The 56,612-nt window shown below is 72.1% G+C and carries 54 protein-coding genes (1 of these 54 running past the window's edge); 31 read left to right on the top strand and 23 right to left on the bottom strand.

The features are described 5' to 3' along the window. On the top strand, positions 1–536 hold the 3' portion of the coding sequence (gene folE / locus AB0924_RS00270) for a GTP cyclohydrolase I FolE (protein WP_358937550.1). It extends 70 nt beyond the left edge of the window; 536 of the gene's 606 nt are visible here — the last part of the coding sequence; its start codon lies beyond the left edge, outside the window; the stop codon is at positions 534–536. A gap of 50 nt (positions 537–586) precedes the next feature. Here folE and AB0924_RS00265 read toward each other — a convergent pair whose 3' ends face one another. From AB0924_RS00265 to AB0924_RS00240, 6 genes are all read right to left on the bottom strand, one after another. After that, the gene (locus AB0924_RS00265; RefSeq protein WP_366910292.1) at positions 587–1,075 is read right to left on the bottom strand and encodes a DUF3180 domain-containing protein; all 489 of its coding nucleotides are present in this window, start codon (positions 1,073–1,075) and stop codon (positions 587–589) included. 57 nt (positions 1,076–1,132) lie between these two features. Continuing rightward, positions 1,133–1,744 (bottom strand): 2-amino-4-hydroxy-6-hydroxymethyldihydropteridine diphosphokinase, encoded by a 612-nt coding sequence (gene folK, locus AB0924_RS00260; protein WP_358937554.1) that lies wholly within the window; start codon positions 1,742–1,744, stop codon positions 1,133–1,135. After that, positions 1,741–2,100, bottom strand: coding sequence for a dihydroneopterin aldolase (folB, locus tag AB0924_RS00255; protein WP_358937556.1), 360 nt, complete (start codon positions 2,098–2,100; stop codon positions 1,741–1,743). Before folB ends, folK begins: the two co-directional genes overlap by 4 nt. A gap of 247 nt (positions 2,101–2,347) precedes the next feature. Then, positions 2,348–2,887, bottom strand: coding sequence for a nuclear transport factor 2 family protein (locus AB0924_RS00250; RefSeq protein WP_358937558.1), 540 nt, complete (start codon positions 2,885–2,887; stop codon positions 2,348–2,350). Next, positions 2,884–3,798, bottom strand: a complete 915-nt coding sequence (gene folP / locus AB0924_RS00245; protein ID WP_366910291.1) for a dihydropteroate synthase — start codon at positions 3,796–3,798, stop codon at positions 2,884–2,886. The genes AB0924_RS00250 and folP overlap by 4 nt, the downstream gene beginning before the upstream one ends. 94 nt (positions 3,799–3,892) lie before the next feature. Next, positions 3,893–5,707 (bottom strand): phosphatidylglycerol lysyltransferase domain-containing protein, encoded by a 1,815-nt coding sequence (locus tag AB0924_RS00240; RefSeq protein WP_358937562.1) that lies wholly within the window; start codon positions 5,705–5,707, stop codon positions 3,893–3,895. Positions 5,708–5,933: 226 nt separating this feature from the next. On the opposite strand from AB0924_RS00240, the gene AB0924_RS00235 reads away from it, so the two are divergent. Together AB0924_RS00235 and AB0924_RS00230 are read left to right on the top strand one after the other, a co-directional pair. Further along, on the top strand, positions 5,934–7,061 hold the full coding sequence (locus AB0924_RS00235) for an alpha/beta hydrolase-fold protein (RefSeq protein WP_366910290.1): 1,128 nt from the start codon (positions 5,934–5,936) through the stop codon (positions 7,059–7,061). A 95-nt stretch (positions 7,062–7,156) separates the two neighbouring features. Then, complete coding sequence (locus AB0924_RS00230) at positions 7,157–8,539, top strand: hypothetical protein (RefSeq protein ID WP_366910289.1); 1,383 nt, start codon at positions 7,157–7,159, stop codon at positions 8,537–8,539. A gap of 94 nt (positions 8,540–8,633) precedes the next feature. Here the strand turns inward: AB0924_RS00230 and AB0924_RS00225 are convergent, their stop codons facing one another. Together AB0924_RS00225 and AB0924_RS00220 are read right to left on the bottom strand one after the other, a co-directional pair. Then, the gene (locus tag AB0924_RS00225) at positions 8,634–9,959 is read right to left on the bottom strand and encodes a PH domain-containing protein (RefSeq protein ID WP_366910288.1); all 1,326 of its coding nucleotides are present in this window, start codon (positions 9,957–9,959) and stop codon (positions 8,634–8,636) included. Further along, entirely contained in the window at positions 9,956–10,459 is a 504-nt protein-coding gene (locus tag AB0924_RS00220) for a PH domain-containing protein (RefSeq protein ID WP_366910287.1), read from the bottom strand. Before AB0924_RS00220 ends, AB0924_RS00225 begins: the two co-directional genes overlap by 4 nt. 31 nt (positions 10,460–10,490) lie before the next feature. On the opposite strand from AB0924_RS00220, the gene AB0924_RS00215 reads away from it, so the two are divergent. Next, positions 10,491–11,639: an NADH-quinone oxidoreductase subunit D gene (locus AB0924_RS00215; protein ID WP_358937573.1), complete on the top strand. Its 1,149-nt coding sequence runs from the start codon at positions 10,491–10,493 to the stop codon at positions 11,637–11,639. Positions 11,640–11,660: 21 nt separating this feature from the next. Here the strand turns inward: AB0924_RS00215 and AB0924_RS00210 are convergent, their stop codons facing one another. Further along, positions 11,661–12,671, bottom strand: a complete 1,011-nt coding sequence (locus AB0924_RS00210; RefSeq protein WP_358937575.1) for an SAM-dependent methyltransferase — start codon at positions 12,669–12,671, stop codon at positions 11,661–11,663. Between the two features lie 118 nt (positions 12,672–12,789). On the opposite strand from AB0924_RS00210, the gene AB0924_RS00205 reads away from it, so the two are divergent. Next, on the top strand, positions 12,790–13,995 hold the full coding sequence (locus AB0924_RS00205) for a sensor histidine kinase (RefSeq protein ID WP_358937577.1): 1,206 nt from the start codon (positions 12,790–12,792) through the stop codon (positions 13,993–13,995). 110 nt (positions 13,996–14,105) lie between these two features. Beyond that, positions 14,106–14,777 (top strand): response regulator transcription factor, encoded by a 672-nt coding sequence (locus tag AB0924_RS00200; protein WP_358937579.1) that lies wholly within the window; start codon positions 14,106–14,108, stop codon positions 14,775–14,777. A gap of 75 nt (positions 14,778–14,852) precedes the next feature. On the opposite strand, the gene AB0924_RS00195 is transcribed toward AB0924_RS00200, so the two are convergent. Next, positions 14,853–16,025: a beta-eliminating lyase-related protein gene (locus AB0924_RS00195; RefSeq protein ID WP_366910286.1), complete on the bottom strand. Its 1,173-nt coding sequence runs from the start codon at positions 16,023–16,025 to the stop codon at positions 14,853–14,855. A gap of 172 nt (positions 16,026–16,197) precedes the next feature. Here AB0924_RS00195 and AB0924_RS00190 point away from each other — a divergent pair, with 172 nt between their 5' ends. The 10 genes from AB0924_RS00190 to AB0924_RS00145 all read left to right on the top strand — a co-directional run bounded on the left by AB0924_RS00190 (position 16,198) and on the right by AB0924_RS00145 (position 24,433). Then, entirely contained in the window at positions 16,198–17,151 is a 954-nt protein-coding gene (locus tag AB0924_RS00190) for a DUF2520 domain-containing protein (RefSeq protein ID WP_358937583.1), read from the top strand. Beyond that, positions 17,151–18,152: a pantoate--beta-alanine ligase gene (gene panC, locus AB0924_RS00185; protein ID WP_358937585.1), complete on the top strand. Its 1,002-nt coding sequence runs from the start codon at positions 17,151–17,153 to the stop codon at positions 18,150–18,152. The genes AB0924_RS00190 and panC overlap by 1 nt, the downstream gene beginning before the upstream one ends. Next, positions 18,149–19,870, top strand: a complete 1,722-nt coding sequence (locus AB0924_RS00180) for an L-aspartate oxidase (protein WP_366910284.1) — start codon at positions 18,149–18,151, stop codon at positions 19,868–19,870. Before panC ends, AB0924_RS00180 begins: the two co-directional genes overlap by 4 nt. 5 nt (positions 19,871–19,875) lie before the next feature. Beyond that, positions 19,876–20,853, top strand: coding sequence for a carboxylating nicotinate-nucleotide diphosphorylase (gene nadC / locus AB0924_RS00175; protein WP_358937589.1), 978 nt, complete (start codon positions 19,876–19,878; stop codon positions 20,851–20,853). Positions 20,854–20,858: 5 nt separating this feature from the next. After that, on the top strand, positions 20,859–21,656 hold the full coding sequence (locus tag AB0924_RS00170) for a type III pantothenate kinase (RefSeq protein WP_358937591.1): 798 nt from the start codon (positions 20,859–20,861) through the stop codon (positions 21,654–21,656). 170 nt (positions 21,657–21,826) lie between these two features. Then, positions 21,827–22,486 carry a hypothetical protein gene (locus tag AB0924_RS00165; RefSeq protein ID WP_366910479.1) on the top strand — a complete coding sequence of 220 codons (660 nt, stop codon included), beginning with the start codon at positions 21,827–21,829 and terminating at the stop codon, positions 22,484–22,486. Positions 22,487–22,542: 56 nt separating this feature from the next. Beyond that, positions 22,543–22,719, top strand: coding sequence for a hypothetical protein (locus tag AB0924_RS00160; protein WP_358937594.1), 177 nt, complete (start codon positions 22,543–22,545; stop codon positions 22,717–22,719). A 145-nt stretch (positions 22,720–22,864) separates the two neighbouring features. Then, complete coding sequence (locus tag AB0924_RS00155) at positions 22,865–23,350, top strand: BlaI/MecI/CopY family transcriptional regulator (RefSeq protein ID WP_366910282.1); 486 nt, start codon at positions 22,865–22,867, stop codon at positions 23,348–23,350. A 9-nt stretch (positions 23,351–23,359) separates the two neighbouring features. Beyond that, entirely contained in the window at positions 23,360–23,893 is a 534-nt protein-coding gene (locus tag AB0924_RS00150; RefSeq protein ID WP_358937598.1) for an amino-acid N-acetyltransferase, read from the top strand. A gap of 204 nt (positions 23,894–24,097) precedes the next feature. Further along, positions 24,098–24,433, top strand: a complete 336-nt coding sequence (locus AB0924_RS00145) for an Lsr2 family protein (protein ID WP_358937600.1) — start codon at positions 24,098–24,100, stop codon at positions 24,431–24,433. Here the strand turns inward: AB0924_RS00145 and AB0924_RS00140 are convergent. Then, positions 24,412–25,104, bottom strand: coding sequence for an SCO3374 family protein (locus AB0924_RS00140; RefSeq protein WP_366910281.1), 693 nt, complete (start codon positions 25,102–25,104; stop codon positions 24,412–24,414). The two genes, AB0924_RS00145 and AB0924_RS00140, sit on opposite strands and share 22 nt — an antisense overlap. Before the next feature lie 430 nt (positions 25,105–25,534). On the opposite strand from AB0924_RS00140, the gene AB0924_RS00135 reads away from it, so the two are divergent. Further along, positions 25,535–28,060, top strand: a complete 2,526-nt coding sequence (locus AB0924_RS00135) for an ATP-dependent Clp protease ATP-binding subunit (RefSeq protein ID WP_351667254.1) — start codon at positions 25,535–25,537, stop codon at positions 28,058–28,060. Between the two features lie 76 nt (positions 28,061–28,136). Here AB0924_RS00135 and AB0924_RS00130 read toward each other — a convergent pair whose 3' ends face one another. Continuing rightward, positions 28,137–28,748, bottom strand: a complete 612-nt coding sequence (locus AB0924_RS00130; protein WP_366910280.1) for an HAD family acid phosphatase — start codon at positions 28,746–28,748, stop codon at positions 28,137–28,139. Between the two features lie 553 nt (positions 28,749–29,301). On the opposite strand from AB0924_RS00130, the gene AB0924_RS00125 reads away from it, so the two are divergent. Then, positions 29,302–29,853: a M23 family metallopeptidase gene (locus tag AB0924_RS00125; protein WP_358937608.1), complete on the top strand. Its 552-nt coding sequence runs from the start codon at positions 29,302–29,304 to the stop codon at positions 29,851–29,853. 1 nt (position 29,854) lies between these two features. Here the strand turns inward: AB0924_RS00125 and AB0924_RS00120 are convergent, their stop codons facing one another. Beyond that, positions 29,855–30,454 (bottom strand): TetR/AcrR family transcriptional regulator, encoded by a 600-nt coding sequence (locus AB0924_RS00120; RefSeq protein ID WP_358937610.1) that lies wholly within the window; start codon positions 30,452–30,454, stop codon positions 29,855–29,857. A 122-nt stretch (positions 30,455–30,576) separates the two neighbouring features. Between AB0924_RS00120 and AB0924_RS00115 the strand changes: the two genes are divergently transcribed. Next, a complete protein-coding gene (locus AB0924_RS00115; RefSeq protein ID WP_358937612.1) occupies positions 30,577–32,151 on the top strand; it encodes an MDR family MFS transporter in 1,575 nt (524 codons plus the stop codon). A 107-nt stretch (positions 32,152–32,258) separates the two neighbouring features. Here the strand turns inward: AB0924_RS00115 and cseC are convergent, their stop codons facing one another. From cseC to AB0924_RS00090, 5 genes are all read right to left on the bottom strand, one after another. After that, positions 32,259–33,611: a two-component system sensor histidine kinase CseC gene (cseC, locus tag AB0924_RS00110; protein ID WP_358937614.1), complete on the bottom strand. Its 1,353-nt coding sequence runs from the start codon at positions 33,609–33,611 to the stop codon at positions 32,259–32,261. 12 nt (positions 33,612–33,623) lie between these two features. Next, complete coding sequence (cseB, locus tag AB0924_RS00105; RefSeq protein ID WP_358937616.1) at positions 33,624–34,328, bottom strand: two-component system response regulator CseB; 705 nt, start codon at positions 34,326–34,328, stop codon at positions 33,624–33,626. 35 nt (positions 34,329–34,363) lie between these two features. After that, complete coding sequence (locus AB0924_RS00100) at positions 34,364–34,963, bottom strand: hypothetical protein (RefSeq protein WP_358937618.1); 600 nt, start codon at positions 34,961–34,963, stop codon at positions 34,364–34,366. A 35-nt stretch (positions 34,964–34,998) separates the two neighbouring features. Continuing rightward, positions 34,999–35,538, bottom strand: coding sequence for a SigE family RNA polymerase sigma factor (locus tag AB0924_RS00095; protein ID WP_358937620.1), 540 nt, complete (start codon positions 35,536–35,538; stop codon positions 34,999–35,001). Positions 35,539–35,812: 274 nt separating this feature from the next. Beyond that, positions 35,813–36,688, bottom strand: a complete 876-nt coding sequence (locus AB0924_RS00090; protein ID WP_358937623.1) for an A/G-specific adenine glycosylase — start codon at positions 36,686–36,688, stop codon at positions 35,813–35,815. Positions 36,689–36,879: 191 nt separating this feature from the next. Between AB0924_RS00090 and AB0924_RS00085 the strand changes: the two genes are divergently transcribed. Next, entirely contained in the window at positions 36,880–37,704 is an 825-nt protein-coding gene (locus tag AB0924_RS00085; protein ID WP_358937625.1) for a hypothetical protein, read from the top strand. A gap of 210 nt (positions 37,705–37,914) precedes the next feature. Here the strand turns inward: AB0924_RS00085 and disA are convergent, their stop codons facing one another. Then, positions 37,915–39,039: a DNA integrity scanning diadenylate cyclase DisA gene (disA, locus tag AB0924_RS00080; RefSeq protein WP_351667234.1), complete on the bottom strand. Its 1,125-nt coding sequence runs from the start codon at positions 39,037–39,039 to the stop codon at positions 37,915–37,917. Between the two features lie 81 nt (positions 39,040–39,120). Beyond that, positions 39,121–40,530, bottom strand: a complete 1,410-nt coding sequence (gene radA / locus AB0924_RS00075) for a DNA repair protein RadA (protein ID WP_366910278.1) — start codon at positions 40,528–40,530, stop codon at positions 39,121–39,123. A 186-nt stretch (positions 40,531–40,716) separates the two neighbouring features. Between radA and AB0924_RS00070 the strand changes: the two genes are divergently transcribed. Beyond that, complete coding sequence (locus AB0924_RS00070; RefSeq protein ID WP_358937630.1) at positions 40,717–42,399, top strand: hypothetical protein; 1,683 nt, start codon at positions 40,717–40,719, stop codon at positions 42,397–42,399. Positions 42,400–42,559: 160 nt separating this feature from the next. Here the strand turns inward: AB0924_RS00070 and AB0924_RS00065 are convergent, their stop codons facing one another. Then, the gene (locus tag AB0924_RS00065; protein ID WP_358937632.1) at positions 42,560–43,387 is read right to left on the bottom strand and encodes a hypothetical protein; all 828 of its coding nucleotides are present in this window, start codon (positions 43,385–43,387) and stop codon (positions 42,560–42,562) included. 71 nt (positions 43,388–43,458) lie between these two features. Between AB0924_RS00065 and AB0924_RS00060 the strand changes: the two genes are divergently transcribed. The 4 genes from AB0924_RS00060 to ilvD all read left to right on the top strand — a co-directional run bounded on the left by AB0924_RS00060 (position 43,459) and on the right by ilvD (position 47,976). Then, on the top strand, positions 43,459–44,391 hold the full coding sequence (locus tag AB0924_RS00060) for a Ppx/GppA phosphatase family protein (protein ID WP_358937634.1): 933 nt from the start codon (positions 43,459–43,461) through the stop codon (positions 44,389–44,391). Positions 44,392–44,541: 150 nt separating this feature from the next. Continuing rightward, on the top strand, positions 44,542–45,354 hold the full coding sequence (locus AB0924_RS00055) for a sugar phosphate isomerase/epimerase (protein WP_366910277.1): 813 nt from the start codon (positions 44,542–44,544) through the stop codon (positions 45,352–45,354). Then, on the top strand, positions 45,351–45,956 hold the full coding sequence (locus tag AB0924_RS00050) for a TetR family transcriptional regulator (protein WP_358937638.1): 606 nt from the start codon (positions 45,351–45,353) through the stop codon (positions 45,954–45,956). Before AB0924_RS00055 ends, AB0924_RS00050 begins: the two co-directional genes overlap by 4 nt. Positions 45,957–46,122: 166 nt before the next feature. Further along, the gene (gene ilvD / locus AB0924_RS00045) at positions 46,123–47,976 is read left to right on the top strand and encodes a dihydroxy-acid dehydratase (protein ID WP_366910276.1); all 1,854 of its coding nucleotides are present in this window, start codon (positions 46,123–46,125) and stop codon (positions 47,974–47,976) included. Between the two features lie 52 nt (positions 47,977–48,028). On the opposite strand, the gene AB0924_RS00040 is transcribed toward ilvD, so the two are convergent. Beyond that, complete coding sequence (locus AB0924_RS00040; protein WP_366910275.1) at positions 48,029–50,134, bottom strand: serine/threonine-protein kinase; 2,106 nt, start codon at positions 50,132–50,134, stop codon at positions 48,029–48,031. Between the two features lie 181 nt (positions 50,135–50,315). Between AB0924_RS00040 and AB0924_RS00035 the strand changes: the two genes are divergently transcribed. From AB0924_RS00035 to proC, 6 genes are all read left to right on the top strand, one after another. Next, positions 50,316–50,633, top strand: a complete 318-nt coding sequence (locus AB0924_RS00035) for an SH3 domain-containing protein (RefSeq protein ID WP_358937644.1) — start codon at positions 50,316–50,318, stop codon at positions 50,631–50,633. 42 nt (positions 50,634–50,675) lie between these two features. Continuing rightward, on the top strand, positions 50,676–51,200 hold the full coding sequence (locus AB0924_RS00030; RefSeq protein WP_358937646.1) for an EamA/RhaT family transporter: 525 nt from the start codon (positions 50,676–50,678) through the stop codon (positions 51,198–51,200). Between the two features lie 84 nt (positions 51,201–51,284). Further along, positions 51,285–52,067, top strand: coding sequence for a class I SAM-dependent methyltransferase (locus AB0924_RS00025; protein ID WP_358937648.1), 783 nt, complete (start codon positions 51,285–51,287; stop codon positions 52,065–52,067). Positions 52,068–52,189: 122 nt separating this feature from the next. Then, a complete protein-coding gene (locus AB0924_RS00020) occupies positions 52,190–52,984 on the top strand; it encodes an ABC transporter ATP-binding protein (protein WP_366910274.1) in 795 nt (264 codons plus the stop codon). After that, a complete protein-coding gene (locus tag AB0924_RS00015) occupies positions 52,981–53,760 on the top strand; it encodes an ABC transporter permease (protein ID WP_366910273.1) in 780 nt (259 codons plus the stop codon). Before AB0924_RS00020 ends, AB0924_RS00015 begins: the two co-directional genes overlap by 4 nt. An 81-nt stretch (positions 53,761–53,841) precedes the next feature. After that, entirely contained in the window at positions 53,842–54,654 is an 813-nt protein-coding gene (gene proC / locus AB0924_RS00010) for a pyrroline-5-carboxylate reductase (protein WP_199211462.1), read from the top strand. Between the two features lie 70 nt (positions 54,655–54,724). Here the strand turns inward: proC and trpS are convergent, their stop codons facing one another. Next, a complete protein-coding gene (gene trpS, locus AB0924_RS00005; protein WP_366910272.1) occupies positions 54,725–55,750 on the bottom strand; it encodes a tryptophan--tRNA ligase in 1,026 nt (341 codons plus the stop codon). Positions 55,751–56,612: the final 862 nt, after the last annotated feature.

The following is a 56,612-nucleotide window of genomic DNA, read 5'->3' as shown; positions in this document are numbered from 1 at the left end:
CCGTTCGGGAGCTGCTGATCGCGGTCGGTGAGGACCCGGACCGTGAAGGCCTCAGGGAGACCCCGGCGCGCGTGGCACGGGCGTACCAGGAGATCTTCGCGGGCCTGTGGCAGGAGCCCGAGGACGTCCTGACGACGACGTTCGACCTGGGCCACGACGAGATGGTCCTCGTGAAGGACATCGAGGTGTACAGCACCTGTGAGCATCATCTTGTCCCATTTAGGGGTGTTGCTCACGTTGGTTACATTCCGTCTGTTTCCGGCAAAATCACCGGATTGTCCAAGCTGGCTCGCCTCGTGGACGTCTACGCCCGGCGCCCACAGGTGCAGGAGCGGCTCACCACGCAGATCGCGGACTCTCTCATGGAGATACTCGAACCCCGCGGAGTGATCGTGGTCGTCGAGTGCGAGCACATGTGCATGTCGATGCGCGGCATCCGCAAGCCGGGCGCGAAGACCCTCACCTCGGCGGTGCGCGGCCAGCTCCGGGACGCGGCGACGCGGAACGAGGCGATGAGCCTCATCATGGCGCGCTGATACGGCCGCCAGCCGGTACGACTCCTGTGGGCCTCCTCCTGGGCCGGTGGTCAGGCCACCGGCTCCGCGCCCGTGTGGTTCTGGTCTTCGTCCTCGGGGAGTCTGCAGACCCGTTCGAGGAACAGGGCCGACGCTATGACGGCGATGCCGGCCAGGACCGAGAAGCCGGCGTAGATGGCCTGGTCGCGGCGGGCGGGGATGTCGAGGAGTTCCAGGAGGAGGACGCCCGTGCCGCCGTACATGCCGGCGACGAGGGCGGCCACCAGGGCGCTCGCCTGGCCGAAGACGACCGCTCGGGCGGCCATCAGGGGGTCGACGCCCTTCGCGCCGGGGCGGCGCTCGCGCTGGGCCTTGAAGCGGGCGCGCAGCGAGAGCGCCGTGGCGAGCAGGACCACCGCGATCAGGGCGAGGACGACGGGGGCGGCCAGGGGGACGCTGGGCAGGGTCCCGATCGAGTTCCAGAGGCGGGCGCCCGCCCAGGACAGGACGCCGGCCACGACGAACACGCCGGCCAGCACCCTGATGCGCAGCTGTTTCACGGTGTCCCTTCAGCTCCCCCGGACTGTCCCGGACTGTGGTCGTCTTGACCTTAACGACTACTCGGGCAGTCGGAGTTCCAGGTCCGCGCGTGCTTCGACGCCGTGCCGGGTGACGCCCGACAGCAGATCGGCCACCGGGCCGCGGCCGGGGAGCTGTGCCTGCGGGTCGACGTCGTGCCAGGGCGCGAGCACGAAGGCGCGTTCGTGGGCGCGCGGGTGCGGCAGCGTCAGCCGCGGGTCGTCGGAGGTGACATCGGCGTAGGCGACGATGTCGACGTCCAGGGTGCGCGGTCCCCAGTGCTCGTCACGTACCCGGTGGAAGGCCTCCTCGACGGCGTGGGCCCGCTCCAGCAGGGAGGACGGGGGCAGCGTGGTCTTGAGGACCACGACCGCGTTGAAGTAGGAGGGCTGCGAGCCCGGTTCGACGCCCCACGGCTCGGTCTCGTAGACCGGGGAGACGGCCTTCACGCGGACGCCGGGGGTGTCCTCCAGGGCGTCGACGGCTCCCTGGAGGGTTTCCAGGCGGTTGCCGAGGTTGGAGCCGATGGAGATCACGGCCCGTTTGGGGTTGCTCAGCGTGGTGTCGGCGGCGTCGACCTGCTCGACGACCGCGGCGGGCACCGGCTGGACGGTCGGGTCGCTGTGACCCTGGGTGAAAGGTCGGGTCATACTCGGCTCCGGGTGATGGTGACGGTCACGTCGTCGAAGGGGACGGTGATCGGAGCGTCCGGCTTGTGGACGCAGACCTCGACCTCCCTGACCCCTTCGTGCTTCAGGCAGGTCTGGGCGATCCGCTCGGCGAGGGTCTCGATGAGGTTCACCGGCTCACCCTCGACCACGGCCACGACCTCCTCGGCGACGATGCCGTAGTGCACGGTCTTCGTCAGGTCGTCGTCGGCGGCGGCCGGCCGGGTGTCCAGGCCGAGGACGAGGTCGACGAGGAAGGTCTGGCCCTCCTCGCGTTCCTTGGGGAACACGCCGTGGTGCCCGCGGGCCTTCAGGCCGCGCAGCGCGACACGATCCACGCGAATCACTCCTGCAATCGTCGGGAACGGCCGGGCGGTGCCACGTGCGGACGGCACACCGGCCTGGGACGAATCTACCTGCGGGCGCTGACAGAGCCGGGGCACCGGGGTGCGGGCCGGGCCGGGATCCGGAGGTTTCATCGCGTGTTCTCCCTGGGGAACCCGGCCACGTCATGGGCTGGTAGCCGCTCCTACCCCGGGTTCGTGATTCCAACCACTTCACGGCTTCCGCGGGAGGCGCGGCCGTTCAGAGCAGGGGGTCGTCGTCCGGATTGACGCCGTTGACCCCGTCCTGTCCGTTCTCGTCCTCTTCGTCGGTCTCGGTCAGCACGGGTGAGGCGTGGTGGGACCAGAGCTTCCAGCCGGTGGGCGTGCGGCGGAAGACGTTCGTAGCGACGACCAGCTGGCCGAGCAGGGGGCCGAGCTCGGCGCCGTCCTGGGGGGCCGGGCCACCGCTGAGGATGTTCTCGGTGCAGGTCACCAGGGCGGTGTCACCGGTGACCGAGACATGCACGTCGGTGAGGAAGAACTGGATGTAGTCGGTGTTGGCCATGATCAGCGCGTACGACCTGAGGACCTCGGCGCGGCCGGTGAGCACCGGCCAGCCGGGGTGGACGCAGGAGACCACGCCGGTGTCGGCCGGGTCGTGGTACTCCTCGTCGACGCCCAGGTCGGTGGGCACGAGCCAGAGGGAGGACAACTCCTCGAAGTCCCCGCGCTCCATCGCCTCGTAGAAGGCGGTGTTGGCGGCCTCCACCTGTTCGACGTCGGTGTGGGGGGCGCTCACCGGGTTCCTTCCGCACCGCGCTCGCCGTCCGTGCTCCGCGTGGGCCGTTCCGTGCGCGCTCCCTGCACGGCGCGCGCGACCCGTACCGCGTCCGCGCTGGCGTGTACCTCGTGCACGCGTACGGCCCAGGCGCCGGCCTGCGCGGCGAGCGCGGAGACGGCGGCCGTGGCGGCGTCGCGTTCCCGGGCCGGCGGCGGAGCGCCCTGCGGTCCGGCGAGCACGCGGCCGAGGAACCGCTTGCGGGATGCGGCGACCAGCAGCGGGTGGCCGAGGGCGCGCAGACGGTCGAGGTGGGCCAGGAGGGCGAGGTCGTGCTCGGCCTCCTTGGAGAAGCCGAGACCAGGGTCGACGACGATGCGGTCGGGGGCGATGCCGCCCTCCAGCACGGCGTCCACGCGCGCGTGCAGTTCGTCCACGACCTCGGCGACGACGTCCTCGTAGGCGCCCTGGATGTTGCCGCCCTCGAGGAAGCCGCGCCAGTGCATGACGACGAAGGGCGCGCCGGTGGCGGCGACCACGGGGATCATCGCGGGGTCGGCCAGGCCGCCGCTGACGTCGTTGACGAGGGCGGCGCCGGCGGCGAGGGACTGTTCGGCGACACGCGCGCGCATGGTGTCGACGGAGACGACGACGCCCTCGGAGGCGAGGCCGCGGACGACCGGGATGACGCGCCTGAGTTCCTCGGCCTCGTCGACGCGGCTGGCGCCCGGGCGGGTGGACTCGCCGCCGACGTCGACCAGGTCCGCGCCCTGGGCGACCAGCTCGAGACCGTGCTTGACGGCGGCGGAGGTATCGAACCAGCGGCCGCCGTCGGAGAAGGAATCGGGGGTCACGTTCACGACTCCCATGACCGCGCACCGGTCCCATACCGGAAGGCCTGCCACTCGGCCGCGCCCGCTGAGGTTGTTCATACCTTCAGCGTAGGCCCAGGGCGGTGCCGTGAACGCGCGGTGGCGCCCGTGCCGGGCGGGGGCGCCTCGGGAGGCCGGACCGCCCTCGCGCGGTTCAGGCGGCCCGGATGTCGCGTTCCACGACCGCGTGCGCGCAGGGGCGCTCGACGGCAGCGCGGCGCCGGCGCAGGAAGCGCGGCAGCGGCAGGGCGAGGTCGACGAAGCCCTCGGCCTGCATGGCGGCGAAGCCGATGCGGGGCAGGTCGGCCGAGGCGCGGTAGACGACGAAGCGGGGCTCCCAGCGGGGCTGGAACTTGGCGTTGAACTTGTACAGCGACTCGATCTGGAACCAGCGGGAGAGGAAGACCAGCAGTCCGCGCCAGGCGCGCAGCACCGGGCCCGCGCCGATCTTCTCCCCGCGCGCGAGGGCGGAGCGGAACATCGCGAAGTTCAGCGAGACCCGCGTGACGCCGAACCTCGGGGCGGCCTGCAGGGCGGCGACGATCAGCAGTTCGTTCATGCCGGGGTCGGCGCTGCGGTCGCGGCGCATGAGGTCCAGCGAGACGCCGTCCTCGCCCCAGGGCACGAAGTGCAGGATCGCCTTCAGGTCCCCGTACTCGCCGGGTTCCTCCTCGGCCTTGTGGGCGGTGGCGATCAGGCAGTCGCCGTCGGCGGCGTCGCCGATGCGGCCGAGTGCCATGGAGAAGCCGCGTTCGGTGTCGGTGCCGCGCCAGTCCTCCGCCGCCCGGCGGATGCGCTCCAGTTCGGTGTCGCCGAGGTCACGGATGCGCCGTACCCGGGTCTCGTAGCCGGCCCGCTCGATGCGCTTGACCATCTGGCGCACGTTGCGCATCGCGCGTCCGGCCAGCGAGAAATCCGCCACGTCGACCACCGCCTCGTCGCCCAGCTCCAGGGCGTCGAGACCGGTCTCGCGGGTCCACACCTCGCCGCCGGTCTCGGAGCAGCCCATGACGGCGGGCGTCCAGGAGTGTGCCCGCGCCTCGTCCATGAAGCGCTCGATGGCGCCGGGCCAGGCCTCGACGTCGCCGATCGGGTCACCGCTGGCGAGCATCACGCCGGAGACGACGCGGTAGGTGACGGCCGCCTTGCCGCTGGGGGAGAAGACGACCGCCTTGTCGCGGCGCAGCGCGAAGTGGCCGAGGGAGTCGCGCCGGCCGTGCCGGTGCAGCAGCGCGCGGAGCCTGGCCTCGTCCTCCTCGGTGAGGCGGGCGGCCGGGTGCTCGGGGCGGAAGGCCAGGTAGACGGTCGTGGCCGTGGTGAGCCAGCCGAGCGCGCCGAGGGAGAAGGCGACGGTCCACGAGGTGTTGTCGGCGTAGTCCACCGGGCCCTCGAAGCCGAACAGGCCGTACAGGACGTGGGTCAGGCGGTCGGCCAGACTCGGGTCGCCGATCGTCCGGCCCGGGTGGACGCTGACGATGACCAGGCCGAGGGCGAGCGAACCGGCGCTCATCAGCACGAAGTTGGCGAGTGCGCGCCAGCGGCTGCGGGGGTCGGGCAGGGCCGCGAACTCGTCGCGGTGGCGCAGCAGCGGCACCAGCAGCGCCACCGATATGAGCATGCCGATGAGGGAGTGCCGGTAGACGAACTGGGCCACCGCGCCCGCCGGGAGGAGCGCGACCGCGGCGCGCCACGCCCGGCGCTTGCGCCTCCTGAGCCCGTGCGCGAGCAGCAGCAACAACACGCCGGCGCTCAGCGAGAGGGCCGCGGCGAAGGGTCCGAAGGAGCCGGGCAGCACCTCGGCCAGGGCGTGCATACGGCTGTGGCGGAAGCGCGGGAAGACGCCCGCGGCGATGTCCAGAACGCCCACGACGGCGCACGCTCTGGCGACCAGGGTGGGAACGGCCTCGGGGCGCGGGCCGCGCAGGATGCGCCGCGCCCGGCTTGATCGGCTCGGAACCTCGCCCGACATTTCCCCATCTATCCTGACAGACATCGCATCCCGTAGTTCTGCGAGAGACCTTGAACCCGGTGCCGATCGGGGCATCCGGCGACATTGCGCCCTCTAGGACGGTGTCTCGGGGAGAGAGGTTCACTCCCCTCCGGAAAGCCGGGCCAAAGGCCAAGGAAAGCCCCGGGCAAGCCCTCGCGACGATGTGTGGGCGGCGCACGGGCGGAAAGCGCAGGCGGAACAGCCCATGGGTCTCACGAGCAACAAGGTGCTGCTGCTGGCGATCGTGCTCGCCGTGGCTCTGTTCGTCGCCACGGTGTGGCTGTGGCCGCGGCTGGCCCGGCGGAGCTGGCGGTCCGTCAGCGGACGCGTCGGTCTGCTCCTCGCCACCCAGCTCGCCCTTTTCGCCTCCCTGGGGATCGCCGCCAACCAGGCCTTCGGCTTCTACGCGGGCTGGGCGGACCTGTTCGGCCGGGAGACCGAACAGGGAGTCGTCGTCGACCACTCCTCGGGCGGCGGCCCGGGCGGCCCGCTGCAGGTGCTCTCCACCTCCCCGGTGCCGGGCGTGACGGGTTCCGGGCCGCGGACGGCCGGGCAGATACAGAAGGTCGACATCGTGGGCCGTGAATCCCGCATCGCCTCACCGGCGTACGTCTACCTGCCTCCCGAGTACTTCCAGCCGCGGTACCGCACGCGTACGTTCCCCGCCGCGGTCGTGCTGACCGGTTACCCCGGTACGGCGCAGGCGCTGGTGAACAAGCTGAACTATCCGCGTACGGCGCAGGAGCTGGCCAAGGACGGGCGTATGCAGCCGATGATCCTGGTGATGCTGCGGCCGACCGTGGCGCCGCCGCGGGACACCGAGTGCGTGGACGTCCCGGGAGGGCCGCGGACGGAGACGTTTTTCGCCAAAGATCTCCCCGAGGCCGTGCTGGCCCACTACCGGGTGGGCAAGCGGCCCGGGAGCTGGGGCGTCATCGGCGACTCCACCGGCGGTTACTGCGCGCTGAAGCTGGCCATGCACCACCCGCACGTCTACGCGGCCGGTGCGGGCCTGTCGCCGTACTACAAGGCGCCGATCGACCCGACGACCGGTGACCTCTTCCACGGCGACCGGGACCTGCGCGACCGCGCCGACCTGTGGTGGGTCCTCAAGCACGCCCCCGCGCCGGACAGCTCACTGCTCGTCACCAGCAGCCGGGTCGGTGAGCACAACTACCGGGACACGCTCAGGTTCATAGAGCGGGTGAAGGCGACGAACCGGACCCGGATCTCTTCGATCATCCTGGACAGCGGCGGGCACAACTTCAACACCTGGCGACGGGAGATCCCGCCGACGCTGCAGTGGATCAGCGGAAGGCTCAGCGACCGCTGACCCTGGTGCCGCCGGGGCGGGCGAAGCCGTCGGTGTGGCCGTGTTTTTACGGGGCGGGGACCCATGATTCGCCTACGCGCGGTAAGTTTCTGGCCATGCCACGTGGACGCCACCGCCATTCCCCGCCTCTGCACCGGCTGTTGCCACCGTCGGCGATCGCCGGAGTCTCCGTCGTCTGCGCGCTGGGTCCCTGGGTGTTCTCCGAGGCCACGGTGCTGCGCCTGCTGGCCGCGGCCGCCGCGGCGACCGCCGTGGTGGGCGCCGTCGTGATGCGCCGCTGGGACACCCATGCGGGCAAGCAGGTCGCCGACCTCACGCGCGCGCGTGCCAGCGACGAGTGGCGCTTCGAGGAGCGGGTCGCCGAACTGGAGACCGACCTGGAGGAGTCGCGGGAGCTGCGCACCAAGCTCGAGCGGCGGCTGCGCGCGAAGCGCGCGGAGCTGGCCGGGCTGCGCAACGAGCACGCCGCCCTGCTGCGCCGCTACGCGACCGCCGAGACCGAGCGGGCGAGCGCCCTGGAGGGGCGCCGGCTGCTGGAGATCGAGGCGGGCGAGCCGTCCGGCGCGCTCGCGCTGCCGCCCGCCCGCAGCGCCGAGCCCGAGGCCCCCGAGGCTCTCGATGCGGTGCAGGCGGCGGAGCCGGCCGACGCGGAGAAGCCGGAGCCCGGTGCCGTGTTCTCGCCCGAGGGTTCGCGGCTCTACCTGCGCGCCGCGACGGCACTGGCCCGGTTCGACGCCGAGGCCCCCGCCGAGCCCGACGCCGAAGCCTCCGCGCCCAGCGCCGACGCTCCCGCGAAGCCCGACGCCGAGGCCCTCGCGCCGGGCGCCGACGCTCCCGCCGAGCCCGGCCCCGGAACTCCCGCGAGCCCCGGCACCGACGCTCCTGGCAGGCCCGCCGCCCACACCGGGTCCGTGAAGCCCGCCGGGCCGTCCGCCGAGGAACCGGCCGAGTCCCGGTCCGCCGCGGCCGTGCCGCCCGGGGCGGCCGCCAAAGGAGAGGGCGCCGCGGACGGCGTGACGGAGGCGGCCGGCGCTCCCCGGAGCGCGGACTCCGTCCAGGAGGACGACGCGCAGGGGAAGCCCGGGGCGGCCGGGGAGCACGCGCGCCCGGCCGCCACCCCGGCGGCACCGGCCGAGGCCGCCAAGTCCGCGGGGCAGCAGCCCGCGGGACACTTCACGGTGCCGACCGCGGTGGCCGTCGTACCGGCCGCGCCCACCCGGCGCCCCGTGATCGAGGGCGGGTTCGACTTCTTCGGCACCCACAAGCACACCTCGTCCGAGGCGCTGGAGTCCGTGCAGAACGAGGACCTGGCGGACGTCGTCGGTCAGGAGGCCCTCGCGCTCCACAAGGCCGAGTCCGAGGCCGAGTTCAAGACCGCCGACGACCAGGCGCGCGGCGTCGGCCAGGTCATCGACCTGACCGCGCACGACGAGACGGAACAGATCGACGTCCAGGGTCTGCGCAGCGCGGCCTCCTGAGCCGTCCCGGCGGACCCGCGGGAACGTAAGGCCCGTCCCCTAGAAAGCACCATGAGGGGAGCCGGGCCTTACGTCGTACCGGCGGCCGTCCCGCTCAGGCCATCCAGCGGTCCGGGCGGGCGTCCCGGCGGCCGGTGCGGGAGCGTTCCGCCTGGGCGCGCAGCAGCCGGTCGGCCTCGTCAGCGTCGCGCAGCCGGGCCGTGACGGTCCTGCCCGCCCCGGTGTCCACGTGCACGTCGGCGAGCCGCCACAGCCGCCCCCAGGGCCCCTGGGTGAGCCGTACGCTCTGCACCTTGGCGTGCGGGACCAGGGACAGCCGCCGGCGCAGCAGGCCGTGCCGGGCGGCGAACACCGCGTCCGTGACCGCGAGACCGTGCCCGCGCCACCACACCGGCAGGCACCAGCGGGCCCGTCCCGGCGGCCGGGCCGGCGCCGCCGGTACGGTCACGCCGGGCAGCACGCGCGCTATGACCGACTCGGCGACCGCGCGCGGGGCGACCGGCACCAGCACCGAGTTGTCGGATCCGGCCACGTCCAGTTCCACCCGCACCCAGCCCAGCCGCCGCCACAGCAGCGGCTCCACGATCCGCACCGTCTGGACCCGGCCCGGCGGGACCGTCTCGTGCGCGCGGTCGAGCAGCCCGCGGTCGATGCGCAGCCCGTCCGGGGACTCGCCCACCGACCAGTCGTACTCGGTGACGAACCGGCCCGCGCTGCTCGCGCCGGCGGCGCCCAGCAGCGGCAGCGCGGTGGCGAGGACCGTCCACACGCTGTGCGTGGCGAACCACAGCAGCGGCGGCACGACCAGGGCGGCGGCCAGCGAGCCCCAGGTGGCGCCCGTCAGCAGCAGGGACAGCGCCAGCGCGCGCGGCGGCACGCGCAGCAGTTCCCGCGCCGGTGCCTCGCCGACCTCGCGCGCCGTCACCGGGGCGAAGCCGGCCGCGCGCGCGAGCAGTTCCGCGCGCAGGGCACGCGCCTCCCGCTCGCCCAGGAAGGCGAGTTCGTCCTTCTTGGCGGCGCCGACGACGTCGATGCGGAGCTTGGCCACCCCCGCCACGCGCGCGAGGAGCGGCCGGGTGACGTCGACCGCCTGGATGCGCTCCAGCCGGATGTGCGCGGTGCGCCGGAACAGCAGGCCGGTGCGGATGCGCAGTTCGCCGCCGGTGACCGCGAAGTGCGTGAACCACCAGGACAGGAAGCCGTACAGACCGGCCGCCGGGACCAGCACGCTGAGCCCTATGAGCAGCATGGTGCCGGTCAGCCTCGCCAACTGCTCCTGCGCCGCGTTCGGGTCGTGCACGGCCCAGCCGGCGAGTACGGCGACCGGCGCCCAGGCCCGCCGGAACGGCGTGACGGGGTGCAGCCGCCGTTCGGCGACCGGCGGGCGGTCCGGCACGCCGCCGGGGGCCGGGGCCGTCACAGGCCCGCCGACCGGGCCTCGCCCAGCTCGGTGAGCCGGTCGCGCAGCCGCTCCGCCTCGGCCGGGTCCAGGCCCGGGACGACCGCGTCGGTCGCCGCGGCCGCGGTGTGGAGCTGGACGCTGGCCAGCCCGAAGTACCGCTCCAGGGGACCCGAGGTGACCTCCACGAGCTGCATCCGCCCGTACGGCACCACGGTCTCCTCGCGCCACAGCACACCACGGCGGATCAGCAGGTCGTCGGCGCGCTCGGCGTACCGCCAGGAGCGCCAGTTGCGGCCCAGCAGCCGCCAGAAGCACACGGCCAGCGCCGGCGGGAGCAGCGCGAAGGCGCCCCAGGCAGGTCCCACGAGCAGGCCGGGCAGCAGCCCCGCCGCCAGGGCGAGCACGCCCGTCCACACCACCAGCAGCAGCCGGCGCATGCGCAGCAGTCCGGGCGGCAGCCCCCGCCACACCGGCTCGTCCCCCGCCACCCCGGTCTCCGCCGGGCTCCCCGTCTCCATGGGGCCAGCGTACGTAGGGGAGACTGGGTCCATGACTGCGACGGAGACCACGGTCGGCGTCGGCGGCGCCGCCGAGAGCACCGACATGGTGCTCAACATCGGCCCCCAGCATCCGTCCACGCACGGCGTGCTGAGGCTCAAGCTGGTGCTGGACGGCGAGCGCATCCAGCGCGCGGAGCCGGTGATCGGCTACATGCACCGGGGCGCGGAGAAGCTCTTCGAGGCGCGCGACTACCGGCAGATCATCATGCTCGCCAACCGCCACGACTGGCTGTCGGCGTTCTCCAACGAGCTGGGCGTGGTCCTCGCCGTGGAGCGGATGCTCGGCATGGAGGTCCCCGAGCGCGCGGTGTGGACGCGCACGCTGCTCGCCGAGCTGAACCGCGTGCTGAACCACCTGATGTTCCTCGGGTCGTACCCGCTGGAGCTGGGCGGGATCACGCCGGTGTTCTACGCGTTCCGGGAGCGGGAGGTGCTCCAGAACGTCATGGAGGAGGTCTCCGGCGGGCGCATGCACTACATGTTCAACCGCGTCGGCGGCCTCAAGGAGGACCTGCCGGCCGGGTGGACGGCACGCGCGCGTGCCGCCGTCGCAGCGGTGCGCTCCCGCATGGACGTCTTCGACGACCTGGTGCTCGGCAACGAGATCTTCCGGGGGCGCACGAGGGGCGTGGGGGAACTCGCGCCGGAGGCCGTGCACGCCTACGGCGTGAGCGGGCCCATCGCGCGCGCCTCCGGCGTCGACTTCGACCTGCGCCGCGACGAGCCCTACCTGGCGTACGGCGACCTCCAGGACACCCTGAGGGTCGTCACCCGGGACGAGGGCGACTGCCTGGCCCGCTTCGAGTGCCTGCTGGAGCAGACCCACAACGCGCTGGACCTCGCCGACGCCTGCCTGGACCGGCTGGCCGAACTGCCGCCTGGGCCGGTCAACCAGCGGCTGCCCAAGGTGCTGAAGGCGCCCGAGGGGCACACGTACGCGTGGACCGAGAACCCGCTCGGCATCAACGGCTACTACCTGGTCAGCAAGGGGGAGAAGACCCCGTACCGGCTGAAGCTGCGCTCGGCCTCGTACAACAACATCCAGGTGCTGACCGAACTGCTGCCGGGGACGCTGGTCGCGGACATGGTGGCGATCCTCGGGTCGATGTTCTTCGTGGTGGGGGACATCGACAAGTAGCGCCCGGGAAGCCGGCGGGGCTCAGGCGAGCGGGTCCGGGACGCCGACCGGCTGGAGCAGCCAGCCGAAGCCGCCGAGCCCGTCCGGGGCGGTGAGTTCGGCGGCCTCCCCGGCGCTCGTGAGGGCGCGTACATAGGCCGCCGGGTCCGTGGAGGCCAGCGCGAGCGGAGGGCGTGCGCCGGTGATGTCCAGGGCGTGCAGGGCGTCGCGCTGGGTGAGCAGACGCGCGGGCGGGGAGGCCTCCGCGCGTGCGGCCGCGCACGCGTCCAGCGCGACATGCGCCGTGATGTCGCAGGAGCCGTCCGGCACGGGCGCCGTCTCGCGCCCCTCCCGGAACCCGGTGAGGCTCCCGAACAGCGGGCGGGCGCCGCCGGTGTGCGCGTAGTCCACGGCCACCGCGAGCCCTCGCCGCACCCGCTCCAGCGCGGCCGCCCAGGCCAGGTCCCTGGGCCGTCCGATCTCCGCGCGCAGGCCGGGCTCGGCGGGCAGCGGCCACCACCGGGCCAGCCAGTCCGCGTCCGCCCCCGACACCGGGTCCCCGAGCCGCTCCGTGCCGTCCGCGCTGACGAGCACCAGCCGGGGCACTCCCGCCGGGTCCACCTCGGCGACGTCCACCGGTACGTTGTCCAGCCACTCGTTGGCGAACAGCAGCCCGGTGACCGCGGCCGGGGGCTCGCTCAGCCAGGTGATCCGCTCGTCCAGTGCCGCCGGACGCGCGGCGAGCTCGACGGCGTACACCCGCGCGCGGGCGGCCACATCGGCGGGCAGCGCCGCGAGCACGGCGGTGACCAGCTCACCCCGCCCGGCCCCCATGTCGACGAAGTCCAGGGTGCCCGGCCGGCCGAGTGCCTCGTCGACCCGGCACAGCAGCCGGGCCACGGCGTGCGCGAACAGCGGGGAGGCGTGCACCGACGTGCGGAAGTGTCCGGCCGGGCCCTCGGGCCGCCGGTAGAAGCCGCCCGGCCCGTACAGCGCCTCCTGCGCCGCCTGCCGCCACCCGCGCCCGCTGCCAGCCGCCGTCTCGTCCGTCACCGGGCCAGACTAGGCGTACAGGTGATCACTTCCTCCACCTTGCGGAGTACGCGTGCCTCGTGGGGATCGGCCCTCCGGTTGACCCGTGCACTCATTTCATTTCCCTACTCTGGGTTACGTGCAGCGCCTCTATGACTTCCTCCGCAGGCACCCGACATGGGTCGACACCTTCTGGGCCGTCGTCCTGTTCGGGCTCTCCGGTGTGAGCGTGGTGAGTCTCAGCAGGGCGCCCGGACACCACATGCCCCTCGCCGGGGGGCTGGCGGTGTCCGCCGTGCTGTGCGTCGTCGTGGCGCTGCGCCGCCGTTTTCCCGAGCCGATGCTGCTGCTGGCCCTCGCCACCGGGCTGGCCCAGCTGATCCTGGACGTCGAATCGACCGTCGCCGACTTCGCCATGCTGGTGATCACCTACACGGTCGCGACGATGGGCGCGCGCTGGGCCTCCCGGCTCGCGCTCACCGTCAGCCTGTTCGCGGCCGTCCTGGCCCAGATCCGCTGGCCCGCCCAGCACACCGGCGTGCTGGGCCAGCTCGCGATAGCGGTGTTCCAGACGGTGCCGTTCGCCCTGGCCTGGGTGCTCGGCGACTCCATGCGCACCCGCCGCGCCTACTTCGCCCAGCTCGAGGAGCGCGCCGCCCGGCTGGAGCGGGAGCGCGAGGCGCAGTCCAAGGTCGCGGTCGCCGCCGAGCGCGCCCGGATCGCGCGCGAGCTGCACGACGTCGTCGCGCACAACGTGTCGGTGATGGTGGTGCAGGCCGACGGGGCTGCCTACGTCCTCGACGCCGCCCCCGACCAGGCGAAGAAGGCCCTGGAGACCATCTCCTCCACCGGCCGGCAGGCCCTCGCCGAGATGCGCCGCCTGCTGGGCGTGCTGCGCACCGGCGAGCACCAGGAGACGGGGGAGTACGTCCCGCAGCCGGACGTCGACCAGATCGACGACCTCGTGGAGCAGTGCCGCACCTCGGGCCTGCCCGTCGACTTCAAGGTCGAGGGCACCCCGCGTCCGCTGCCCAGCGGAGTGGAGCTGACCGCGTACCGCATCGTGCAGGAGGCGCTCACCAACACCCGCAAGCACGGCGGGCCCAACGCGGGCGCGAGCGTCCGCCTCGTCTACTTCGACGACGGGCTCGGCCTGCTCGTCGAGGACGACGGCAAGGGCGCCCCGCACGAGCTGTACGAGGAGGGCGGTGCCGACGGACAGGGGCACGGCCTGATCGGCATGCGGGAGCGGGTCGGGATGGTCGGCGGCACCCTGGACGCCGGCCCGCGTCCTGGTGGAGGCTTCCGCATCAGCGTGCTGCTGCCGCTCAAACCGGCGCACTGACGCTGCCGCACGCCCCTTGTTGACACCTGTCACGCCCCCCGGCGCGGCCCCCTGAAGACCGCGCACGACCCCCCGCACCACCCCCCGAAGACGAACGGAAGAGGACCCCGATGACGATCCGCGTGATGCTCGTGGACGACCAGGTGCTGCTGCGCACCGGGTTCCGGATGGTGCTCGCCGCCCAGCCGGACATGGAGGTCGTCGCCGAGGCGGGCGACGGCGTCGAGGCCCTCCAGACGGTCCGCGCCACCGGCGTCGACGTGGTCCTGATGGACGTCCGCATGCCGAAGCTGGACGGCGTGGAGGCCACCCGGCGGATCTGCGCCGAGCCCAATCCGCCGAAGGTGCTGATCCTGACCACGTTCGACCTGGACGAGTACGCCTTCTCCGGGCTGAAGGCGGGCGCCTCCGGTTTCATGCTCAAGGACGTGCCGCCCGGCGAGCTGCTGACCGCCATCCGCGCCGTGCACAGCGGGGACGCGGTGGTGGCGCCCTCCACCACCCGGCGCCTGCTGGACCGGTTCGCGCCGATGCTGCCGTCCGGGGTCAAGGAGCCCCGGCACAAGGAGCTGGAGCGGCTCACGGACCGCGAGCGCGAGGTCATGGTGCTGGTCGCGCAGGGGCTCTCCAACGGGGAGATCGCGGCCCGGCTGGTGCTGTCCGAGGCGACCGTGAAGACGCATGTGGGCCGCATCCTGACCAAGCTGGGTCTGCGCGACCGGGTGCAGGTGGTGGTGCTGGCGTACGAGACCGGGCTGGTGCGGGCCGGCGGCCACGGCTGACCGGGCCCGGCGGGCGGCCCCGCACATCCGGTTCGACTGAGGCGCCGCCCGCCGCCCGCCGCCCGCGCCCCGCGGCTACGGCGCCGTCGGCAGCCGGGCCGCGAAGTCCGCGACCGCCGCGCGCACGTCGTCCGCCGTCCACTCCAGGCCCGCCGAGCGGACGGTGACCTCCGTGCACGCGAGGCCGGGCCCGGCCTCCTCCCAGGTGCTCGCGAAGAGCAGTACCGAGGTCTCCTCGCCCTGCCGCACCGCCGCCTCGGTCAGCACCTCGGGCCGGTACGGCAGCCAGACCTGGAACTCGTGGGTGTGCGGCACCTCGGGGTGCACGCGTGCCCCCGGCAGGCCGGCCTCGGCGAACCCCTCGCGCAGCGCCTGCGCGACCACGCGCGCGTGGCGCACGTACTCCGGCAGCCGGGGCAGTTCCCGGTCCAGTCCGACGAGTGCCGACAGCGCGGTCGGGAACTGCTGGAAGACCATGCCGCCGTAGCGGTGCCGCCAGGTCCTCGCCTGCTCGACCAGGGTCCTCGGGCCGGCCAGCGCGGCGCCGCCGAAGCCGTCGAGGGACTTGTAGAACGACACGTACACGCTGTCCGCCAGGCCGGCTATCTCGTCCAGGGGGCGGCCGAAGTGGACGGTCGACTCCCACAGACGCGCGCCGTCGAAGTGCACCACCGCGTCACGTTCCCGGGCCGCCGCCACGACCTCGGTCAGCTCCTCCCAGGAGGGCAGCAGGAAACCGGCGTCCCTGAGCGGCAGCTCCAGCATCAGCGCCCCGAAGGGCTCGGGAAAGTCGCGTATCTCTCCGGCCGTGGGCAGCCGGGGCTCGCTGGTCACCCGGACCGGTCGCAGGCCGGCGACCTGGCTGAGCGCGTGCCGTTCGTGCACCTCGGGGTGGGCCAGACCGTGCAGCGCCACCGTGGTGTCGCCGGTGCGGGCCGCCCAGCAGCGCAGGGCGACCTGCTGGGCCATCGTGCCGGTCGGGAAGAACGCCGCGGCCTCCGTGCCGAGCAGCGCGGCGACCCGCTCCTCCAGGGCGGCCACGACCCCGTCGCCGTAGATGTCCGCCTGCTCGTCCAGGTCGTACACCGCCGGGGCGGCCTCCTGCAGCAGCGCCAGCCGTTCGCGGATGGTGCCCCGCCAGCCCGCGCGCGACAGCACCCGCCGCGCCTGCCGCTGGGCGGCCCCGCGCCGCTCGCGCAGCCGCTGCGCCGCCGACCGCTCCCCGCCCTGCTCAGCCGTATCGCTCATGCGGGGGATCATGCCCTGCGCGGCCCCGGCGCGGCAGCCGGATTTCCCGGCGCCCGGGCCGTGGCGAAACCCACAGCCTGTGGACAACCGGCCGCCCCTCACCGGATAGCGTTAACATGACGAGAAATCGTCCGGTACCCAGAGCGGACTGGAACGGGAAGGTCACCGTCGCGTGAGTACAGTCCACCAACCAGACCTCAAGGACCGCCCCGCGCGGCTCACCGTAGGCGTCGTCGGCGCCGGACGCGTGGGCCCCGCCCTGGCCGCGTCCCTCCAACTCGCCGGGCACCGCCCGGTGGCCGTGTCCGGAGTCTCCGACGCCTCCCGCAGGCGCGCCGAGACGATGCTCCCGGACGTGCCCCTGGTGCCGCCCGCCGAGGTCCTCCAGCGGGCCGACCTGGTGCTGCTCACCGTCCCCGACGACGCCCTGCCCGGCCTGGTCGCCGGCCTCGCCGAGACCGGCGCCGTCCGGCCCGGACAACTGCTCGTGCACACCTCCGGACGGTACGGGGCGAAGGTCCTCGACCCCGCCCTGCGCGCGGGCGCGCTGCCGCTGGCGCTGCACCCGGCGATGACCTTCACCGGCACCCCCGTCGACGTCCAGCGGCTGGCGGGCTGCTCCTTCGGGGTCACCGCGCCCGAGGAGCTGCGGCTGGCCGCCGAGGCCCTGGTCATCGAGATGGGCGGCGAGCCCGAGTGGATCGGCGAGGAGAGCCGCCCGCTGTACCACGCGGCCCTCGCCCTCGGCGCCAACCACCTGGTGACCCTGGTCGCCCAGTCCATGGAGCTGCTGCGCACGGCCGGCGTCTCCGCCCCCGACCGGATGCTCGGCCCGCTGCTCGGCGCCGCCCTGGACAACGCGCTGCGCTCCGGCGACGCCGCGCTCACCGGCCCGGTCGCGCGCGGGGACGCCGGAACGGTCGCGGCGCACGTCGCCGAGCTGCGCAGGCACTCCCCGCAGGCCGTCGCCGGCTATCTGGCGATGGCCCGCGCGACCGCCGACCGGGCCCTCGCCCACGGCCTGCTGAAGCCGGAGCTCGCCGAGGACCTGCTCGGGGTGCTGGCCGACGGATCCGGCGGCACCGACGGCACGAACGGGACCGACGGCACCGAGGGGAACGCCTGATGACCACCGCCCTGCTGAGCACCGCCGAGGAACTGCACGCGCGCGTGCGCCGCGGACGCCGTGCCGTCGTGATGACCATGGGAGCGCTGCACGAGGGCCACGCCACGCTGATCCGCGCCGCGCGCCGGATCGCCGGGCCGGAGGGCGAGGTCGTCGTCACCGTCTTCGTCAACCCGCTGCAGTTCGGCGCCGGCGAGGACCTCGACCGCTACCCGCGCACCCTGGACGCCGACCTGAAGCTCGCCGAACAGGCTGGCGCCGACGCCGTGTTCGCGCCCTCCGTGGACGAGGTCTACCCCGGCGGCGAACCCCAGGTGCGCGTCACCGCCGGCCCCATGGGCGGGCGCCTGGAGGGTGCCTCGCGGCCCGGCCACTTCGACGGCATGCTCACCGTCGTCGCCAAGCTGCTGCACCTGACCCGCCCCGACGTCGCCCTGTACGGCCAGAAGGACGCCCAGCAACTGGCCCTGATCCGGCGCATGGTGCGCGATCTGAACTTCGGCGTGGAGATCGTCGGCGTCCCCACCGTGCGCGAGGAGGACGGGCTCGCCCTGTCCAGCCGCAACCGCTACCTCTCGCCCGGCGAACGCCGCACCGCCCTCGCGCTGTCCCGCGCTTTGTTCGCCGGCCGGGACCGGCACGCGGCGCAGGAGGCGCTGCGCGCGCGGGCCCGCGAGGTGCCCTCCACGCACGCGCGTGCGGAGGCGCTGAGCGCCATAGGCGAGTCCCGCGCGGCGGCCGACGCGCACGCGGTCGCCACCGCCGCGCCCGGTGGCCCGGCGGCCGTCCGCGCAGCCGTGCACCAGGTTCTGGACGAGGCCGCGCGTCTCGACCCGCCGCTGAAGCTGGACTACCTCGCCCTGGTCGACCCGTCCGACTTCACCGAGATCGGCGACGGCTTCACCGGTGAGGCCGTTCTCGCCGTGGCCGCCCGCGTCGGCGCCACCCGGCTGATCGACAACCTGCCCCTCACCTTCGGATCCCTCGGAGCCGCCTCGTGACCAGCACAGGCATACGACTGCACGCGCCCGCCCCTGGGTGGAGCATCTCCGCGGACGTGGTCGTCGTCGGCTCCGGGGTGGCCGGCCTGACCGCCGCGCTGCGCTGCGAGGCCGCGGGCCTGACGACCGTCGTCGTCACCAAGGCCCGCCTCGACGACGGCTCCACGCGCTGGGCGCAGGGCGGCATCGCCGCAGCCCTCGGCGAGGGCGACACCCCCGAGCAGCATCTCGAGGACACCCTGGTGGCGGGCGCGGGCCTGTGCGACGAGGAGGCCGTGCGCATCCTCGTCACCGAGGGCCCCGACGCCGTACGGCGGCTGATCTCCACCGGCGCCCACTTCGACACCGACGACGAGGGCGGCATCCAGCTCACCCGCGAGGGCGGCCACCACCGGCGCCGTATCGCGCACGCGGGCGGGGACGCCACCGGCGCGGAGATCTCCCGGGCCCTGGTGGAGGCGGTACGCGCACGCGGACTGCGCACCGTCGAGAACGCGCTCGTGCTCGACCTGCTGACCGACGCCGAGGGCCGTACGGCGGGCGTCACCCTGCACGTGATGGGCGAGGGCCAGCACGACGGCGTGGGCGCGGTGCACGCCCCCGCGGTGGTCCTGGCGACCGGCGGCATGGGCCAGGTGTTCTCCGCGACCACCAACCCCTCGGTGTCGACCGGCGACGGCGTGGCGCTGGCGCTGCGCGCCGGCGCGGAGATCAGCGACCTGGAGTTCGTCCAGTTCCACCCGACCGTGCTGTTCCTCGGCCCGGACGCCGAGGGCCAGCAGCCGCTGGTCTCCGAGGCGGTGCGCGGCGAGGGCGCCCACCTGGTCGACGGGGACGGCGTGCGGTTCATGGTGGGGCAGCACGAGCTGGCCGAGCTTGCGCCCCGCGACATCGTCGCCAAGGGCATCACGCGCCGCATGCTGGAGCAGGGCGCCGAGCACATGTTCCTCGACGCCCGGCACTTCGGCGCCGAGATGTGGGAGCACCGCTTCCCGACCATCCTGGCCGCCTGCCGCGCCAACGGCATCGACCCGGTGACGGAGCCCGTCCCGGTCGCCCCGGCCGCCCACTACGCCTCCGGCGGCGTCCGCACCGACGCCCGGGGCCGGACGACCGTGCCCGGCCTGTACGCGTGCGGCGAGGTCGCCTGCACCGGCGTGCACGGCGCCAACCGCCTCGCCTCCAACTCCCTGCTCGAAGGCCTCGTCTACGCCGAGCGCATCGCCGCCGACATCGCCGGTGCCCAAGGGCGGGGCGGCCTCCCCGCGCGCGAGCCCGCCCGGCTCGCGCACCCCGAGACGCCCGAGCACCCGCTGCTGGCCCCGGAGTCCCGGTTCGCCATCCAGCGGATCATGAGCCGGGGTGCCGGCGTGCTCCGCTCGGCGCGCTCGCTCCAGCAGGCCGCCGACCAGCTCGACGCGCTGCACGGCGAGGCCCGCGACGCCCTGCGGGAGAACGGCAAGACCGCCGAGCCCGGTGTCGACACCTGGGAGGCCACCAACCTCCTGTGCGTGGCCCGCGTCCTGGTCGCCGCCGCCCTGCGCCGCGAGGAGACCCGCGGCTGCCACTGGCGCGAGGACCGCGCCGAGCGCGACGACACCGACTGGCGGCGCCACATCGTCGTACGGCTCGGTCCCGACCGCTCCCTGGCCGTACACACCACGGACACCGCAGACTTCCCCCCTACCCGGCCCCACCAGCGTTCCCAGGAGCAGTGACACACGTGAGCACCGACGACCTTCCCCTCGCCCCGACCGGTGGCTGCGGCGACGGCTGCGCCTGCGGCGCCGAGGGCGACGAGGAGTACCTGGAGTGCGGGCTCGACCCCGCGCTCGCCGAACTGCTGGCCGCCGCCGGACTCGACCCCGTCGAGGTCGAGGACATCGCCAACGTCGCCATCCAGGAGGACCTGGACGGCGGGGTGGACGTGACGACCGAGTCGACCATCCCCGAGGACGCCGTCGCCACCGGTGACTTCACCGCGCGCGAGGCCGGAGTGGTGGCGGGCCTGCGGGTCGCCGAAGCCGTGCTCTCGGTGGTCTGCACCGACGAGTTCGAGGTCGAGCGGCACGTCGAGGACGGCGACCGCGTCGAGGCCGGGCAGCGGCTGCTGTCGGTCACCACGCGCACGCGTGACCTGCTCACCGCCGAGCGCAGCGCCCTGAACCTGCTGTGCCGGCTGTCCGGCATCGCGACCGCCACGCGCGCGTGGGCCGACGTCCTGGAGGGCACCAAGGCCCGCGTGCGCGACACCCGCAAGACCACTCCGGGGCTGCGCTCCCTGGAGAAGTTCGCCGTGCGCTGCGGCGGCGGGGTCAACCACCGCATGTCGCTCTCGGACGCGGCCCTGGTGAAGGACAACCACGTCGTCGCCGCCGGGGGTGTCGCGCCGGCCTTCAAGGCCGTGCGGGAGGCCTTCCCGGAGGTGCCGATCGAGGTCGAGGTCGACACCCTGCACCAGCTCCGCGAGGTCGTGGAGGCGGGCGCCGACCTGGTCCTGCTGGACAACTTCACGCCGGGCGAGTGCGCGGAGGCCGTCGGGATCGCCGGCGGGCGGGCGCTGCTGGAGGCCTCGGGCCGGCTCACCCTCGACACCGCGCGCGCGTACGCCGAGACCGGGGTGGACTTCCTGGCCGTCGGCGCCCTCACCCACTCCTCGCCGATCCTGGACATCGGCCTGGACCTGCGCGAGGCGGAGTAACGCCCATGCTGCTCACGATCGACGTCGGAAACACGCACACCGTGCTCGGCCTGTTCGACGGCGAGGACATCGTCGAGCACTGGCGCATCTCCACGGACGCGCGCCGCACGGCGGACGAGCTGGCGGTCCTGCTGCAGGGCCTGATGGGCATGCACCCGCTGCTCGGCGACGGCCTGGGCGACGGCATCGACGGCATCGCCATCTGCGCGACCGTCCCGTCCGTGCTGCACGAGCTGCGCGAGGTCACCCGCCGCTACTACGGCGACGTGCCGGCGGTGCTGGTCGAGCCGGGTGTGAAGACCGGGGTGCCGATCCAGTTCGACAACCCCAAGGAGGTCGGCGCCGACCGGATCATCAACGCGGTCGCGGCGAACGAGCTGTACGGCGGCCCGGCGATCGTCGTCGACTTCGGTACGGCGACCACCTTCGACGCGGTCTCCGCGCGCGGTGAGTACGTCGGCGGGGTCATCTCGCCCGGCATCGAGATCTCGGTGGAGGCCCTCGGGATCAGGGCCGCGCAGCTGAGGAAGATCGAGGTGGCCCGGCCCCGGAACGTGATCGGCAAGAACACCGTCGAGGCCATGCAGTCGGGCGTCGTGTACGGATTCGCCGGACAGGTCGACGGCGTGGTGAGTCGCATGGCCCGGGAGCTGGCCGACGACCCCGACGAGGTCACGGTGATCGCCACCGGCGGTCTCGCGCCGGTGGTGCTGGGCGAGTCCTCGGTGATCGACGAGCACCAGCCCTGGCTGACCCTGATCGGCCTGCGCCTGGTCTACGAGCGGAACATGTCGCGGCTGTGAGGCGCCCGGCGCCCGGTGGGGCGCCGGTTCCCGCCGTTCACGCGCGCGGGTGACACCGGCCGGGGGAAACCGGACGGCGACACGCGGCGACACAACGCCCCCATCCATCACTTTTGTCCGATTAGCGGTAGCGTCGCCGCATGCCCACGCCATACGGATCCCGCGGCGGCATGGCGTTCGGTGCGCAGGAGCTGCGTGTGCTCCGCCGCGCCCTCGCCCTCGCCCTTCACCCAGGCCGAGCGTCCGCCGAGGACGTCAAGGACTGCTTCCGTCTCGCCGCGTCCCTGGACGAGGCGATGCGCGAGGCGGCCCGGCTGCGCGCCTTCCTCGTGGCCGACCTCGACCGGTACCGCGCCGCCCTGCCGGGCACCGCGGCCGGCTACCTCGCCCTTCTGGAGGAGGTGCTGGGCGCCGGGTACCGCCCCGTGCCCGACGATCTGGCCGCCCTCGGGGCGCTGCGCGGGAACCCGAAGGGCGCCGCCCTGCTGGAGCGCTGCCGGTCGCTCGCGGAGCAGGACGTGCGGGCCCGCTTCGCGCAGGGCGCGCGCAAGGTCCCGGCGCCCGCCGTACCGCCCTCCAGGACGCGCCTGCTGGCGCTCACGGGCGGCGCGGGGGAGGTTGTGGCCCGAGCCGCCGAGGGGCGGGAGAAACCCGCTCAGAAGCCCGCTCCGAAGCCCGGCCAGGCCCCTCCCGGGCGGCCCGCCGAGCGTCCGGCGGGAGAACCCGCCCCGAAGCGCCCCGTCCCCACGCCGGGCGAGGTCTTCCCGCGGCGCAAGCCGCCCACGCCGCCCGCCGACCCGGAGCAGTCGCGGCAGCTCGCCGCCGGCTGAGCCCACGCCGCCCACCCCGCCCCTTTCGTCCCGGCCCGCGTGGCTACCCTGGTGTCATGGACTACGTCGCCGCGCTCGTTCCCCCGGTCGTCATGGCCGTGTTCTTCATCGGTGTGGTCAGGGTGATCGTGAAGACCCAGGGCGGGGCCGCCAAGGCCAAGGAGGACGCGGCCGTCGACGCCGCCCTCGCGCGCGTGGAGGGCGGTCGCGAGACCGCCGCCGGCGACGCCTGAGCCGCCTCACCGACCCGCCCCCGTCAGGGCGTACGACTCCTCGCACCCCGGTGTTTTCCGAGTCGTGCGCCCTTTTTGTTCGCTTTGGCGACCTAAGCGCACGTCCGGCGGGCCTTCGGCGGAATCTCCCACTATTGTTCTGGCTGTGCCTCGCCCATTGGGAGAACTCGAAGACGCGGTCATGACGCGGGTGTGGAAGTGGAACCGCCCGGTGACCGTTCGAGAAGTCCTGGAAGATCTCCAGCAGGAACGGTCCATCGCGTACACCACCGTGATGACCGTTTTGGACAATCTCCATCAGAAGGGCTGGGTGCGCCGCGAGGCGGAAGGGCGGGCCTACCGATATGAGGCCGTCTCCACTCGGGCCGCCTACGCCGCCGCGCTGATGAACGACGCCTGGTCGCAGAGCGACAACCCGGCCGCCGCTCTCGTCGCCTTCTTCGGGATGATGAGCGAGGAACAGCGCCAGGCCCTCAGCGACGCCGTACGCATCGTCCAGGGGCCGGAAACCGTACAAGCGGCGGAACCCGCGCGAGCGCCGGAACCTGCGCCGACGCGGGAAGCCGCGGAACCCGGCGAAGCGCGGGAAGAGCAGAACCCCGGCCAGGCGGAGGACACCTCCGGGCGATAGCGTCCGCCCATGTCCGCAGAACGTCCCGAAGTCCACGCGAAAGCCATCACCGTCCGGCGGGCCCGGACCAGCGATGTGCCGGTCGTGCGTCACCTCCTCGACGCCTACGTCCGCGACCGCATCCTGCTCGACAAAGCCATGGTCACCCTTTACGAGGACATCCAGGAGTTCTGGGTCGCGGAACGCGACGACAACGCCGAGGTGGTCGGCTGCGGCGCCCTGCACGTCATGTGGGAAGACCTGGCCGAAGTCCGCACTCTCGCGGTGAAGCCGGGCCTCAAGGGCGCCGGTGTCGGGCACCAGTTGCTGGAGAAGTTGCTGCAGACCGCCCGCTGGCTCGGCGTTCGCCGGGTTTTCTGTCTGACCTTCGAAGTCGACTTCTTCCAGAAGCACGGCTTCGTGGAGATCGGTGAGACGCCGGTCGACACCGATGTCTACGCGGAGCTGTTGCGTTCCTATGACGAGGGCGTCGCGGAGTTCCTCGGTCTCGAACGAGTGAAACCGAACACCTTGGGCAACAGCCGGATGCTTCTGCATCTGTGATCGCCATTGCCTCGGTGCCCTATGTCCGAAACGCGCATGTTTCCGGACCATGGCGGGCCCCCGGGTCTCTCCCAGGGGTTTGTGTTTTTCCGGCAAAAGCGGTTTGCTTTCCGACGTACTGCAGTACTGCATATAACAGGGGCGGCGAAACGGCGGGCGCCGTACACACCCTGGCCCTCAACGTTATCGATGAAAGGAAATCCGGTGGCACAGAAGGTTCAGGTCCTTCTTGTCGACGACCTCGACGGCGGCGAGGCGGACGAGACGGTTACGTTCGCACTGGACGGCAAGACGTACGAGATCGATCTCACGACCACCAATGCGGACAAGCTGCGTGGCCTTCTCGACCCCTATGTGAAGGGCGGTCGTCGTACCGGAGGCCGTGCCGCGGGCGGACGTGGAAAGGCGCGCGTCGCTTCCGGTGGCAACCAGGACACGGCGGCCATCCGCGCCTGGGCGAAGGAGAACGGTTACGAGGTCAACGACCGCGGCCGTGTTCCGGCGTCCATTCGCGAGGCCTACGAGAAGGCCAACGGCTGATTTCCCCGGCAGGCGGGCGGCCGGGCGTTCGCACGCCGCAGCCGGACGCGGTGACAGTGCGTCGCCAGCGTGTCCACCAGTCGTACGAGATCGGGGGCGCCTGTCGGGCCTCCCACGGCCGGCAACGCCGGCAGCGAGGCCTCGGCCTCACCCCCCGGCCCGGGGGGCCGCAGCCATACGGCGGCCCCCTGCACGGGAACCGGGCCGTGCCCGGCGGCGCGGCTCCGCTCCGGCGGCAGCGCCCCTGAGCGGGCCTCTCCGGGCCGCGCGGGCGCCTCCATGAGGCCGCCCGTGCCCAGTGCCCGGAGATCCAGCGCGAGCCCGCGCCACTCCAGCCACTCCAGCACCCCCGGCAGCTCCTCCGCGCTGCCCGCGGCCACCAGCAGCCGCATCCGTTCGCCCCACAGGGCCACCGGGGAACCCGGCCCGAGGTGGCGGAGCGCGTGAGCGCCCGCCTCGGCCGGCACGTCCAGGACGTCGAAGCGGACCCCCGTGACCAGCATCGGCGGCCGGCCGGGCACGGTCGGCCAGCCCAGCTCGTTCTCGTACCAGTGCCGGACCCCGTCCTCCGGGCCGTCCGGCACCCCGCCCGCCCGCGGACCGGGCGGCACCGGATCGAGCGGACGACGGGGAAGGGGGACCGATGAGATCGCGGGGACCGAGCCAGCCATGCAGGGTGCAACCGCCGAACCGGGCCCGTGGTTACGCTGGGCGCTCCGTCCGTCGCGCAGGGTGCGGGAAAAGAAGGCGCGCGAGGCCACGGGCAGCCGCAAGCTTGTTCGCCCATAGCGGAGGGAACCGGTGGGCGCGGCATGGAGTGTCAGTCCCAGCGGGTAAGACATGCCTAGTGGGAGGGGGCGACACGCAGGACGGGCGGCCTCACGTTCGCCATCGGCGTACTGGCGACTGGGGTAACTGCCTGGCCTGCGGGAACATCGTCTCGCACCATCGGGTTGGGACAGATGTCGGCGTTCGGGGTCAGGAGGCCATCGACGGTGTCGGCAGTTGGAATGAGCGGTCCCCGCTTGCGGGACTAAGCTGCGGAAGGACAGGGAGGGGAAGTTCCCCCCACTGCCTGACCGCTCTGAGGAGCGATTAACGATGTTCGAGAGGTTCACCGACCGCGCGCGGCGGGTTGTCGTCCTGGCTCAGGAAGAAGCCCGGATGCTCAACCACAACTACATCGGCACCGAGCACATCCTCCTGGGTCTCATCCACGAGGGCGAAGGTGTCGCCGCTAAGGCCCTGGAGAGCCTCGGCATTTCGCTTGAGGCGGTCCGCCAGCAGGTGGAGGAGATCATCGGCCAGGGCCAGCAGGCCCCGTCCGGCCACATCCCCTTCACTCCCCGTGCCAAGAAGGTCCTGGAGCTCTCGCTCCGCGAGGCCCTTCAGCTGGGCCACAACTACATCGGCACGGAGCACATCCTGCTCGGCCTGATCCGTGAGGGCGAGGGCGTCGCCGCCCAGGTCCTGGTCAAGCTGGGCGCAGACCTCAACCGGGTGCGGCAGCAGGTGATCCAGCTGCTCTCCGGTTACCAGGGCAAGGAGACCGCCACCGCCGGCGGACCTGCCGAGGGCACCCCCTCGACGTCCCTGGTCCTCGACCAGTTCGGCCGGAACCTCACCCAGGCCGCTCGTGAGTCCAAGCTCGACCCGGTCATCGGGCGCGAGAAGGAGATCGAGCGGGTCATGCAGGTGCTGTCCCGCCGTACCAAGAACAACCCGGTGCTGATCGGTGAGCCCGGCGTCGGCAAGACCGCCGTCGTCGAGGGCCTCGCCCAGGCCATCGTCAAGGGCGAGGTGCCCGAGACCCTCAAGGACAAGCACCTCTACACCCTGGACCTCGGCGCGCTGGTCGCCGGCTCCCGCTACCGCGGTGACTTCGAGGAGCGCCTGAAGAAGGTGCTCAAGGAGATCCGCACCCGCGGCGACATCATCCTGTTCATCGACGAGCTGCACACGCTGGTCGGGGCGGGTGCCGCCGAGGGCGCCATCGACGCGGCCTCCATCCTGAAGCCGATGCTGGCCCGCGGTGAGCTGCAGACCATCGGTGCCACCACCCTGGACGAGTACCGCAAGCACCTGGAGAAGGACGCGGCCCTCGAGCGCCGCTTCCAGCCCATCCAGGTCGCCGAGCCGTCCCTGCCGCACACGATCGAGATCCTCAAGGGTCTGCGTGACCGGTACGAGGCCCACCACCGTGTCTCCATCACGGACGAGGCGCTGGTGCAGGCGGCCACCCTGGCCGACCGCTACATCTCGGACCGCTTCCTGCCGGACAAGGCGATCGACCTGATCGACGAGGCCGGCTCCCGGATGCGCATCCGCCGGATGACCGCGCCGCCGGACCTCCGCGAGTTCGACGAGAAGATCGCCGGTGTCCGCCGGGACAAGGAGTCCGCGATCGACTCGCAGGACTTCGAGAAGGCCGCCTCCCTGCGCGACAAGGAGAAGCAGCTCCTGGCCGCCAAGGCCAAGCGGGAGAAGGAGTGGAAGGCCGGCGACATGGACGTCGTCGCCGAGGTCGACGGCGAGCTGATCGCCGAGGTCCTCGCGACCGCCACCGGCATCCCGGTCTTCAAGCTGACCGAGGAGGAGTCCTCGCGTCTGCTGCGCATGGAGGACGAGCTCCACAAGCGGGTCATCGGCCAGGTCGACGCCGTCAAGGCGCTGTCGAAGGCGATCCGCCGTACGCGTGCCGGTCTGAAGGACCCGAAGCGCCCCGGTGGTTCGTTCATCTTCGCCGGCCCGTCCGGTGTCGGTAAGACCGAACTGTCCAAGGCCCTCGCGGAGTTCCTCTTCGGTGACGAGGACGCGCTGATCTCCCTCGACATGTCGGAGTTCAGCGAGAAGCACACGGTGTCGCGTCTGTTCGGCTCGCCCCCCGGCTACGTGGGCTACGAAGAGGGCGGCCAGCTGACCGAGAAGGTCCGCCGCAAGCCGTTCTCCGTCGTCCTGTTCGACGAGGTCGAGAAGGCCCACCCGGACATCTTCAACTCGCTGCTGCAGATCCTGGAGGACGGTCGCCTGACCGACTCCCAGGGCCGGGTCGTGGACTTCAAGAACACGGTCATCATCATGACGACCAACCTCGGCACCCGGGACATCTCCAAGGGCTTCAACCTGGGCTTCGCGGCCCAGGGCGACACGAAGTCCAACTACGAGCGCATGAAGAACAAGGTGTCGGACGAGCTCAAGCAGCACTTCCGCCCCGAGTTCCTCAACCGCGTCGACGACGTGGTCGTCTTCCCGCAGCTGACGCAGGAGGACATCCTGCGGATCGTCGACCTGATGATCAGCAAGGTGGACGAGCGCCTGAAGGACCGGGACATGGGCATCGAGCTGTCCCAGACCGCCAAGGAGCTGCTGTCCAAGAAGGGTTACGACCCGGTGCTGGGTGCCCGGCCGCTGCGCCGCACGATCCAGCGCGAGATCGAGGACACGCTCTCGGAGAAGATCCTCTTCGGCGAGCTGCGCCCCGGTCACATCGTGGTCGTGGACACCGAGGGCGAGGGCGAGTCCCAGACCTTCACCTTCCGCGGCGAGGAGAAGTCGGCGCTGCCCGACGTCCCGCCGATCGAGCAGGCGGCCGGCGGTGCCGGTCCGAACCTGAGCAAGGACGCGTAACCCTCCGGGGGTACGACGGACGAGAAAAGGGGCTGCCCCGGGACCACGGTCCCGGGGCAGCCCCTTTTCTCCGTCGTCAGGACAGCTGGCCGTCGTAGTCCGGCAGCTTGTACGTCTTCTCGGCGTGGCCGCCGGAGAGGTCCGTGGCGCTGTTGCCGACGTTCGCGATGATCGTGTAGCCCCGCTTCTCGATGTCGGCGCGCTGGGCGGTCTTGTAGGCGGCGACGTCCTTGAAGAGGTCGAGGAAGCCGCGGACGCGGAGGCCGGAGACCTCGTAGCCGTCGTGCTCGAGGTTCCACTCGGTGGGCGCCTCGATGATGCCCGGGCGAGCGGTGACGAAGAAGAGCGAGACGCCGTGCTCCTGGGCGTACTCGGCGACGTTCAGCACCGGCTTGTTGGCGGGCTGCGGGAAGCTGAACCCGAAGTCGGTCTCCAGCGTCGTGTTGTCGATGTCGAAGACGATCGCCTGCTTCTCTCCCGGCCGGGCCGCGGCGATACGGTCCTTCAGGTAGGGAAGGGCCTGGTCCATCACGGCCTGGCAGTCCTGCTGCCAGGTGGCGTAGTCGACCTTCGCGGAGGAACCGCTCGTGGTCGCCGTCGCCGCCTGCGCGGGGGCGGCCAGCGCGGTGAGCGCGGCCACGGAGACGGCGGTGACGGATATACGGCGCGCCCAGGGGCGTCTGGTCATCGGTGGGGGTCCTCTCACGTCCGTACTGAGGGGTCAGAACGGTTGACTGTCAGGGGCATGATCAGTGCTGAGGATGGCGCGAGAGGAACCGTAGGGTTACTGAACGGTAGTCGTACAGGGGTCTGCGTCACATTTCGCGGTCCGGCCGGGGCCGGCTGACGGAGTGTCAGGTTCCGGATCCCTCCCCGGATCGCCAACCTCCGTACCGGGTGGGCGAGTAGCGCGCGTCACATTCAGGCACCCCCACGGCCCCCTGGGCGGTGACAAGCCGCACAGGGGAAATGTCCATTACTACCCGGCTTAGTGATATTTCCTATCGGGTCAAAACGGGGCATTACCGGCACTGTGTGACGAAGAAACCGCACGTCAGAGGTGGTGGTGTCCGAAGAGTCGCGTCTGTCAAGAAGTGGGAGTATTTGTAGTTGTCTACTACGTCCTGCCGTAGAAGCAGGGCTTTGTGGCGGACTGAGGTGGTGGGTTACCAATGAATGGCCAGCGCGGCGAACGCCTGTACGTCGCACGGCCCCCCCGTTCCCTAGTCCACGAGGTTTCGATGTTCCAGCGCTTCACGTCCCGTTCTTCGCGTACGTCCTCGCTCCGCACCCGCGTGGCCGTCCTGGCTGCCGGCATCGGCGCCACGGCCGTGGTGGGAACCGGGGTCGCGAGCGCGGCCACCCCGTCGGCCGCCTCCTGGGTCGACCCGGTGAAGAAGTACACGCTGTCCGCCAGCTTCATGCAGGACGGCAGCCACTGGGCGCACAAGCACAGCGGTCAGGACTTCGCCGTCCCGACCGGCACCGAGGTTCTCGCCGCGCACGGCGGCACCGTCGTCAAGGCCGGCCCCAACGGCGCCGGTGACGGCCCCGCCTACGGCAACGCCGTCGTCATCAAGCACGGCAACGGCACGTACTCGCAGTACGCGCACCTGTCCCGGATCGACGTCAAGGCCGGCCAGGTCGTCAAGACCGGTCAGCACATAGCCCTTTCGGGCAGCACCGGTAACTCCACCGGCCCGCACCTGCACTTCGAGATCCGGACCACCCCGAACTACGGTTCCGCGGTCAACCCGGTGGTCTTCCTCAAGGCCCACGGCCTGAAGGTCTGACCTACCGTTCCCCGTGGGCGCCTTGATGCGCCTGCGTGACGAGATCCACGGCGACTTCGAGAACGGCCGCGCGCTTCTTCTCGAAGTCGCCTTCCAGGTCCTGCATCACGAACATCCCCGCGTGCAGCGTGAACAGCGCGCTCACGCAGCGGACCTGGTCGACGAGTTGGGCCTCGGGGTCGATGATGATGTCCCTGAGGCCGCGCATCCGGTCCTTGAAGGACTCGCCGATGCGCAGTTCCCGGACCGTGGCCTGGTTCTCCTGCATGAACCGGAAGAGCGGTTCCGCGCCGGCCAGAGCCTGGCTGTAACGCCGCACGATCTCCTGCTTGGTCTCCAGCGTGTGCGGCTGGCTGCGACCCCACTCGATCAGGTCCTCGATCGGCTGCGTCAGATCCTCGAAGAGGCTGACGATGATCTCTTCCTTGGTCTTGAAGTGGTAGTACAGGGCCGCCTTCGTGACGTCGAGACGCTCGGCGATCTCGCGCAGGGAGGTCTTCTCGTAGCCGTGCTCGGCGAAGAGTTCGAGCGCCACGTCCTGGATGCGCTGGCGGGTGTTGCCGCGGCGCTGCTGCTTGGTGCCGTCCATGGTGACGCCCATCCTCGTACTCCTCGCGCTCCCGCGAAACTTACTTGACGACCGGCTAGTGGCGGGTCTACCTTCCCTCAGTGTAGTGAACTAGCCGGGCGGCAAGTAAGGGGCCGTCGGGGGGAGTGGGAGAGATGGCGGACACACAAGCGGTCGCGGCGGACCGGAAACAGCCCGGGCAACCGGAGGAGTCGCAGGAGAAGCAGCCCAGGAGCGTCCGGGTGGTGCTCCTCGCGCTCATGATCGCGATGATGCTGGCGATGCTGGACAACATGATCGTGGGTACCGCGATGCCGACGATCGTCGGTGAGCTCGGCGGCCTGGAGCACCTGTCCTGGGTGGTGACCGGCTACACCCTGGCGACCGCCGCGGCGACCCCGATCTGGGGCAAGCTCGGTGACATGTTCGGCCGCAAGGCCACCTTCCTCAGCTCCATCGTGATCTTCCTGATCGGCTCCGCGCTCAGCGGCATGGCCCAGGACATGGGTCAGCTGATCGGCTTCCGCGCCGTGCAGGGCCTCGGCGCCGGCGGTCTGATGGTCGGCGTCATGGCGATCATCGGCGACCTGATCCCGCCGCGGGAGCGCGGCAAGTACCAGGGCATGATGGCCGGCGTCATGGCGCTGGCGATGATCGGCGGCCCGCTGGTCGGTGGCACCATCACCGACAACTGGGGCTGGCGCTGGTCCTTCTACATCAACCTGCCGCTCGGCGCCGTCGCGCTCGCGCTCGTCAGCGCCGTGCTGCACCTGCCGAAGAAGCGGTCCAAGGCGGGTATCGACTACCTCGGCGTCGTCCTGCTGACCGTCGGCATCACCTCCATCGTGCTCGTCACCACCTGGGGCGGCACCGAGTACGCCTGGACCTCCGCGCGGATCATGGAGCTGATCGGCATCGGCGTGGCCGCGCTGGTCGGGTTCGTGTTCTGGCAGACCAAGGCCGCCGAGCCGGTGCTGCCGCTGCACATCTTCCGCAGCGGCAACTTCACCCTGATGTCGGTCATCGGCTTCATCACCGGCTTCGTGATGTTCGGCGCGACCCTCTTCCTGCCGCTGTACCAGCAGGCGGTCCAGGGCGCCTCCGCGACCAACTCGGGTCTGCTGCTCCTGCCGATGCTCGGCTCGATGCTGGTGACCTCGATGGTGGCCGGCCGGGTCACCACCAACAGCGGCCGCTACAAGGTGTTCCCGATCGCCGGCGGCGTGCTGATGATCGTCGGGCTCTACCTGCTGTCGCTGATGGACACCGGCACCACGCGGCTGACCTCCGGCATCTACATGGCCGTGCTCGGCGCGGGCATGGGCTGCCTGATGCAGATCACCATGCTGGTGGCGCAGAACAGCGTGGAGATGAAGGACATGGGTGTGGCGTCCTCCTCCACCACCCTGTTCCGTACGCTCGGCTCCTCCTTCGGTGTGGCCGTCATGGGCGCGCTGTTCAACCACAAGGTCCAGGACGTCATGTCGGACAAGGCCGGCGCGCTGGGCTCCAAGGTCACCGAGAAGTCGGCGCAGCTCGACGCGGCGAGCCTGGCGAAGCTGCCGGTGCAGGCGCGGGAGGCGTACCAGCACGCGGTGTCCGCCGGCACGCACTCGGCGTTCCTGCTGGGCGCGGTGATCGCGGTCCTGGTGCTGATCGCGGCGCTGTTCGTGAAGGAGGTGCCGCTCAAGGGCGGCCCCCAGAAGCCCGAGGTGACCGAGGCCCTCTGAGCCCCTCCCGGTCCGAAGGCCCCCGGCGGTGTCCGCCCCGGGGGCCTTCGCCGTGCCGGGCCGGCGGACGCGGCGGACCGGCCCGCCGGCCCGGACCTTCGGAGGCCCTAACGCCCGCCGGACAGCGGCAGCATGGGATGGCTGCCGGTGTTGGTGGGGGCGTGCTCCGGGAGCCAGAGGACGGCCACCGCGCCCTCCGCGGGAACGTGGTCAGGGGCCCCGGCCGGGCGTACGTTGCGGAAGGTCAGCCGGGCGCCCAGCACCCGGGCCTGGCCGGCCGCGATGGTCAGGCCAAGGCCGTGGCCCTGGCCCGCTCGGTCCTGGCTGCCGGTGCGGAAGCGGCTCGGTCCCTCGGCGAGCAGGGCCTCGGGGAAACCGGGGCCGTGGTCGCGGACCCGGATGACCCGGCCCTCGACGGTGACCTCCACCGGCGGCCTGCCGTGCCGGGCGGCGTTGGCCAGCAGGTTGAACAGCACCCGCTCCAGACGGCGCGGGTCGGTCGTGACCTCCGACTCGTGCACCACCCGTACGGTGATGTCCGGGTCCTTTGCCGCGACCCGCCGGGCTACGAACTCGCCCAGCATGATGTCCTGCAGCTCGGCCCGCTCGGAGGCCCCGTCCAGCCGGGCCACCTCCAGCACGTCCTCGACCAGGGTGCGCATCGCCTTCGCCCGGTCCAGGACCAGTTCGGTGGGGCGCCCCGGAGGCAGCAGCTCGGCGGCCGTCAGCAGGCCCGTCACCGGGGTGCGCAGCTCGTGCGCGATATCGGCGGTCACCCGCCGCTCGGCCTCCAGCCGCTGCCGCAGCGCGTCCGCCATGGCGTCCACCGCGCGCGCGAGGTCGTCGGTCTCGTCCCGTACGACGCCGCCGATGGCCTCCCGCACCCGTACGTCCGTCTCGCCCTTCGCGACCTGGCCCGCCGCGGCCGCCGCCTTGCGCAGCCGCCGCGAGAGCTGCCCGCCGATCAGCACGCCGAGCGCGCTGCCGCCGAGCACGACCGCGATGGAGCCGATGACCAGCGCCTGGTCGAGGTCCTTCATGACGTCCGTGGAGCGGTCCGGGAAGTTGCCGTGCAGGGACAGCACATGCCCGTCCTTGACCGGCACGGCCGCCCAGATGTCCGGCCCGGCGCCGCGGTCGCTGACGTAGCTGGCCCGGCGGCCCTCCCTCACCTTGTCGCGCAGCGGGGGCGGCAGCTCCGGGTCGTCGATCTTGATGCTCGGGAAGTTCGGCCGGCCGCCAAGTTCGTAGTTGCGCTGCGCTATCTGGACCCGCGCGTTGGCCAGGTCGCGGGCGTTGTCCAGCATGGAGACACGGGCCGCGTTGTGCACGACGAGGCTGAGCGCGATCGCCACCAGACCGGCGACCAGCGCGATCGCCGCGCTGAGCTTCCATCTCAGCCCGGTCCGCAGCCCCGCCCGTTCCACGCGCCGCATCGGGCGCCGAATGATCCCCCGCATGTCCCGCTCCGCTCAGGCCCTCAACTTGTAGCCGAACCCGCGGACCGTCTCGATCCGGTCCTGGCCGATCTTCTGGCGCAGCCGCTGCACATGGACGTCGACGACCCGGGTGTCCCCGCCCCAGCCGTAGTCCCACACCCGCTCCAGCAGCTTGTCGCGGGAGAGCACGGTGCCGGGCGCGCCGGAGAACTCCAGCAGCAGCCGCATCTCGGTCGGGGTGAGCGCCACCGGGCGTCCGGCCCGGCGTACCTCCATGCCCTCGGTGTCGATCTCCAGTTCGCCGAAGACCAGCGGCCCGCCGTTCAGGTCCGCCGCGGCCCCGGAGCCGGCAGCGGCCCCGCCGGCGTGTCCGAAGCGGCGCAGCACCGCGCGGATCCGGGCGACCAGCACGGCACCGTCGAACGGCTTGGTCACGTAGTCGTCGGCGCCCGCCTCCAGGCCGAGGACGACGTCGATGGAGTCGGCGCGCGCCGAGAGCATGATCACCGGAACCGTCGACTCGTCCCGGATGCGCCGGCACAGGCTGACGCCGTCCAGGCCCGGGACCATGACGTCGAGCAGCGCGATGTCGGGCCGGTTCGCCCGGAACGACTCCAGCCCGGAGAGCCCGTCGGGCATGGCGGTCACCGCGAAGCCGTCCCGCTCCAGGGCGAGCTGGGTGGCCTCGCGGATGACGTCGTCGTCCTCGACGAACAGGACGTGGGTCTGGTCTGCCATCCCGGTGCTCTCAGTCCTCGTGTGCGTGTGGGCGGTCAGTTGTCCGGCGCGGGTGTCGCGTCCCCGCCGACGGACTTGCTGTAGTCGTTGTGGACGGGCTTGCCCTGGGCGAAGCGCCCCGCCTTCCACTTGTAGGGGATGACGTCCTCGCCGGACGGGCGGGAGATCGGGTCGCCCCTGCGGTACACCTGCTTGGTCACGGTCAGGACGCCCTGGACGATCTCCGCGTAGACCGGGGACTCCTCGGACCGGAAGACGTTCTTGTACGCGCCGTTCTCGTCCCGGTACACGTACGAGCCGACACCCACCGCGTCCGCGCAGGTCAGCACGTTGACCACGACATCGCTCACGGCGCCGCCGGTCAGGTCGCCGTAGGACACGTCGACCGGGTAGTCGTCGCCGTTGCACGGCTTGAGGTCGCGCTTGACCGAGGCCGAGACCGCGGGGTCGTGGCGCAGCAGCGCCACCGCGTCCACCCGCCGGTAGGAGTCGGACGGACTGGGCGGCGGGGAGGCGCCCGCCACCGCGGAGGCGTGCGCCGGGCCCTCGTCCCGGGCGCCGGTCCCCCCGGTGCCGCAGGCGGCGGCGAAAAGGCCGAGGGCGGTGACCGAGGCCGCCGCCGCGATCACCGCCATTGAACTGCCTGGGGCCCGCTCGGGCCCGGTCCCGGTCAGGCCGCGCAACGCTCCCGCTCCTCACGCTCCAGCGCGCGTGCGTCCAGATCGCGCGCCTCCAGCTCCTCGCGGAGCCGGGCGAGCGCCCGGTGCAGCGTGCTCTTGACCGTACCCGCCGACATACCGAGGGCCGCGGCCGTCTCCTCCGTGGACATCTGCTCCCAGTGTCGCAGCACCACGACACTGCGCTGCTTCGGTGCGAGCACCTTCATGATGTCCATCAGCAGCGCCCGGTCGGCGTGCTGCTCGGTGGCGTCCTCCACGGAGGACTCCGGGAGCTGCTCGGTGGGGACCTCCTCCAGCTTGCGCGCCCGCCACCACTCGGTACGGGTGTTGATCATCACCCGGCGCAGGTAGGCGTCCGCGAGCCGCTTGTCGGCGATGCCGTCCCAGCGGCCGTACGTCCGCACCAGGGCGGTCTGCAGCAGGTCCTGTGCGTCGACCGGGTCCGGGACGAGCCGGCGGGCGCTGCGCAGCAGCGCTTCCTGCCGGGTGCGGACGTACTCCTCGAACCCGAGCACCTCACCCTGCGCCATGATCGACCGCCTCCGTTCCCCGTGTACTCCGGCCCCGTGCCGGAAGTCCCGCCGTGCTGCCTGCCCGTTGGTCCGCCGGGCACGGGAAGAAAGCTACGGAGCGGTTGTCACGAGGCTGTGCGGAGCAGCCTGCGGCCGGCAATCGGCTGTCCGTCGGTTGTGTAACGGAAGTAGGTACGGGGTAAGGAACGCGGCGCTTATGTCCTGCTATTCACCCTTTCGTTGGGCGGGGCGCGTCGTAACGAACGCCGATGGGCTGTGACTTGGCCGTGCGTCAGGTCAGCGGCAGCCGGTACAGGGCGCCCGGCAGCGGCTCCACCAGGCCGTCCGCGACGAGCCCGTCGAGCGCGCGGGCGCGCTGCACCGGCTCGTGCCAGACCCGGTCCAGCGCCGCCTGCGGCACCGGCGCGTGCGCCTCCCGCAGTACGGCGAGGAGCTTGCCGCGCACCTGGCGGTCCGTGCCGGCGTACGTCTGGCCGCGGCGCGGCGGGCCCTCGTGCTCCGGCTTGCCCGCGAGCCGCCACGCGCACTGCGCGGCGATCGGGCAGTGCGTACAGCCCTCGTTCTTCGCAGTGCACACCAGTGCGCCCAGCTCCATGGAGGCGGCGGCCCAGCGCGCGGCCGTCCTCTCCTCCTCCGGCAGCAGTTCCCGGGCCAGCCGCCGCTCGGCCGCCGTGGTGGCGTTCGGCGGGTACTGAACACCCGTCACCGCCCGCGCGAAGACCCGGCGCACGTTCGTGTCCAGCACCGGGTGGCGCTGCCCGTACGCGAAGGAGGCGACCGCCGCGGCCGTGTACTCGCCGATCCCGGGGAGCGCCAGCAGTTGCGCGTGATTCGTCGGCACGTCACCGCCGTGCCGTTCCGTTATGGCCGCGGCCGCTCCGTGCAGGCGCAGGGCGCGGCGCGGGTAACCGAGCCGGCCCCAGGCGCGCACCGCCTCTCCGGGAGCCTCCTTGGCGAGGTCGGCGGGGCGGGGCCAGCGTTCGATCCACTGCTCGTACACGGGGAGCACCCGGCTCACCGGTGTCTGCTGCAGCATGAACTCGCTGACCATCACGCCCCAGGGGCCCGCATCCGGGCGGCGCCAGGGGAGGTCGCGGGCGTGGGAGTCGAACCAGGCGATCACGGGGGCGTGAAGCTTCTCAGTCATGGCCTTCCGATCCTGCCACGGCTCAGCGTGTGGTGGCCGACGACAGCACGGTCGCGGAGCGTCGCGTCGCGTAGCGGTGAGTGAAGAAGCCCTTCGTCCGCGGCAGTTGCCGTGATGATGATCCGGAAAAGTTGTCGCCCGGACGGCGGGTGGCGCGAGCCGGAGCGGTGATCTCTCGTACAGTTTGCGCCGTGGGATCTCTGCGCAATCCGGTCGGGCCGCTTCCCTCCTCCATCTACTGGCGACGGAGGGTCCTCATGCTGTCCGTACTCGCCCTGTTGGCGTTGCTGATCGCCTGGATCGTGACCTCGGGCGGCGGGGGCGGCAAGAACGGTGCCGACGGGCCGAACGGCAAGAATCCCGCGTCCACCATCACGCCAGGGCCCTCCTCGTCCGGGCCGGCCTACAGCCAGCACCCGGGCGGGCGTGACGAGCCGGGCGGCGGGGACACCGGCGGGAGCGGTTCCGGCTCGGGCGACACCGGCTCGGACGGCAAGGGCGGCTCCGGTTCGGCGGGGTCCGACGGCGGCTCCGGCGGTGGCTCGGGCGGCGGCTCCGCCGCGGGCGGCGGCGGGGTCGGTACCGCAGACGCGCTGCCCGCGTCCTCCTCGCTGCCCAACTGCACACCCGGCGCGGTGACGTTGACCCTGCGCAGCGTGCACAACTCCTACTCGCCCGACCAGACGCCGGAGTTCGAACTCGTCGCGAAGAACTCCTCGTCCGGTGACTGCAAGGTCGATCTCGGCCCCAAGAAGGCGGTGTTGACCATCACGCCGGCGGAGGGTGACGACGCGTACTGGTCGTCGGCCGACTGCCCGAAGAGCGCGGCGAGCCTGCTCTTCCGGGTGAGCGCGGGCCAGAGCATCACGTACACCGTGAAGTGGGACCGGAAGCCGAGTGCGCCGGAGTGCGCCACGCCTCCGGCGGGGTCGGCGAAGGCGGGGACGTATCTGTTGGAGGCGAAGGCGCCGGGGTTCGCCAAGGCGCGGGCCTCGTTCGTGCTGTCGGCCGACTAGCGCGGGGCGCTGTCACTGTCGAGGCGCCCTGGGCCGCGGCTGGGCACGGACTGTTCCGCTTGCCCACGCCGGCGGGATGCCTTCCCCGCTCTCGGCTTCGCTCGAGTGGTGGGGCCCCCATCGCCCACCCGTGCCGCCCTGGGGGCCCCAGGCCCTTGAGGCACTGGGGAGGCACGCATGCCCGCACTTACGCGGCCACGTCCGCGCCGGTCAGACGTACCGCTCCAGGATCGACGACTCGGCCAGGCGGGACAGGCCCTCGCGGACGCTCCGCGCCCGGGCCTCGCCGACGCCGTCGACCGTCTGGAGGTCGTCCACGCTCGCGGCGAGCAGCTTCTGGAGCCCGCCGAAGTGCTCCACCAGGCGGTCGATGATCGCGCCCGGCAGCCTCGGCACCTTCGCCAGCAGCCGGAAGCCGCGCGGGGAGACCGCGGAGTCGAGGGTCTCGGGGGAGCCCGTGTAGCCCAGCGCCCGCGCCACCGTGCCCATTTCGAGGAGTTCCGCGTGGGTCAGGGCGTCCAGCTCCGCGAGCGCCTCGTCCACCGTGCGGGACCGCTTCGCCGTGGGCTCGGGGACGTAGTCCCGGACGACCAGTTCGCGGTCGGGCTCCACCCCGGCGATCAACTCCTCGAGCTGGAGCGCGAGAAGACGGCCGTCGGTGCCGAGTTCCACCACGTACTCGGCGATCTCGGTGGCGATGCGCCGGACCATCTCCAGACGCTGGGCGACCGCCGACACGTCCCGGACCGTCACCAGGTCCTCGATCTCCAGCGCCGACAGCGTGCCCGCGACCTCGTCCAGGCGGAGCTTGTACCGCTCCAGGGTGGCCAGGGCCTGGTTGGCGCGGGAGAGGATCGCGGCGGAGTCCTCCAGCACGCGGCGCTGGCCGTCGACGTAGAGGGCGATCAGCCGCATGGACTGGGAGACGGAGACCACCGGGAAGCCGACCTGCTTGGAGACCCGGTCCGCCGTGCGGTGCCGGGTGCCGGTCTCCTCCGTCGGAATCGTCGGGTCCGGGACCAGCTGCACGCCGGCCCGCAGGATCTTCGACAGGTCGGAGGAGAGCACGATGCCGCCGTCCAGCTTGCACAGCTCCCGCAGCCGCGTCGCGGCGAACTCCACGTCCAGGACGAAGCCGCCGGTGCACATCGCCTCGACGGTCTTGTCGGAGCCCAGGACGATGAGCCCGCCGGTGTTGCCGCGCAGGACTCGCTCCAGGCCGTCACGCAGGGGCGTGCCGGGAGCCACGGCGCTCAGTGAGGCGCGCATCAGGCGATCGGAGCCGGCGCTCCCACCGGACTTTCCGGGAGCTGCTGCCCGGTCGTTGGCTGCCACTGCACTCCTCGGGTCGCAGGTTCTGGGGCGCCGCCGTCGCACGCACTCTGTTCGTACGGACGGGCGAGACCTGGGCAAAGTCTACCGGCGGTCTTCCGCCTCCCGTGGGGCCTCTCGGCGACGGGAGCGCGGCAGCACCCGGAGCGCGTCCCCCATGTCGGCGACTTCCAGCACCTTCATCCCGGCCGGGACCTTGCCCGGATCACCTGGCACGAGGGCGTGTGTGAAGCCCAGCCGGTGCGCCTCGGCGAGCCTGCGCTGCACGCCCGTGACCCGTCTGACCTCGCCCGCGAGCCCCACCTCGCCGATGGCGACGAGGTTCTTGGGCAGGGGGGTGTCGCTGGCGGCCGAGGCGAGCGCGAGGGCGATCGCCAGGTCGGCGGCGGGCTCCGAGAGCTTCACTCCGCCCACCGTCGCGGAGTAGATGTCCCGCTTGCCGAGCGCGCTGATCCGCCCGCGCTGCTCCAGCACCGCGAGCATCATCGACACCCGGGAGGTCTCCAGACCCGAGGTGGTCCGGCGCGGAGAGGGGATCTGGGAGTCCACGGTCAGCGCCTGCACCTCCGCCACCAGCGGGCGGCGGCCCTCCAGGGTGACCGTCAGGCAGGTGCCCGGGACCGGTTCGGCACGACGGGTCAGGAAGAGCCCGCTCGGGTCGGCGAGGCCCGTGATGCCCTCGTCGTGCAGCTCGAAGCAGCCGACCTCGTCCGTGGCGCCGTAGCGGTTCTTCACGCCCCGGACCAGGCGAAGGCGGGCGTGCCGGTCGCCCTCGAAGTGCAGGACGACGTCCACCAGGTGCTCCAGCAGCCGGGGGCCCGCGATCGCGCCGTCCTTGGTGACGTGGCCCACCAGCAGCGTGGACATGCCGCGCTCCTTGGAGGCGCGGATCAGGGCGCCGGCCACCTCCCGCACCTGGGCCATGCCGCCGGGCGCGCCGTCGATCTCCGGCGAGGCGACCGTCTGCACCGAGTCCAGGATCAGCAGGGACGGCTTCACCGCGTCCAAATGGCCGAGGACGGCCGCCAGATCGGTCTCGGCGGCCAGGTACAGATGATCGTCCAGGGCGCCGATGCGGTCGGCCCGCAGCCGCACCTGGCTCGCCGACTCCTCACCCGTCACATAGAGGGTGCGGTGTTCGTCACTGGCCGACTTGGCGGCCACGTCCAGCAGCAGGGTGGACTTGCCGACGCCGGGCTCGCCCGCGAGCAGGACCACCGCGCCGGGCACCAGACCGCCGCCGAGCACCCGGTCCAGCTCCGGCACGCCGGTCGGGCGGGCGGTGGCCTGGCGGCCGTCGACCTGGCCGATGGGCAGCGCCGAGCTGGTTACCCGGCCCGGCGCCGTCGTACGGACCGCGGGCGCGCCGTACTCCTCGACCGTGCCCCAGGCCTGGCACTCCGGGCAGCGGCCGAGCCATTTGGCGGTCTGCCAACCGCACTCGGTGCAGCGGTAGGACGGTCGGTCCTTGGTGGTCTTGGTACGGGCAGCCATGCGGAAACCGTAGCCCGCGGCACTGACACCGCCCCCGCGGGCCGCCCGGTACCGGTCAGGGCCCGTCGGGTCCGGGCCGTGGAACGAAAGGTTCCTGTCCCCTTATGAGGGATCGTTTCACCCGTACGAATTAAAAGAGCTCAAGGCGCCGGAAGGAGCACTGCGCCGCCGCCTACGGTCGCACGGGTGATGAGCAGCAGTCCGGAGACGACGACCCGCACCACCGGCGCACATCGGACGCACCGGGAGGCGCGCGACCGAGCCGCCGCGCGCACCCTCGCGCAGCGGCCGCCGGCGCGCTACGAGCCGTACCTGGACGGTCTGTTCACCTACTGCCTGTCGGTGCTGTGCGACCACGACGCGGCCACCGCCGCCCTCGGGGACGTCCTGGCGCTGGCCGAGCGGCGCGGACAGCGCGTCCCGGAGGCCGTCGACCAGCGGGCCTGGCTGTACGCACTGGCCCGCTGGGCGTGCCTGCGGGGGCTCGCCGAGGCCCGGCAGAAACGTCAGGCCACCCACGCGTCGGGCCGCCCGGCCGCCGCGAAGCGGGAGGCCGATCCGCCCGTGGCCCCGGAGGTCCTGGAGCAGCGGCGCGGTGAACTCGCCCTGCTCGCCTGGCCGGAGGCGGCCGGCACCTCGCCCGAGCAGCGCGAGGCCCTGGAGCTCGCCGTCCGCCACCACCTCGCCGCGCGCGAGGTCGCCGCCGTCCTCGGCATGGCGCCCGCCGCCGCGCGCGAGCTGCTGGCCTCCGCGGCCTGCGAGGTCGAGCGCACCCGCGCCGCGCTCGCCGTGGTCGAGACCGGCGGCTGCCCGAGCGTGGCCCACCTCACCGGAGACAGCCGGCTGGTCCTCAGCACCACCCTGCGCCGCGAGCTGGTCCGGCACGTCGACGACTGCCCCCGCTGCCGCCGCACCGCCGAGCGCGCCGTCCCCGGCCGCTGGCCCGGCGCCACGGTCACCCCGGCCGAGCTGCCGGTTCTGCAGGCGCCCCGCGCGGCCCTGCACGTCGCCCTCACGCACCACCCGCGCGCGCGTGGCGCGGCCGCGCCCCGCTTCGACCGGCGCGGCTTCCCGATGGACCCCAAGGACCGCGCGGCCCGCCGCGACCGCCTCCGCGCGCGTGCCGTCACCACGACCGTCGTCGCCACCGTGGTCGCCGCCCCCGTCCTCGCCCTGTGGGCCGCCTACCGGGGCGCTCCGGCCCCCGGCGAGGACGGCCGGCCGGGCGCCGCCAGCGAGGCGCAGGGCCCCGACGCGTTCGGCGGCGACACCGGCGGCGGCTACGAGAACGCGGGGAACGCCCGGGTGAAGCCGTCCGGCGTCCCGGCCGAGAAGGGCACGTCGGACGTCTCCGTGAAGGTCGTCAGCGTCGGCGGAGGCGGCGGGAAGGGCGCAGGGGAGCTCGCGGTCGGCGCGCGCACCGACGGCGACATCACGCTGATCACGCTCACCGCGTCCGGCGCTGGACCGGTCCGCTGGTCCGCGTCCACCTCGGCGTCCTGGCTCTACTTCAGCCGGTCGGCGGGCACGCTCCGGCCCGGCGAGACGTTCACGATCAAGGTGTACGTCGACCGGCTGCGCGAGCCGTCCGGCCACTGGCACGCGCAGGTGGCGGTCGCACCGGCCGGCGCCGTGGTCACGATCGACGGCTACGGCACCGCCCCCGGCGGACCCCCGGCCCCGCCCTCGACGCCCGTACCCGACCCGAGTCCCCCGACGCCGGTCCACACCGACCCGCCGTCCAGTCCGCCCCCCTCGCCCTCGGACCCGCCGTCCACCCCGGCCGACCCGACACCGTCCGATCCGCCGAGCCCGTCCTCGCCGCCGCCCACCGACGACGGCGACCCGAGCCCGTCGGACGACGGCTAGTGCTGTGACCGGAAAGGTTTGCCGGAAAGCTCGCGGCGTCCGGTGCGGTGCATCGCAAGGCGGAGCATCGCCCGCGTACTGGACGTACTCGGGTGATGCGACAACGCGGCGAGGTGCCGTGCCGGGCGTCGCGAGCCCGTGAACCTTTCCGGTCGCAGCACTAGGCAGGCCCCGGATCCGCCGGATGCGGAGCCACCAGCGGGAGCTGCGAGGCCAGCCGCTGCTCGCACAGCTCGGCCAGGCGGTCGTAGCCGGCCTTGCCCATCAGCTCGGTCAGCTCCGCCCGGTAGGAGACGTACACCGGCTCGCCCGCGCCGTGCGCCGACGTCGCCGAGGTGCACCACCAGTGCAGGTCATGACCGCCCGGGCCCCAGCCCCGGCGGTCGTACTCGCCGATCGACACCTGCAGCACGCGCGTGTCGTCCGGCCGCTCGATCCAGTCGTACGTCCGCCGGATCGGCAGCTGCCAGCAGACGTCCGGCTTCGTCTCCAGCGGCTCCCGGCCCTCCTTCAGGGCGAGGATGTGCAGCGAGCAGCCCGCACCGCCCGCGAAGCCCGGACGGTTCTGGAAGATGCACGACCCCTGGAAGGGCCGGGTCTGCCGGGACCCCTCCTCGTCCTCGGAGGTCCAGCCGTTGCGGATGCCCTCGTCGTGGTGCTGCCAGATCTCCGGCGTGAGCCTCGCCACGTGCCCGGCGACCCGCTTCTCGTCGTCCTCGTCGGAGAAGTGGGCGCCCAGCGAGCAGCACCCGTCGTCCGCGCGGCCCGCCTGGATGCCCTGGCAGCCGCTGCCGAAGATGCAGTTCCAGCGAGAGGTCAGCCATGTCAGATCGCAGCGGAAGACCTGCTCCTCGTCCGCCGGATCAGGAAACTCCACCCACGCGCGCGCGAAGTCGAGCCCCTTCTCGTCACTCACCTTCGGGGCCTTTCTGGGCGTCTTGCCGGACTTGGACGACTTGTCGTCCTTCGCCTTTTTCGTCTTTGGCACGCGTCCAGGGTAAGTCGCCCGGGGCCGCCGCGGGGACCGAGGACGGCGGTTCTGGCAGTAGCGTTCCGTACATGAGACTCGGTGTCCTGGACGTGGGTTCGAACACGGTGCATCTGCTGGTGGTGGACGCCCACCCCGGCGCACGGCCGTTGCCCGCGCACTCGCACAAGGCCGAACTGCGGCTCGCCCAACTGCTCGACGACAGCGGTGCCATCGGCGACGACGGCATCCGCCAACTGGCCGACGTGGTCCGGGACGCGCTCCAGGCCGCCGAGGACAAGGGCGTCGAGGACCTGCTGCCGTTCGCGACCTCCGCGGTCCGGGAGGCCACCAACGCCGACGACGTCCTCGCGCGCGTGGAGGACGAGACCGGTGTACGACTCCAGGTGCTCACCGGCGCGGAGGAGGCCCGGCTCACCTTCCTCGCCGTCCGCCGCTGGTTCGGCTGGTCCGCCGGCAAACTGCTGGTCCTGGACATCGGCGGCGGCTCCCTGGAGATCGCCTACGGTATGGACGAGGAGCCGGACGCCGCCGTCTCCCTGCCGCTCGGCGCCGGCCGCCTCACCGCCGGCTGGCTGCCCGGCGATCCGCCCGGACCCGACGACGTGCGCGCCCTGCGCCGCCACGTCCGTACGGAGATCGCCCGTACCGTCGGCGAGTTCAGCCGCTTCGGCGCCCCGGACCACGTGGTCGCCACCTCCAAGACCTTCAAGCAGCTCGCCCGTATCGCCGGTGCCGCCCGCAGCGCGGAGGGCCTCTACGTCCAGCGCGAACTCAAGCGGGAGTCCCTGGAGGCCTGGGTGCCCCGGCTGTCCGGGATGACCGCGGACCAGCGCGGGGAACTCCCCGGCGTCTCGGAGGGCAGGGCCGGCCAGCTCCTCGCCGGCGCCCTGGTGGCCGAGGGCGCGATGGACCTGTTCGGCGTGGAGAGCCTGGAGATATGCCCCTGGGCGCTGCGTGAGGGCGTCATCCTCCGCCGTCTCGACCACATGGGCTCGGACTGAGTGCCCGAGGGGTGCGGAACCGTATCCGCACATGCCGACGCCGCGGGTGCGAGCGGCCCCGGCATGCCGTGCAACTGCGCGGATGGCAAAGCTCACAATGGCGAACCGGCACCCCGCGTCCGGGCCGCCCGACCCCGTAAGGTGACGGACGTGGCTGAACCAAGGGACGTAAAGGTCGCCCTGTCGACGGCCTCCGTGTACCCGGAGTCGACGGCGACGGCCTTCGAGATCGCCGCGCGCGTCGGCTACGACGGCGTCGAGGTCATGGTGTGGACCGACCCGGTGAGCCAGGACATCGAGGCGCTGCGCCGGCTGTCCGACCACCACGGCGTCCCGATCCTCGCCGTGCACGCCCCCTGCCTGCTGATCACCCAGCGCGTCTGGTCCACCGACCCCTGGACCAAGCTCCAGCGCGCCCGGGCGGCCGCCGAGAAGCTGGGCGCCGACACCGTCGTCGTCCACCCGCCCTTCCGCTGGCAGCGGCAGTACGCCCGCGACTTCGTCACCGGGGTGTGGCGGATGGCGAACGAGACGGACGTACGGTTCGCCGTCGAGAACATGTACCCGTGGCGCTACCGCGACCGCGAGATGCTGGCCTACGCCCCCGACTGGGACGTCACCAAGGACGACTACCGGCACTTCACGATCGACCTCAGCCACACCGCGACGGCCCGCACCGACGCCCTCGCCATGATCGACCGCATGGGCGACCGGCTCGGCCACGTCCACCTCGCCGACGGCCGCGGCTCCGCCAAGGACGAGCACCTGGTCCCCGGACGCGGCACCCAGCCCTGCGCCGAACTGCTGGAGCGGCTCACGCACACCGGCTTCGACGGCCACGTCGTGATCGAGGTCAACACCCGGCGGGCGATGTCCAGCGCCGAGCGCGAGGCCGACCTCGCCGAGGCCCTGGCCTTCACCCGGCAGCACCTCGCCTCCGCCGTGCGGGTGCCCCGGCGATGACCGGCACCACCTCGCGCCGGAGGGGCCGGCCCCCGCGCACCGAGTCCGCCGGCACCCGCGACCGCATCCTGGCCGCCGCCCGTGAGGAGTTCTCCGAGCGCGGCTACGAGAAGACCTCCGTGCGCGGCATCGCCAAGGCCGCCGGGGTCGACTCGGCGCTCGTCCACCACTACTTCGGCACCAAGGAGCAGATCTTCGAGGCGTCCATCGCGGTCGCCTTCGCGCCCGCGCTCGAAGCGCCCGACGCGATCGCCGAGGTCCCGCTGGCCGAGGTCGGCGAGCGGCTGACCCGCTTCGTCCTCGGCGTCTGGGAGAACCCCACGACCCGTACACCCCTGCTCGCGATCGTCCGCTCGGCCGTGAACAACGAGACCGCGGCGGCCGTCTTCCGCCGCCTGGTCGCCACCCAGCTGCTGCGCCGCGTGGCCGCCCAGGTGGACCTGCCGGACCCGGAGCTGCGTGCCGAGCTGGCCGCCGCCCAGCTCGTCGGCGCGGCGCTGATGCGCTACGTGATCAAGCTGGAGCCGCTGGCGTCGGCGGACCTGGAGCAGATCATCGCGCGGGTCGCGCCCGTGGTGCAGCGCCACCTGACGCAGCCCTGACAGCCGCGGCCCGGCCCCGACACCGTGACCCGGCGCGGCCCCGCACCCGTGGCCGTGAAACACGCGTCCCGCATTCCGGACATGCTTGTCCATCCCTTGGAGCGGCGGCGTACGCTCGGAGCAGTCAGAACTCTCTGGCAGAAGGTCTTCGAAGGAGCGAGCGACGATGCCCGAGCTGAGGTCCCGCACAGTCACCCACGGCCGCAACATGGCGGGCGCCCGCGCCCTTATGCGCGCCTCCGGTGTACCCGGTGCGGACATCGGCCGGAAGCCGGTCATCGCCGTCGCCAACTCCTTCACCGAGTTCGTGCCGGGCCACACCCACCTCCAGCCGGTCGGCCGGATCGTCAGCGAGGCGATCAAGGAGGCGGGCGGCATCCCGCGCGAGTTCAACACGATCGCCGTGGACGACGGCATCGCCATGGGCCACGGCGGCATGCTCTACTCCCTGCCCTCCCGCGACCTGATCGCGGACTCGGTGGAGTACATGGTCGAGGCCCACTGCGCCGACGCCCTGGTCTGCATCTCCAACTGCGACAAGATCACCCCGGGCATGCTGATGGCGGCCCTGCGCCTGAACATCCCGACGGTCTTCGTCTCCGGCGGCCCGATGGAGTCCGGCCGGGCCACGCTGGTCGACGGCACGGTGCGCACCCTGGACCTGGTCGACGCGATCTCCGACGCCGTCAACGACAAGATCTCCGACGAGGACATCCTCCGCATCGAGGAGAACGCCTGCCCGACCTGCGGCAGCTGTTCCGGCATGTTCACCGCCAACTCGATGAACTGCCTGACCGAGGCGATCGGCCTCTCCCTGCCCGGCAACGGCTCGGTCCTCGCCACCCACACCGCCCGCCGCGCCCTGTACGAGAACGCGGCCCGCACGGTCATGGACCTCACCCGCCGCTACTACGAGCAGGACGACGACTCCGTCCTGCCGCTGAACATCGCCACCTTCCAGGCCTTCGAGAACGCCATGGCCCTGGACATCGCGATGGGCGGCTCCACCAACACGATCCTGCACCTGCTGGCCGCCGCCCAGGAGGCGGGCGTCCCCTTCGGCCTGGAGCAGATCGACGCCGTCTCGCGCCGCGTCCCCTGCCTCGCCAAGGTCGCGCCCAACGTCGCGAAGAACCGCACGTACTACATGGAGGACGTGCACCGTGCCGGCGGCATCCCCGCCCTGCTCGGCGAACTGCACCGCGGCGGTCTGCTCAACGAGGACGTCCACGCCGTCCACAGCCCCTCCCTGTCCGACTGGCTGAAGACCTGGGACGTCCGCGGCGGCTCCCCGTCGCCGGAGGCCGTCGAGCTGTGGCACGCGGCCCCCGGCTGCGTCCGCTCCGCCGAGGCCTTCTCCCAGTCCGAGCGCTGGGAGGCCCTGGACGACGACGCCGAGGGCGGCTGCATCCGCTCCGTCGAGCACGCGTACTCCAAGGACGGCGGTCTCGCGGTCCTCCGGGGCAACCTGGCCGTCGACGGCTGCGTGGTGAAGACCGCCGGCGTCGACGAGTCGATCTGGACCTTCGAGGGCCCGGCGGTGGTCTGCGAGTCGCAGGAGGAGGCCGTCCAGCGGATCCTCACCCAGGAGGTCAAGGACGGCGACGTCGTCGTCATCCGCTACGAGGGCCCCAAGGGCGGCCCCGGCATGCAGGAGATGCTCTACCCGACCTCGTACCTGAAGGGCCGCGGACTGGGCAAGACCTGCGCGCTGATCACCGACGGCCGCTTCTCCGGCGGCACGTCCGGCCTGTCCATCGGCCACGCCTCCCCGGAGGCGGCGTCCGGCGGCACCATCGCCCTGGTCCAGGACGGCGACCGCATCCGCATCGACATCCCGAACCGCGCGATCGAGCTGCTGGTCGACGAGGCCGAACTGGCCCGGCGCGACCAGGCGCTGGCCGGGGTGTACGCCCCGAAGAAGCGCGACCGCAAGGTCTCCGCCGCGCTGCGCGCCTACGCGGCCATGGCGACCAGCGCCGACAAGGGCGCGGTGCGCGACGTGAGCAAGCTGGGCTGACCCGGAGTTCCACGAGGGGCCGTCTCCACCGGGGGCGGCCCCTCGAGCCGTCTCACCAGGCCGCGGGGTCCTTCGCGGGGACGGCGAAGACGGTGCCGTCGGGGGCGGTGGCGTAGACGTTGCCGTGGTGTACGAGCGGTGCGGGCGGCGCCGCCATCACCCGTGTCGCATGCGCGCCCAAGCGGGCCCGCGTCTGTCCGACGAGTGTTCCCTTGCGGGAGTCGACCGCGAGGAGCCTTCCGTCGCTCGCGGTGAAGTACACGTGCCGGCCATCCGCGACCGGCGCCGAGCCACGGCTCACCGATGTCTCCAGGCGCCACCGAATACCGCGCTTCGTCATGTCAACGGCCTGCAGCAGGCCACCGGTGCCCAGGAGCAGGACCATGTCGCCGTGCACCGTAGCCTGAGCGCCGTCCAGGGCCACGGGAAGGCCCACTCGACGCGACGACCGGGTCCTCGGATCGAAACGGACGACTGCCTTCGTGGAACCGTAGACCGGATCCACGGAGAGGAAGAAGACGGATCCACCTGCGGAACCGGCGGGCTTCAGGCTTCCGTTCAGCCGTGCCTGCCACCGCACCTGCCCGGTTCCCGGACCGACCGCGGTCACGAGGGTGCTCGCCCCGTCGCCCGAGGTACTGGCCGCGTAGGCGAGCGGATCCCCGGGGAAGACAGCGAAGGACGGCTTCGCCTGCCCGGCGATCCGGCGGGTCCACCGGGCCCTGCCCGTCGCCGCGTCGAGGCCGGTGACAGTTCCGTCGGCGGCCGTGAGCAGGACCATGTCCCCGACGTACCGCACCATCGTGCCGGCCGGCACCTCGCGCCCTTGGACCTCCTTGCCCGAGGAGGGATCGAGTGCCGCCAGCCGCGGCCCCCCGTCGGTGAAGGGCCGCACCAGACCGGCCGACAGGACCGGCGCCCCGCTCACGGTCCGGACGGCGACGGAACGCTGCCACAACCTGGTGCCGTCGGCGGGGGAGAGGGCGTAGATCACGCCGGGCTGGGCGCACAGCAACTTGCCCTCACCGTAGGAACACCGGGGCATTCCGGTGCTCCCGGCGGCGGCCCGGGTGGCCCAGGCGCTGAAGGCGGCCTCTTTCGTACGCGGCCCGGGGACGGCCGAGCCGGGATCGCCTCCCATAAGCCGAACCGAAACCAGTGCGCCGGTCACGACGAGCCCGAGCGCCATGGTGCCCATCAGCGCCTTGCCGGCCCCGAGGCGGCGCGCCACCGGATGGCTCTCCGTCTCCTCGACGGAGACGGCTGGTTCAGGAGCCCCGGAGACCTCACCCGTGCGCTGCGCCGGTATGAACGCCTGCGTGTCGTACGAGGCGGCGACCGTCCGCAGCTCCCGCATCAGCTCGTCCGGAGTCGGCCTGCTCTCGGGCTCCTTGGCGAGACACCGCAGCACCAGCGGCGCGAGGGACGCCGGGACTCCGGTCAGATCCGGCTCGTCGTGCACCACCTGGTACGCGACGACGTACGGGCTGTCGGAGTCGAACGGGCCCCGTCCGGTCGCCGCGTGCACCATCACCGATCCCAGCGCGAAGACATCGGCGGCCGGGCCCACTTCCCGTGGCCGGCGGAACTGCTCGGGTGCCATGAACGGCGGCGTACCGATCAATTTGCCGGTCTCGGTGCGAAGTTCACTGTCCTTCGGCCGGGAGATGCCGAAGTCGATGACCTTCGGCCCGTCCTCGGCGAGCAGGACGTTGCTCGGCTTGAGATCCCGGTGCACCACGCCCACCCGGTGGATGTCACGCAGGGCCTCCGCGAGCCCGGCCATGAGCCGGCGCAACTGCGCCGACGGCATGGGGCCGTTCCGCTTCACGTGATCCGAAAGAGTCGGACCGGGGATGAACAGCGTCGCCATCCAGGGGCGTTCGGCGTCGGGGTCGGCGTCCACGACCGGCGCGGTGAAGGCGCCGCTCACCCTGCGAGCGGCAGCCACCTCCTGCCGGAAACGGCCCCTGAACTCGCGGTCCCTGGCGAACTCGGCGTGCACGACTTTCACCGCGAGCTTCAACCCGGAGTCACTGCGGGCCAGATGGACCACCCCCATGCCACCGGAACCCAGGTGTGACTCCAGGCGATACCGGCCGGCGTACTCGGGAAGTTCCGCTTCCGCGCTCGCTCCGGTGCTGCGCTGCGGCGCCATGGACCACCCCCGTGCTGTTCGTCCGTGCGCGCGACGCACGGAGCCTAGTCGATGACTCGTGCGAGACAGAGGCGGCTTGCTAGCGTCTGCGTGCGAGTCGTGTATACGCGTTGCGCAAGTCGACTCAAGGGATTCAACGGGTCCCCATGGCGGTCATGGGGCTCAGCGGGGGAGGAACCTCATGTCTGTCGAGCCGGTCGCAGAACCCGAGAACACGGACGCCGGTGAGGCGGCGGTGGCAGCTCAGTCGCTGCGCTACTACTCGGTCGCCCCCGACGTCCGCCTGAACGTCCGCAGCGGCCCCGGTACCAGCTACAACATCGTCAGGGTGCTGCCCTACGGCGCCAAGGTCCCGGTCTACTGCCAGTCGCCGGGTACGACGGTGACGGGTCCGTACGGGACGTCGAAGATCTGGGACAACATCGACAACGGCGAGTACGTCTCCGACGCCTACGTCCAGACCGGCAGCGACGGCTACATCGCCCCCCGCTGCGGCTGACCCCGCCCGGAGCCCGCCCGCGTCCGGAGCCATAATCGTCACGTGAGCGACGACACCGGCACCCCGGAGGACCAGGCGGGCTCCGCGCGCGGCGAGACCACGGGCGGCGGGCCCCGGCCCGAACCCCTCCGCTTCTTCGGCACCTCCTGGGTGGAGCACGACCACGGGTACGCGGCCCGCCGGGCCGGCGTGGCGGCCGGCTCCCTCGCCGCGGCCGTCGTCTCCTGCCTGGTGCTGCGCTTCGCCTACGACGGCCTCCAGATCGCCGGCACCGGCGCCTTCGTGACCGTACTGATCATCGCCATGTTCGCGATCTGCAGCGCGCTTGCCTTCCGCAACACCTGGGAGGGGTTCGGCAGGCGCCACGACCCCCAGCGGCAGGCCTCGCTGCGCGGCCTGCTCGCCATCGGCTTCGTCGGCTCCCTGCTGGCCTACTTCTTCCGCGCCCTCACCGAGGCCCCGGGCGAGAAGCTGCACCGCGAGGAGTACGACAAGGCCCGCGAGGAGTACGCGCGCCGGACCTCCCGGCGCACGGGCAACCCGTCGAAGCGGAAGCGCCGCGGCTGACGCGGGGCCGGCGGCAAGGCTCGGTGCCGCCGCGCCCGTGAAACCGTCTGTGTTCCCGCCCCCCGGCGTGGACAGCATGGCGGTATGACCACGTCCCACACCGCGGAGCCGTCGCGCGGCCTGCGCGCCCACTCCTTCAACGCGGCGGCCGCCCAGTACGCCGCCAACCGTCCGTCCTACCCGCCCGCCCTCCTGGACACCGTGGAGGATCTGGCCGGCCGCCCCCTTTCCGGCGCCCGGGTCGTGGACGTCGGCGCCGGCACCGGTATCGCCACCGCCCTGCTGCGGGCCCGAGGGGCCGACGTCCTCGCGGTCGAACCGGGGGAGGGCATGGCCGCCGAGTTCCGCCGCGCCCTGCCGGACGTCCCCGTCGTGCGGGGCAACGGCAACGCCCTCCCCCTCGCCGATGCCCACGCCGATCTCCTCACCTACGCCCAGGCCTGGCACTGGACCGACCCCGCCAGGGCGGTGCCGGAGGCGCTGCGCGTGCTGCGTCCGGGCGGGGCGCTGGCGTTGTGGTGGAACACCGACGCCGTCGACGTCGAGTGGATCGCCGAGTCGGCCGAGCGGACCGCCCGCTTCGCCGGGGTCGACATCCCCGCCGAGAAGCGCGGGGCCGGCGACCGCGCACAGGCCGACCCCACCGGGCGCCTCCGCTTCACCCGCCGTGACATCCGCTGGAGCCGCCGCGTCCCGCTGGACACCCACCTCGCCAACATCGGCAGCCACTCGGTGCTCCTGGTCGCCCCGGCGGAGCGCCGGGACGCCTTCCTCGAGGAGGAGCGCGCCCATCTGCTGAAGGTCTTCCCGGACGGCGTCGTCGAGGAGACCTACGACGTGCTCCTGCTCGTCGCCACCAACCCCTGACACCGCATCACCGACGAGAGCGAAGCGGCGGCCGGGCCAACCGGCCGCCGCTTCCGTGTCCGGGCGCACGTGTACGCGCCCCTTGACGGCACCGGCCCGCCGGGGCAATTATTCACCACGTGATGAATTATGTTCCCGATCAACCGCGCCCCACGGCGCCGGACGCCGTACGCGCCGACGGACTCACCGTCGTCCGAGGCTCCCGCACCGTCCTGCGCGGCCTCGCCTTCACCGTCGCGCGCGGCCGGATCACCGGCCTGCTCGGTCCGTCCGGATGCGGCAAATCCACCCTCATGCGCGCCATCGTCGGCACCCAGGCCAACGTCTCCGGCACCCTCGACGTCCTCGGCCGCGCCGCCGGACACCCCACCCTGCGCAGCCGCATCGGCTACGTCACCCAGGCCCCCTCCGTATACGACGACCTGACCGTCCGCCAGAACCTCGACTACTTCGCCTCGATCCTCGACCCCCGCCGCGCCAAGCCCGACCGCCACGACGACATCGCCCGCGTCCTCACCGACGTCGACCTCACCAGCCACGCCGACGCCCTCGCCGGCAACCTCTCCGGCGGCCAGCGCAGCCGCGTCTCCCTCGCCGTCGCCCTCCTCGGCGCCCCCGAACTCCTCGTCCTGGACGAACCGACGGTCGGCCTCGACCCCGTCCTGCGCCGCGACCTGTGGAACCTCTTCCACGCCCTCGTCGCCGACCGGGGCGTCACCCTCCTCGTCTCCTCCCACGTCATGGACGAGGCCGAACGCTGCCACCGGCTGCTCCTGATGCGCGACGGCCGGATTCTGGCTGGGGGCACACCGGACGCCCTGCGCACCCGTACCGGCACCGACACCGTCGAGGCCGCGTTCCTCCGCCTGGTGGACCAGGACGCCGCCGCGGACCACACCGAGGAGACGACACGATGAGCACTACGCCCCCGGCGGCCGCCGCCCCGACCGGCGCGTTCAACGCCACCCGCACCACCGCCACCGCGGCCCGCGTCCTGCGCCAGCTCCGGCACGACCCACGGACCATCGCGCTGATGATCCTCGTCCCCTGCCTGATGCTGGTCCTGCTGCGCTACGTCTTCGACGCCAGCCCCCGCACCTTCGACAACATCGGCGCCTCGCTGCTCGGCATCTTCCCGCTGATCACGATGTTCCTGGTGACCTCGATCGCCACCCTGCGCGAACGCACCTCGGGCACCCTCGAACGTCTCCTGGCCATGCCCCTGGGCAAAGCGGACCTCATCGCCGGCTACGCGCTCGCCTTCGGCGCCCTCGCCGTCGTCCAGTCCGCCCTCGCCACCGGACTCGCACTCTGGCTCCTCGGCCTGGACGTCACCGGCTCGGCCTGGCTGCTCCTGCTCGTCGCGCTCCTCGACGCCCTGCTCGGCACGGCCCTCGGTCTCTTCGTCTCGGCCTTCGCGGCCTCCGAGTTCCAGGCGGTCCAGTTCATGCCCGCGGTGATCTTCCCCCAGCTCCTGCTCTGCGGACTCTTCACACCCCGTTCCGACATGCACCCCGCCCTCGAGGCCGTCTCCGACGTCCTGCCCATGTCGTACGCCGTCGACGGCATGAACGAGGTCCTCCACCACACCGACATGACCGCCACGTTCCTGCGCGACGTACTGATCGTGGCCGGCTGCGCCGTCCTGGTCCTGGTCCTCGGCGCGGCGACCCTGCGACGGCGGACGGCGTAGGGCCGGTCGTGGCAGGCGACCCGCGTTCCGCCAGCCGGACAACGGCCCGCACCCCACGGCCCCGGTGCCAGACTGAAGCGCATGAGCCAGAAAGTCGCAGTCCTCGGCACCGGCAAGATCGGCGAAGCCCTGCTCAGCGGAATGATCCGGGCCGGCTGGGCCCCCGCCGATCTCCTGGTCACCGCCCGCCGCCCCGAACGCGCCGAGGAGCTCCGCGCCCGCCACGGAGTCACCCCGGTCACCAACACCGAGGCCGCCAAGACCGCCGACACCCTGATCCTCACGGTCAAGCCCCAGGACATGGGCGCCCTCCTGGACGAACTCGCCCCGCACCTCCCCGCCGACCGCCTGGTCATCAGCGGCGCAGCCGGCATCCCCACCTCCTTCTTCGAGGAGCGCCTGGCCGCCGGCACCCCGGTCGTCCGGGTCATGACGAACACCCCCGCCCTCGTCGACGAGGCCATGTCCGTCATCTCCGCGGGCAGCCACGCCGGGGAGGCGCACCTCGCCCACGCCGAGGAGATCTTCGGCGGCGTCGGCAAGACCCTGCGCGTACCCGAGACCCAGCAGGACGCCTGCACCGCGCTGTCCGGCTCCGGCCCGGCGTACTTCTTCTATCTGGTCGAGGCCATGACCGACGCCGGCATCCTGCTCGGCCTGCCCCGCGACAAGGCCCACGACCTGATCGTCCAGTCCGCCATCGGCGCCGCGGTGATGCTCCGCGACAGCGGCGAGCACCCGGTCAAGCTGCGCGAGAACGTGACCTCCCCCGCCGGTACGACGATCAACGCCATCCGTGAGCTGGAGAACCACGGCGTACGCGCCGCCCTCATCGCCGCCCTGGAGGCCGCCCGCGACCGGAGCCGCGAGCTGGCCTCCGGCAAGAAGGACTGACGCAGAACGACCGCACCCGGGGCGGCGGGACACCGATTTCCCCCACCGCCCCGGAGCCGTCCGACTTCCCCTACGGGGCCGGGTCCGGGGCGGGCTCGGACACGGCCGGCATCAGACCGATCGCCCGACAGGCGGCGTCGACGGTCGGCCGCGCCATCGCCCGGGCCTTCTCCGCGCCCCGGCGAAGCACCCCCTCTACATAGGAGGGGTCCGCGCACAGCTCCCGGTGCCTTTCCCGCACCGGCCTGAGCACCTCCACCACGGCCTCCGCGGTGTCCTTCTTCAAGGCGCCGTACGAGTCGTAGTCAGCGGCAAGCGCCTCCGGGTCCCCGCCCGTGCAGGCGCCGAGGATCTCCAGCAGGTTCGCCACCCCCGGCCGCGCCTCCCGGTCGTACTCCACGTCCCGGCCGCTGTCGGTCACGGCCCGCATGACCTTCTTGCGCACCACGTCCGGCTCGTCGAGCAGGTAGACGATCCCCGGCCCGGAGTCGTCGGACTTCCCCATCTTCGACGTCGGGTCCTGAAGGTTCATCACCCGGGCGGCCACCTCCGGAGGAGTGGCTCTGGGCACCACGAAGGTGTGCCCGTACCGCTGGTTGAACCGCACCGCCAGGTCCCGCGTCAGCTCGACGTGCTGCGTCTGGTCCTCGCCGACCGGCACCTCGTCGGCTCCGTAGGCCAGGATGTCCGCCGCCATCAGCACCGGATACGTCAGCAGCGACAGCCGTACGCTCCCGCCCCGCTCACGTTCCCGCGGCGCCTTCTCCTTGTACTGGATCATGCGGCGCATCTCGCCGTCCGTCGCCACGCACTCCAGCAGGTACGACAGACGCGTGTGCTCGTCGACGTGGCTCTGCAGGAACACGGTGCACAGCTCCGGGTCGAGCCCCGACGCGAGCAGCAGCGTCGCCGCCTGCCGGCTCAGTCTGAGCACCCGGGCCGGATCGTGGTCCACCGTCAGCGCGTGCAGGTCGACGACGCAGAACAGGGCATCCGACCTGTGCTGGTCCACCTCGGCCCAGCGCCGCATGGCTCCCAGGTAGTTCCCCAGGGTCAGATGCCCGGTCGGCTTGATCCCGCTGAAGACCCGTGTCATCTCCGCTCCATCTCCCGATCGAGACCGCCGTTCCGACCGGCCGGCCCCCGGAGTCCTGGAGGAGATACGAGAACGGCCGCCGAAGCGGCGGCCGTTGAGTGCATACGTGAGTCGGCCGCCGTCAGGCGGCCCACCAGAGCTGGCTACACGTACGCGTGGTCATGCCGTCAGGCTACGCCTCACCTGTGGCCCCGGGGGTGAGTTGACACACCCCGGCCTCGTACGTAGTGTTCTCCGAGTTGTCCGACGTGAGCGCCGACCTCGGTCGGTCCCCGGACAGCGATTCCGCAGGTACCACCCACTTCATCGACGTTCCGCGTCGGCTGTTTTGGCGTGCGTATTCGCGAAATGAGGAATCCACGTTCGAAAGGACGCGGCCCCCGATTAGCTCGGGAGCCGGGAATCCGCTAAAGTCTCACTCGTCGGAACGGCCCAACAGCCGCGAAGACAAACCCGCCGACCGGGAATCGGACGCCGAAAGGATCTGATAGAGTCGGAACCGCCGGAAAGGGAAACGCGAGAGCGGGAACCTGGAAAGCACCGAGGAAATCGGATCGAGAAAAGATCTGATAGAGTCGGAAACGCAAGACCGAAGGGAAGCGCCCGGAGGAAAGCCCGAGAGGGTGAGTACAAAGGAAGCGACCGTTCCTTGAGAACTCAACAGCGTGCCAAAAATCAACGCCAGATTAGTTGATACCCCGTCTCCAGCATCTGCTGGGACGAGGTTCCTTTGAAAAACACAGCGAGGACGCTGTGTGCGAGGGGACTATTCCTCCTCTCGCACCGCTCTCGTGGTGTTCAACCGGATTACCGGTAAACATTCACGGAGAGTTTGATCCTGGCTCAGGACGAACGCTGGCGG

Source organism: Streptomyces sp. NPDC047869 (assembly GCF_040704065.1).
In the GTDB taxonomy this organism is placed as follows: domain Bacteria; phylum Actinomycetota; class Actinomycetes; order Streptomycetales; family Streptomycetaceae; genus Streptomyces.
This window is presented reverse-complemented; position numbering and strand designations above follow the sequence as displayed.

Coding starts and splice junctions, on each gene's coding strand:
- folK (WP_358937554.1), bottom strand. CDS start 1,744: ATGACCCGACCTTTCACCCAGGGTCACAGCGACCCGACCGTCCAGCCG.
- folP (WP_366910291.1), bottom strand. CDS start 3,798: ATGAACAACCTCAGCGGGCGCGGCCGAGTGGCAGGCCTTCCGGTATGG.
- AB0924_RS00240 (WP_358937562.1), bottom strand. CDS start 5,707: ATGTCGGGCGAGGTTCCGAGCCGATCAAGCCGGGCGCGGCGCATCCTG.
- AB0924_RS00235 (WP_366910290.1), top strand. CDS start 5,934: ATGGGTCTCACGAGCAACAAGGTGCTGCTGCTGGCGATCGTGCTCGCC.
- AB0924_RS00230 (WP_366910289.1), top strand. CDS start 7,157: ATGCCACGTGGACGCCACCGCCATTCCCCGCCTCTGCACCGGCTGTTG.
- AB0924_RS00220 (WP_366910287.1), bottom strand. CDS start 10,459: ATGGAGACGGGGAGCCCGGCGGAGACCGGGGTGGCGGGGGACGAGCCG.
- AB0924_RS00215 (WP_358937573.1), top strand. CDS start 10,491: ATGACTGCGACGGAGACCACGGTCGGCGTCGGCGGCGCCGCCGAGAGC.
- AB0924_RS00200 (WP_358937579.1), top strand. CDS start 14,106: ATGACGATCCGCGTGATGCTCGTGGACGACCAGGTGCTGCTGCGCACC.
- AB0924_RS00195 (WP_366910286.1), bottom strand. CDS start 16,025: ATGAGCGATACGGCTGAGCAGGGCGGGGAGCGGTCGGCGGCGCAGCGG.
- panC (WP_358937585.1), top strand. CDS start 17,151: ATGACCACCGCCCTGCTGAGCACCGCCGAGGAACTGCACGCGCGCGTG.
- AB0924_RS00170 (WP_358937591.1), top strand. CDS start 20,859: ATGCTGCTCACGATCGACGTCGGAAACACGCACACCGTGCTCGGCCTG.
- AB0924_RS00165 (WP_366910479.1), top strand. CDS start 21,827: ATGGCGTTCGGTGCGCAGGAGCTGCGTGTGCTCCGCCGCGCCCTCGCC.
- AB0924_RS00160 (WP_358937594.1), top strand. CDS start 22,543: ATGGACTACGTCGCCGCGCTCGTTCCCCCGGTCGTCATGGCCGTGTTC.
- AB0924_RS00150 (WP_358937598.1), top strand. CDS start 23,360: ATGTCCGCAGAACGTCCCGAAGTCCACGCGAAAGCCATCACCGTCCGG.
- AB0924_RS00140 (WP_366910281.1), bottom strand. CDS start 25,104: ATGGCTGGCTCGGTCCCCGCGATCTCATCGGTCCCCCTTCCCCGTCGT.
- AB0924_RS00135 (WP_351667254.1), top strand. CDS start 25,535: ATGTTCGAGAGGTTCACCGACCGCGCGCGGCGGGTTGTCGTCCTGGCT.
- AB0924_RS00130 (WP_366910280.1), bottom strand. CDS start 28,748: ATGACCAGACGCCCCTGGGCGCGCCGTATATCCGTCACCGCCGTCTCC.
- AB0924_RS00125 (WP_358937608.1), top strand. CDS start 29,302: ATGTTCCAGCGCTTCACGTCCCGTTCTTCGCGTACGTCCTCGCTCCGC.
- AB0924_RS00120 (WP_358937610.1), bottom strand. CDS start 30,454: ATGGGCGTCACCATGGACGGCACCAAGCAGCAGCGCCGCGGCAACACC.
- AB0924_RS00115 (WP_358937612.1), top strand. CDS start 30,577: ATGGCGGACACACAAGCGGTCGCGGCGGACCGGAAACAGCCCGGGCAA.
- cseC (WP_358937614.1), bottom strand. CDS start 33,611: ATGCGGGGGATCATTCGGCGCCCGATGCGGCGCGTGGAACGGGCGGGG.
- cseB (WP_358937616.1), bottom strand. CDS start 34,328: ATGGCAGACCAGACCCACGTCCTGTTCGTCGAGGACGACGACGTCATC.
- AB0924_RS00100 (WP_358937618.1), bottom strand. CDS start 34,963: ATGGCGGTGATCGCGGCGGCGGCCTCGGTCACCGCCCTCGGCCTTTTC.
- AB0924_RS00095 (WP_358937620.1), bottom strand. CDS start 35,538: ATGGCGCAGGGTGAGGTGCTCGGGTTCGAGGAGTACGTCCGCACCCGG.
- AB0924_RS00090 (WP_358937623.1), bottom strand. CDS start 36,688: ATGACTGAGAAGCTTCACGCCCCCGTGATCGCCTGGTTCGACTCCCAC.
- radA (WP_366910278.1), bottom strand. CDS start 40,530: ATGGCTGCCCGTACCAAGACCACCAAGGACCGACCGTCCTACCGCTGC.
- AB0924_RS00060 (WP_358937634.1), top strand. CDS start 43,459: ATGAGACTCGGTGTCCTGGACGTGGGTTCGAACACGGTGCATCTGCTG.
- AB0924_RS00050 (WP_358937638.1), top strand. CDS start 45,351: ATGACCGGCACCACCTCGCGCCGGAGGGGCCGGCCCCCGCGCACCGAG.
- ilvD (WP_366910276.1), top strand. CDS start 46,123: ATGCCCGAGCTGAGGTCCCGCACAGTCACCCACGGCCGCAACATGGCG.
- AB0924_RS00040 (WP_366910275.1), bottom strand. CDS start 50,134: ATGGCGCCGCAGCGCAGCACCGGAGCGAGCGCGGAAGCGGAACTTCCC.
- AB0924_RS00035 (WP_358937644.1), top strand. CDS start 50,316: ATGTCTGTCGAGCCGGTCGCAGAACCCGAGAACACGGACGCCGGTGAG.
- AB0924_RS00025 (WP_358937648.1), top strand. CDS start 51,285: ATGACCACGTCCCACACCGCGGAGCCGTCGCGCGGCCTGCGCGCCCAC.
- AB0924_RS00020 (WP_366910274.1), top strand. CDS start 52,190: ATGAATTATGTTCCCGATCAACCGCGCCCCACGGCGCCGGACGCCGTA.
- AB0924_RS00015 (WP_366910273.1), top strand. CDS start 52,981: ATGAGCACTACGCCCCCGGCGGCCGCCGCCCCGACCGGCGCGTTCAAC.
- proC (WP_199211462.1), top strand. CDS start 53,842: ATGAGCCAGAAAGTCGCAGTCCTCGGCACCGGCAAGATCGGCGAAGCC.
- trpS (WP_366910272.1), bottom strand. CDS start 55,750: ATGACACGGGTCTTCAGCGGGATCAAGCCGACCGGGCATCTGACCCTG.